This is a genomic window from Streptomyces sp. PA03-5A, assembly GCF_033792725.1.
Lineage (GTDB): Bacteria > Actinomycetota > Actinomycetes > Streptomycetales > Streptomycetaceae > Actinacidiphila.
Genome location: NZ_JARAVL010000017.1, coordinates 1 through 54810 on the forward strand (window position 1 = coordinate 1; position 54810 = coordinate 54810).

At 74.2% G+C, this 54810-nt stretch carries 62 protein-coding genes (1 of these 62 only partly in view); 31 read left to right on the plus strand and 31 right to left on the minus strand.

Features of this window, described 5'->3' with window-relative positions; all coding sequences use genetic code 11:
• From PV410_RS21635 to PV410_RS21650, 4 genes are all read left to right on the plus strand, one after another.
• Positions 1-337 (plus strand): urease accessory UreF family protein (locus PV410_RS21635; RefSeq protein ID WP_500326859.1); only part of this gene is annotated, 337 nt, incomplete at its 5' end.
• A 12-nt stretch (positions 338-349) separates the two neighbouring features.
• Positions 350-1045, plus strand: coding sequence for an urease accessory protein UreG (gene ureG, locus PV410_RS21640; RefSeq protein ID WP_500326860.1), 696 nt, complete (start codon positions 350-352; stop codon positions 1043-1045).
• Entirely contained in the window at positions 1042-1803 is a 762-nt protein-coding gene (locus PV410_RS21645) for an urease accessory protein UreD (protein WP_500326862.1), read from the plus strand. The genes ureG and PV410_RS21645 overlap by 4 nt, the downstream gene beginning before the upstream one ends.
• Positions 1800-2243, plus strand: coding sequence for a type II toxin-antitoxin system PemK/MazF family toxin (locus tag PV410_RS21650; RefSeq protein WP_499510350.1), 444 nt, complete (start codon positions 1800-1802; stop codon positions 2241-2243). Before PV410_RS21645 ends, PV410_RS21650 begins: the two co-directional genes overlap by 4 nt.
• 60 nt (positions 2244-2303) lie before the next feature.
• On the opposite strand, the gene PV410_RS21655 is transcribed toward PV410_RS21650, so the two are convergent.
• Positions 2304-2615, minus strand: coding sequence for an antibiotic biosynthesis monooxygenase family protein (locus tag PV410_RS21655; RefSeq protein ID WP_499510349.1), 312 nt, complete (start codon positions 2613-2615; stop codon positions 2304-2306).
• Positions 2616-3257: 642 nt separating this feature from the next.
• Positions 3258-3614: a LysR substrate-binding domain-containing protein gene (locus tag PV410_RS21660; RefSeq protein WP_500326865.1), complete on the minus strand. Its 357-nt coding sequence runs from the start codon at positions 3612-3614 to the stop codon at positions 3258-3260.
• Positions 3615-3745: 131 nt separating this feature from the next.
• Between PV410_RS21660 and PV410_RS21665 the strand changes: the two genes are divergently transcribed.
• Positions 3746-5347, plus strand: a complete 1602-nt coding sequence (locus PV410_RS21665) for an alpha/beta hydrolase (RefSeq protein WP_500326866.1) — start codon at positions 3746-3748, stop codon at positions 5345-5347.
• 81 nt (positions 5348-5428) lie between these two features.
• On the opposite strand, the gene PV410_RS21670 is transcribed toward PV410_RS21665, so the two are convergent.
• The 4 genes from PV410_RS21670 to PV410_RS21685 all read right to left on the minus strand — a co-directional run bounded on the left by PV410_RS21670 (position 5429) and on the right by PV410_RS21685 (position 8552).
• Positions 5429-5791, minus strand: a complete 363-nt coding sequence (locus PV410_RS21670) for a cupin domain-containing protein (protein ID WP_500326867.1) — start codon at positions 5789-5791, stop codon at positions 5429-5431.
• Between the two features lie 9 nt (positions 5792-5800).
• Positions 5801-6631 carry a TIGR02452 family protein gene (locus PV410_RS21675; protein ID WP_500326869.1) on the minus strand — a complete coding sequence of 277 codons (831 nt, stop codon included), beginning with the start codon at positions 6629-6631 and terminating at the stop codon, positions 5801-5803.
• Between the two features lie 38 nt (positions 6632-6669).
• A complete protein-coding gene (locus tag PV410_RS21680; protein WP_500326871.1) occupies positions 6670-7728 on the minus strand; it encodes an NAD-dependent epimerase/dehydratase family protein in 1059 nt (352 codons plus the stop codon).
• Between the two features lie 107 nt (positions 7729-7835).
• Positions 7836-8552: a lysophospholipid acyltransferase family protein gene (locus PV410_RS21685; protein ID WP_499510343.1), complete on the minus strand. Its 717-nt coding sequence runs from the start codon at positions 8550-8552 to the stop codon at positions 7836-7838.
• A gap of 244 nt (positions 8553-8796) precedes the next feature.
• On the opposite strand from PV410_RS21685, the gene PV410_RS21690 reads away from it, so the two are divergent.
• Positions 8797-9987: a S1 family peptidase gene (locus PV410_RS21690; protein ID WP_500326873.1), complete on the plus strand. Its 1191-nt coding sequence runs from the start codon at positions 8797-8799 to the stop codon at positions 9985-9987.
• A 13-nt stretch (positions 9988-10000) separates the two neighbouring features.
• On the opposite strand, the gene PV410_RS21695 is transcribed toward PV410_RS21690, so the two are convergent.
• Positions 10001-11446 carry an MFS transporter gene (locus PV410_RS21695; RefSeq protein ID WP_500326875.1) on the minus strand — a complete coding sequence of 482 codons (1446 nt, stop codon included), beginning with the start codon at positions 11444-11446 and terminating at the stop codon, positions 10001-10003.
• Between the two features lie 118 nt (positions 11447-11564).
• On the opposite strand from PV410_RS21695, the gene PV410_RS21700 reads away from it, so the two are divergent.
• The 5 genes from PV410_RS21700 to PV410_RS21720 all read left to right on the plus strand — a co-directional run bounded on the left by PV410_RS21700 (position 11565) and on the right by PV410_RS21720 (position 14772).
• Positions 11565-12272, plus strand: coding sequence for a TetR/AcrR family transcriptional regulator (locus tag PV410_RS21700; RefSeq protein WP_500326877.1), 708 nt, complete (start codon positions 11565-11567; stop codon positions 12270-12272).
• A 100-nt stretch (positions 12273-12372) separates the two neighbouring features.
• Positions 12373-12777, plus strand: coding sequence for a hypothetical protein (locus tag PV410_RS21705; RefSeq protein WP_500326879.1), 405 nt, complete (start codon positions 12373-12375; stop codon positions 12775-12777).
• Positions 12778-12904: 127 nt separating this feature from the next.
• Complete coding sequence (locus PV410_RS21710; protein WP_500326880.1) at positions 12905-13594, plus strand: hemerythrin domain-containing protein; 690 nt, start codon at positions 12905-12907, stop codon at positions 13592-13594.
• Entirely contained in the window at positions 13594-14226 is a 633-nt protein-coding gene (locus tag PV410_RS21715; protein WP_500326881.1) for a TetR/AcrR family transcriptional regulator, read from the plus strand. Before PV410_RS21710 ends, PV410_RS21715 begins: the two co-directional genes overlap by 1 nt.
• 33 nt (positions 14227-14259) lie before the next feature.
• Positions 14260-14772, plus strand: coding sequence for an SRPBCC family protein (locus PV410_RS21720; RefSeq protein WP_500326882.1), 513 nt, complete (start codon positions 14260-14262; stop codon positions 14770-14772).
• 24 nt (positions 14773-14796) lie between these two features.
• Here PV410_RS21720 and PV410_RS21725 read toward each other — a convergent pair whose 3' ends face one another.
• The 6 genes from PV410_RS21725 to PV410_RS21750 form a co-directional block, all read right to left on the minus strand.
• Positions 14797-14958 (minus strand): hypothetical protein, encoded by a 162-nt coding sequence (locus tag PV410_RS21725; protein ID WP_499510335.1) that lies wholly within the window; start codon positions 14956-14958, stop codon positions 14797-14799.
• A gap of 71 nt (positions 14959-15029) precedes the next feature.
• The gene (locus tag PV410_RS21730) at positions 15030-16100 is read right to left on the minus strand and encodes a hypothetical protein (RefSeq protein WP_500326883.1); all 1071 of its coding nucleotides are present in this window, start codon (positions 16098-16100) and stop codon (positions 15030-15032) included.
• 31 nt (positions 16101-16131) lie between these two features.
• Positions 16132-17085 carry a cytochrome c oxidase assembly protein gene (locus tag PV410_RS21735; protein WP_500326885.1) on the minus strand — a complete coding sequence of 318 codons (954 nt, stop codon included), beginning with the start codon at positions 17083-17085 and terminating at the stop codon, positions 16132-16134.
• Between the two features lie 139 nt (positions 17086-17224).
• Positions 17225-18250, minus strand: a complete 1026-nt coding sequence (locus PV410_RS21740; RefSeq protein ID WP_499510332.1) for a 6-phosphofructokinase — start codon at positions 18248-18250, stop codon at positions 17225-17227.
• A 187-nt stretch (positions 18251-18437) separates the two neighbouring features.
• On the minus strand, positions 18438-19166 hold the full coding sequence (locus PV410_RS21745; RefSeq protein ID WP_500326886.1) for a type 1 glutamine amidotransferase: 729 nt from the start codon (positions 19164-19166) through the stop codon (positions 18438-18440).
• 31 nt (positions 19167-19197) lie between these two features.
• Positions 19198-20436 carry a MurT ligase domain-containing protein gene (locus PV410_RS21750; RefSeq protein ID WP_500326888.1) on the minus strand — a complete coding sequence of 413 codons (1239 nt, stop codon included), beginning with the start codon at positions 20434-20436 and terminating at the stop codon, positions 19198-19200.
• A gap of 163 nt (positions 20437-20599) precedes the next feature.
• Between PV410_RS21750 and def the strand changes: the two genes are divergently transcribed.
• The gene (gene def / locus PV410_RS21755) at positions 20600-21157 is read left to right on the plus strand and encodes a peptide deformylase (RefSeq protein ID WP_500326890.1); all 558 of its coding nucleotides are present in this window, start codon (positions 20600-20602) and stop codon (positions 21155-21157) included.
• Here def and PV410_RS21760 read toward each other — a convergent pair.
• Positions 21154-21804 (minus strand): TetR/AcrR family transcriptional regulator, encoded by a 651-nt coding sequence (locus tag PV410_RS21760; protein WP_500326892.1) that lies wholly within the window; start codon positions 21802-21804, stop codon positions 21154-21156. The genes def and PV410_RS21760 overlap by 4 nt on opposite strands.
• A 127-nt stretch (positions 21805-21931) precedes the next feature.
• Here PV410_RS21760 and PV410_RS21765 point away from each other — a divergent pair, with 127 nt between their 5' ends.
• On the plus strand, positions 21932-23155 hold the full coding sequence (locus PV410_RS21765; RefSeq protein WP_500326894.1) for an acyl-CoA dehydrogenase family protein: 1224 nt from the start codon (positions 21932-21934) through the stop codon (positions 23153-23155).
• Between the two features lie 12 nt (positions 23156-23167).
• Here the strand turns inward: PV410_RS21765 and PV410_RS21770 are convergent, their stop codons facing one another.
• Entirely contained in the window at positions 23168-23518 is a 351-nt protein-coding gene (locus PV410_RS21770; RefSeq protein WP_500327184.1) for a GMC oxidoreductase, read from the minus strand.
• 45 nt (positions 23519-23563) lie between these two features.
• Entirely contained in the window at positions 23564-25642 is a 2079-nt protein-coding gene (locus PV410_RS21775) for an FUSC family protein (RefSeq protein WP_500326896.1), read from the minus strand.
• Positions 25643-26212: 570 nt separating this feature from the next.
• Between PV410_RS21775 and PV410_RS21780 the strand changes: the two genes are divergently transcribed.
• The 4 genes from PV410_RS21780 to gnd all read left to right on the plus strand — a co-directional run bounded on the left by PV410_RS21780 (position 26213) and on the right by gnd (position 31354).
• A complete protein-coding gene (locus PV410_RS21780; RefSeq protein WP_500326898.1) occupies positions 26213-26737 on the plus strand; it encodes a winged helix-turn-helix domain-containing protein in 525 nt (174 codons plus the stop codon).
• A gap of 176 nt (positions 26738-26913) precedes the next feature.
• Positions 26914-29031: an ATP-binding SpoIIE family protein phosphatase gene (locus tag PV410_RS21785; RefSeq protein ID WP_500326900.1), complete on the plus strand. Its 2118-nt coding sequence runs from the start codon at positions 26914-26916 to the stop codon at positions 29029-29031.
• A 166-nt stretch (positions 29032-29197) separates the two neighbouring features.
• Positions 29198-29821 (plus strand): SRPBCC family protein, encoded by a 624-nt coding sequence (locus tag PV410_RS21790; RefSeq protein WP_500326902.1) that lies wholly within the window; start codon positions 29198-29200, stop codon positions 29819-29821.
• Between the two features lie 93 nt (positions 29822-29914).
• On the plus strand, positions 29915-31354 hold the full coding sequence (gene gnd, locus PV410_RS21795; protein ID WP_500326904.1) for an NADP-dependent phosphogluconate dehydrogenase: 1440 nt from the start codon (positions 29915-29917) through the stop codon (positions 31352-31354).
• 45 nt (positions 31355-31399) lie between these two features.
• Here gnd and PV410_RS21800 read toward each other — a convergent pair whose 3' ends face one another.
• Complete coding sequence (locus PV410_RS21800; protein WP_500326906.1) at positions 31400-32941, minus strand: SpoIIE family protein phosphatase; 1542 nt, start codon at positions 32939-32941, stop codon at positions 31400-31402.
• A 303-nt stretch (positions 32942-33244) separates the two neighbouring features.
• On the opposite strand from PV410_RS21800, the gene PV410_RS21805 reads away from it, so the two are divergent.
• The 5 genes from PV410_RS21805 to PV410_RS21825 all read left to right on the plus strand — a co-directional run bounded on the left by PV410_RS21805 (position 33245) and on the right by PV410_RS21825 (position 37576).
• Entirely contained in the window at positions 33245-33919 is a 675-nt protein-coding gene (locus PV410_RS21805; protein WP_500326908.1) for a LuxR C-terminal-related transcriptional regulator, read from the plus strand.
• Positions 33916-34977, plus strand: coding sequence for a sensor histidine kinase (locus PV410_RS21810; RefSeq protein ID WP_500326910.1), 1062 nt, complete (start codon positions 33916-33918; stop codon positions 34975-34977). Before PV410_RS21805 ends, PV410_RS21810 begins: the two co-directional genes overlap by 4 nt.
• A gap of 49 nt (positions 34978-35026) precedes the next feature.
• Positions 35027-35659, plus strand: coding sequence for a nucleoside/nucleotide kinase family protein (locus tag PV410_RS21815; protein ID WP_500326912.1), 633 nt, complete (start codon positions 35027-35029; stop codon positions 35657-35659).
• A gap of 52 nt (positions 35660-35711) precedes the next feature.
• On the plus strand, positions 35712-36734 hold the full coding sequence (locus PV410_RS21820; RefSeq protein WP_500326914.1) for a GNAT family N-acetyltransferase: 1023 nt from the start codon (positions 35712-35714) through the stop codon (positions 36732-36734).
• Positions 36735-36985: 251 nt separating this feature from the next.
• The gene (locus PV410_RS21825; RefSeq protein WP_500326915.1) at positions 36986-37576 is read left to right on the plus strand and encodes a lytic polysaccharide monooxygenase auxiliary activity family 9 protein; all 591 of its coding nucleotides are present in this window, start codon (positions 36986-36988) and stop codon (positions 37574-37576) included.
• Here the strand turns inward: PV410_RS21825 and PV410_RS21830 are convergent.
• The 4 genes from PV410_RS21830 to ltaE all read right to left on the minus strand — a co-directional run bounded on the left by PV410_RS21830 (position 37549) and on the right by ltaE (position 41985).
• Positions 37549-38445 carry an SDR family oxidoreductase gene (locus PV410_RS21830; protein ID WP_500326917.1) on the minus strand — a complete coding sequence of 299 codons (897 nt, stop codon included), beginning with the start codon at positions 38443-38445 and terminating at the stop codon, positions 37549-37551. The two genes, PV410_RS21825 and PV410_RS21830, sit on opposite strands and share 28 nt — an antisense overlap.
• Positions 38446-38535: 90 nt before the next feature.
• On the minus strand, positions 38536-39798 hold the full coding sequence (locus PV410_RS21835; RefSeq protein ID WP_500327186.1) for an RICIN domain-containing protein: 1263 nt from the start codon (positions 39796-39798) through the stop codon (positions 38536-38538).
• Between the two features lie 297 nt (positions 39799-40095).
• Positions 40096-40743 (minus strand): L,D-transpeptidase family protein, encoded by a 648-nt coding sequence (locus PV410_RS21840; RefSeq protein WP_500326919.1) that lies wholly within the window; start codon positions 40741-40743, stop codon positions 40096-40098.
• Between the two features lie 168 nt (positions 40744-40911).
• Entirely contained in the window at positions 40912-41985 is a 1074-nt protein-coding gene (gene ltaE, locus PV410_RS21845; RefSeq protein ID WP_500326921.1) for a low-specificity L-threonine aldolase, read from the minus strand.
• Between the two features lie 207 nt (positions 41986-42192).
• Between ltaE and PV410_RS21850 the strand changes: the two genes are divergently transcribed.
• Complete coding sequence (locus tag PV410_RS21850; protein ID WP_500326923.1) at positions 42193-43137, plus strand: DMT family transporter; 945 nt, start codon at positions 42193-42195, stop codon at positions 43135-43137.
• Between the two features lie 43 nt (positions 43138-43180).
• Here the strand turns inward: PV410_RS21850 and PV410_RS21855 are convergent, their stop codons facing one another.
• Both PV410_RS21855 and PV410_RS21860 read right to left on the minus strand, forming a co-directional pair.
• Complete coding sequence (locus PV410_RS21855) at positions 43181-43360, minus strand: hypothetical protein (RefSeq protein WP_500326924.1); 180 nt, start codon at positions 43358-43360, stop codon at positions 43181-43183.
• 38 nt (positions 43361-43398) lie between these two features.
• On the minus strand, positions 43399-44088 hold the full coding sequence (locus tag PV410_RS21860; RefSeq protein ID WP_500326926.1) for a hypothetical protein: 690 nt from the start codon (positions 44086-44088) through the stop codon (positions 43399-43401).
• A 90-nt stretch (positions 44089-44178) separates the two neighbouring features.
• Here PV410_RS21860 and PV410_RS21865 point away from each other — a divergent pair, with 90 nt between their 5' ends.
• The gene (locus PV410_RS21865; RefSeq protein ID WP_500326928.1) at positions 44179-45174 is read left to right on the plus strand and encodes a DNA polymerase Y family protein; all 996 of its coding nucleotides are present in this window, start codon (positions 44179-44181) and stop codon (positions 45172-45174) included.
• Here the strand turns inward: PV410_RS21865 and PV410_RS21870 are convergent.
• Positions 45147-45359 (minus strand): hypothetical protein, encoded by a 213-nt coding sequence (locus tag PV410_RS21870; RefSeq protein ID WP_500326930.1) that lies wholly within the window; start codon positions 45357-45359, stop codon positions 45147-45149. The genes PV410_RS21865 and PV410_RS21870 overlap by 28 nt on opposite strands.
• A 203-nt stretch (positions 45360-45562) precedes the next feature.
• Here PV410_RS21870 and PV410_RS21875 point away from each other — a divergent pair, with 203 nt between their 5' ends.
• Both PV410_RS21875 and PV410_RS21880 read left to right on the plus strand, forming a co-directional pair.
• A complete protein-coding gene (locus PV410_RS21875) occupies positions 45563-45787 on the plus strand; it encodes a DUF397 domain-containing protein (RefSeq protein ID WP_500326932.1) in 225 nt (74 codons plus the stop codon).
• A gap of 203 nt (positions 45788-45990) precedes the next feature.
• Positions 45991-46215: a DUF397 domain-containing protein gene (locus PV410_RS21880; RefSeq protein WP_500326934.1), complete on the plus strand. Its 225-nt coding sequence runs from the start codon at positions 45991-45993 to the stop codon at positions 46213-46215.
• Positions 46216-46271: 56 nt separating this feature from the next.
• Here the strand turns inward: PV410_RS21880 and PV410_RS21885 are convergent, their stop codons facing one another.
• The gene (locus PV410_RS21885) at positions 46272-46466 is read right to left on the minus strand and encodes a hypothetical protein (protein ID WP_500326936.1); all 195 of its coding nucleotides are present in this window, start codon (positions 46464-46466) and stop codon (positions 46272-46274) included.
• 161 nt (positions 46467-46627) lie between these two features.
• Here PV410_RS21885 and PV410_RS21890 point away from each other — a divergent pair, with 161 nt between their 5' ends.
• Entirely contained in the window at positions 46628-47677 is a 1050-nt protein-coding gene (locus PV410_RS21890) for a CobW family GTP-binding protein (RefSeq protein WP_500326938.1), read from the plus strand.
• Here the strand turns inward: PV410_RS21890 and PV410_RS21895 are convergent.
• From PV410_RS21895 to PV410_RS21905, 3 genes are read right to left on the minus strand one after another with little or no spacing between them, the layout of a single operon-like run.
• Positions 47662-48120 carry a hypothetical protein gene (locus PV410_RS21895; protein ID WP_500326940.1) on the minus strand — a complete coding sequence of 153 codons (459 nt, stop codon included), beginning with the start codon at positions 48118-48120 and terminating at the stop codon, positions 47662-47664. The genes PV410_RS21890 and PV410_RS21895 overlap by 16 nt on opposite strands.
• Positions 48121-48144: 24 nt before the next feature.
• Positions 48145-48792, minus strand: coding sequence for a hypothetical protein (locus tag PV410_RS21900; protein ID WP_500326942.1), 648 nt, complete (start codon positions 48790-48792; stop codon positions 48145-48147).
• Positions 48789-49748, minus strand: coding sequence for a GlxA family transcriptional regulator (locus PV410_RS21905; RefSeq protein ID WP_500326943.1), 960 nt, complete (start codon positions 49746-49748; stop codon positions 48789-48791). The genes PV410_RS21900 and PV410_RS21905 overlap by 4 nt, the downstream gene beginning before the upstream one ends.
• 122 nt (positions 49749-49870) lie before the next feature.
• Between PV410_RS21905 and PV410_RS21910 the strand changes: the two genes are divergently transcribed.
• From PV410_RS21910 to PV410_RS21920, 3 genes are all read left to right on the plus strand, one after another.
• The gene (locus PV410_RS21910; protein ID WP_500326945.1) at positions 49871-50170 is read left to right on the plus strand and encodes a putative quinol monooxygenase; all 300 of its coding nucleotides are present in this window, start codon (positions 49871-49873) and stop codon (positions 50168-50170) included.
• A gap of 38 nt (positions 50171-50208) precedes the next feature.
• Entirely contained in the window at positions 50209-50529 is a 321-nt protein-coding gene (locus PV410_RS21915) for a DUF4326 domain-containing protein (RefSeq protein WP_499510298.1), read from the plus strand.
• A 166-nt stretch (positions 50530-50695) separates the two neighbouring features.
• Positions 50696-51334, plus strand: a complete 639-nt coding sequence (locus tag PV410_RS21920; protein WP_500326947.1) for an HD domain-containing protein — start codon at positions 50696-50698, stop codon at positions 51332-51334.
• Positions 51335-51384: 50 nt separating this feature from the next.
• Here PV410_RS21920 and PV410_RS21925 read toward each other — a convergent pair whose 3' ends face one another.
• A complete protein-coding gene (locus PV410_RS21925) occupies positions 51385-52401 on the minus strand; it encodes a GlxA family transcriptional regulator (RefSeq protein ID WP_500326949.1) in 1017 nt (338 codons plus the stop codon).
• A gap of 135 nt (positions 52402-52536) precedes the next feature.
• Positions 52537-52983: an ATP-binding protein gene (locus tag PV410_RS21930; RefSeq protein ID WP_500326950.1), complete on the minus strand. Its 447-nt coding sequence runs from the start codon at positions 52981-52983 to the stop codon at positions 52537-52539.
• 155 nt (positions 52984-53138) lie between these two features.
• Here PV410_RS21930 and PV410_RS21935 point away from each other — a divergent pair, with 155 nt between their 5' ends.
• Positions 53139-53639, plus strand: coding sequence for a metallophosphoesterase family protein (locus tag PV410_RS21935; RefSeq protein ID WP_499510294.1), 501 nt, complete (start codon positions 53139-53141; stop codon positions 53637-53639).
• 21 nt (positions 53640-53660) lie between these two features.
• Here PV410_RS21935 and PV410_RS21940 read toward each other — a convergent pair whose 3' ends face one another.
• A protein-coding gene (locus PV410_RS21940; protein WP_500326952.1) for a hypothetical protein crosses the window boundary here: on the minus strand, positions 53661-54810 show its 3' portion. It continues 473 nt past the right edge of the window; only the last 1150 of its 1623 coding nucleotides appear in the window; the start codon falls outside the window, past its right edge; its stop codon occupies positions 53661-53663.

The following is a 54810-nucleotide window of genomic DNA, read 5'->3' on the forward strand; positions in this document are numbered from 1 at the left end:
CGCCCGGCCGCGGGGGGCCCACCAGCCCGTCGTGCTCGGCGTGACCGCCCGGGCCGCCGGCCTCACCCCGCTGGACGCCGCCCACGCGGCGGCGTACGAGGCCGTGACCGGCCCGGCCACCGCCGCCGTACGCCTGCTGAGCCTCGACCCGTTCGCGGTGACCGCCGTGCTGGCCCGGCTCGCCCCGGACCTGGACGAGGTCGCCGGCCGGGCCGCCGACGCCGCCCACCGCTGCCTCACCGAGGGCACCGACGCCCTGCCCGCCGCCTCCGCGCCGCTGCTCGACGTGTACGCCGAGGCCCACGCCGGGTGGCCCGTCCGCCTCTTCGCATCCTAGGGGGACCCCCTCATGCACCTCGACCACGACCACACCGTCTTCCCGCAACGGCACACCTGGGCCACCCCCACCGCCCGCCCCGACGGCAGCCGCCGCGCCCTGCGCATCGGCCTCGGCGGCCCGGTCGGCTCGGGCAAGACCGCCACCGTCGCCGCGCTGTGCCGCGCGCTGCGCGAGGAGTTGTCCATCGCCGTCGTGACCAACGACATCTACACCCGCGAGGACGCCGACTTCCTCCTGCGCAAAGCCGTCCTGCCGCCCGAGCGGATCGCCGCGGTGGAGACCGGTGCGTGCCCGCACACCGCGATCCGCGACGACATCTCGGCCAACCTCGAGGCCGTCGAGGACCTGGAGGACAGCGTCGGGCCGCTCGACCTCGTCCTCGTGGAGTCCGGTGGCGACAACCTCACCGCCACCTTCTCCAAGGGCCTGGTCGACGCCCAGGTCTTCGTGATCGACGTGGCCGGCGGCGACGACATCCCGCGTAAGGGCGGCCCCGGGGTCACCACCGCGGACCTGCTGGTCGTCAACAAGACCGACCTCGCCCCGTACGTCGGCTCGGACCTCGGCCGCATGGCGCGCGACGCGAAGCGGCAGCGCGGCGACCTGCCGGTGGTCTTCACCTCCCTCGTCGCCGAGAACGGCGTCGCCCCCGTCGCCGAGTGGATCCGTACGCGGCTGACGGCCTGGGCGGCGGTCCCCGCGTGAGCGGCGTCCACGCCACCGCCCGGATCACCGCCGTCCCGGACGGCCGCGGCGGCACCGCACTGCCCGAACTCACCGGGGAGGGGCCGCTCGCGCTGCGCCGTACGCGGTCCGCCGACGCACGGGCGGCCCGGGTGACGGTCGTCGGCGCCATGAGCGCGCCGCTGGGCGGCGACCGGCTGGCCGTGCACGTCACCGCCCGGCCCGGCGCCGTGCTCCACGTGGACGCGGCGGCGGCCACCGTGTCGCTGCCCGGCCGGGGCGGGGAGCAGGCGCGGTACGACGTACGGCTCACCGTCGGCGAGGACGCCGTGCTGCACTGGCTGCCGGAGCCGCTGATCGCCGCGGAGGGCAGCGACCTGCTCATGACCACGACGGCCGAACTCGCCCCGGGCGCCCGCCTCGTGCTGCGCGAGGAGCAGATCCTCGGCCGGGCGGGGGAGCGGCCGGGCGGGCTCACCACCCGCCTCACGGTACGGGTCGGGGGCCGTCCGCTGCTGGACCAGCAGCTCTCCTTCGGGCCGGGCGCGGCGGGCTGGTCAGGGCCCGCCGTCCTGCACACGCACCGGGCGGCGGGCCAACTGCTGGTCGTGGACCCCGCGTTCACGGCCAAGCCGGTGGAGGCACGGGTGCCGGTGCGGGACGCAGAACAGGGCGAGGCCGTGCTGACCCCGCTCGCCGGTCCCGCCGCGCTGCTGACCGCGCTCGCGCCGGACGGGCTGTGCCTGCGCCGCATCCTGTCGGCTAGCGTGGCCCCGTGACGTCGATAGACACCGAGAACCCGGGCCGTTACGGCCCCAGTGCGACCACCGAGGCCCAGCCGGAGCAGGTCGGCCCCGTCCGCACCGAGTACGCACCCGCCCACGACGGCGACCCCGACCCGGGCGAGATCGTCTGGACGTGGGTGCCCTACGAGGAGAACGACGGCCGCGGCAAGGACCGTCCGGTCCTCGTCGTCGCGCGCGAGCGGACCGACACGCTGCTCGCCGTGCAGCTGTCCAGCAAGGAGCACAACGACGACCGGGAGTGGGTCGCCATCGGCTCCGGCCCGTGGGACAAGTCCGGCCGCCCGTCCTGGGTGAACGTCGACCGCGTGCTGCGCGTCCACCCCGACGGCATGCGCCGCGAGGCCTGCGCGCTGGACCGGGGCCGCTTCAACATCGTCGTGAACCGGCTCAAGGAGCTGTACCGCTGGCGCTGACGCGCACGCGGACCGGCCCCGGGGGCGGCTACCGTCCCCGGGGCCGGGGTCTTCACGGCGTCACGGCTTCACGTCGGCGACGACCGCGTACTGCGTCGACTCGTGCTCCACGATGCACTCGCGCAGCCCGACCCGCCGCGCCTTGAAGTCCTCGCTCGCCAGGTAGGCGAGGTACTGGTCGAGCGACCGCCACTCGCTGGTCACGATCCAGCTGTCCGGGTCCGCGTGGGACCGGCACAGCTGCGAGCTGATGAAGCCGTCTGCCGAGACGATGCCTTGGTGCACGAGGTCGTATGCCGCCGCATACTGATCCCCCTTGCCCTCGTGCAGGCGAATCCGCAGAACGACGCGTGTCTTCGGTGTGCTGTCCATGGGACCTCGATCCTTGGGGGCGCGAGGACCGTGCGCACGCCGCAGCCGCGCTCAGGACGGTGGCGTGGGGCCCGGGCGGGCCGTTCGATCGCACGGGGCGGCGCGGGAGTCGCGTGGCAGGGGCCGTCGAGCGCGGGTCCCGGGACGGTCGCCCGGGGGACCGCCTCGTCCACCCCGGGGGGATGGGGCGCCCAGATACCGCCGTCCCTCGACTGTGCGGCCGTCACCTGGGCGGGGCAAAAGGCACTGGGCCGAACGGGTGAGCCCCGTCGGCCGCTGCGGGCCGGGCGCCCTGGTCAGCAGGCCGGTCAGCACAGCCGCCCGGCCCGCGCCGCCGCGGTGCAGCACCTCCGTACGGTGGACCAGCCGCGGTGCGGTGAGCGGCACCACGGCGACGCCGGGGCCCCCCGCGGCCGCGGAGCACGGCAGCAGCGCCGGACCGAGCCCCGACCTGACGAGTCACCGTCCAGACCTCGGGCCCCTCGTGCCGCACGCCCGCCCGGAAGCCCTCCCGGCCGCGGCCGGATGCAGCAGCGCCGGTGGCAGCGCGTCGACCCACAGGGCGTCCGTGAGGTCCGGCCAGCCGCACTCCCCGCCGGCGGGGCCGGCGGGCCGGCGGATGATCCTCCGCCAGGACCACCGTCAGGTCCTCCTCGGAGCAGCGCACCGCGTGCAGCGGGCCGGCCTCGGCAGCCGCAGCGGATCGCCGGACGCCGCCGCGCCGTCGACCAGCCCGACGTCGAGCCCTCCTGCCGCCACCCCGGTGACGACCTCCGCGCGGTCCAGCTCCCGCAGCGTCACCCGGGCGCGCGGGCGCAGTTCCCGCAGCCGTGCCAGGGCCCTCGCCGTCCGGGCGCCGGCCGCCAGGGGCGAGGCCCCGGCCACGACCCCGACGGCGAACCCCGGGTCGCCGAACTCCCGGGCCACCCGTTCCACCTGGCGGCCCTCGTCCAGCCGGAGCCGGTCGGCGACGGTCCGGTGACCCGCGCACGCCGCCAACCGGAGCTCCCGCCTTATGCGTTGGTAAAGAAACACTCATAAGATCTTCTCCCCGGGGCCTCCGGGACGAAAGGATCCCCCTGCAGTTGCGTTCAGGCCGCCACGAGCGGCACCAACAGCAGGGGGAGTTCATGGTGAGACGCACGGCCGTGCTCGGGCTGACCGCGGCCCTGATAGCCGGCACCGTCGCCACGGCGGCACCGCAGACCGCGGTCGCCCGCAGCGCGCCGAAGGCCCACGGACACAGCGGCGCCGCCGAGGCCCGCGGCGTCCGGATCGCCGCCGCGCACGCGGCGAAGAAGGGCATCGACTGGGCCGCGTGCCCGGCCGACTGGGGCATCGCGAACCCCGTCCAGTGCGGCTGGGTGACCGTTCCGGTCGACTACGCCAAGCCCTTCGGCAAGACGATCAAGATCGCCGTGGACCGCATCGGCAACACCGGCACCGCCGCCGAGCGCCAGGGCGCCCTCATCTACAACCCGGGCGGGCCTGGTGGCTCCGGAATGCGGTTCCCGCTCCGCGTGACGACCAAGAACCCGATCTGGGCGGCGACCGCCAAGGCCTACGACTTCGTCGGCTTCGACCCGCGCGGTGTCGGCCACTCGGCGCCCATCTCCTGCGCCGACCCGCAGGAGTTCGTGAAGGCCCCCAAGGCCGACCCGGTTCCCGACAGCGAGGCCGACAAGCGGGCGCAGCGCAAGCTGGCCGCCGAGTACGCGGAAGGCTGCAAGGAGCGCACCGGTGCCGCGATGCTGTCGCAGATGACGACGGCCAACACCGCCCGCGACCTCGACGTCGTCCGCGCCGCCCTCGGCGAGCGCAAGCTCAACTACCTCGGTGTCTCCTACGGCACCTACCTCGGCGCCGTCTACGCCACGCTCTTCCCGTCGCACGTGCGCCGCATGGTCGTCGACAGCGTCGTCAACCCGTCCCGCGACCAGATCTGGTACCGGAACAACCTCGACCAGGACGTCGCCTTCGAGGGCCGCTGGAACGACTGGAAGGCCTGGGTCGCCAGTTACGACTCCGTCTACCACATCGGCAACACCCCGGCGAAGGTCCAGGCGAAGTGGGAGCAGTTGCGGGCCGCCGCCAAGGCGCACCCCATCGGCGGGGTCGTGGGCCCGGCCGAACTGCTCGGCCTCTTCCAGAGCGCGCCGTACTACGACTCGTCGTGGGCGGCCGTGGCCGGGATCTGGAGCGCCTACCTCGCGGGTGACACCCAGGCGCTGGTCGACGCCGCGGCGCCCGACCTGTCGGACACCGCGGGCAACATCTCCTCGGAGAACGGCAACGCGGTCTACACGGCGGTGGAGTGCACCGACGCCAAGTGGCCCCGTGACTGGCGCACCTGGGACCGCGACAACACCCGTCTGCACGCCAAGTACCCGTTCCTGACCTGGTCCAACGCGTGGATGAACCTGCCGTGCGCCACCTGGGGCGTCCCGCAGCAGAACCCCGTGGAAGTGCGGACCGGCCACGGCCTGCCGCGCGTCATGATCGTCCAGAGCACCCGTGACGCGGCGACCCCGTACACCGGCGCCGTGGAGCTGCACAAGCGGCTCAAGGGCTCGCTCATGATCACCGAGAAGGGCGCCGGTTCGCACGGCGTCACCGGCCTGGTCAACCCCTGCATCAACGACCGGGTCACCGGCTACTTCGTGACGGGCAGGCTCGACCGGTCCGACGTGACGTGCGCCCCGCACGCCACGCCGGTGCCGCCCACGAGCTGACCCTCCGCGGTACACAGGCGGACGGCCCCGCGGCGCCCACAGGGGCGCGGCGGGGCCGTCCGGCGTTCCGGGCCCGTCCGGCTATCCGAGCCGTACCCCGGTCGTGCCCGTGCCCTCGTTGCCGTCGCCGGTGTTGACCGTGCCGCGCGGCTCGAACATCAGGATGCGGGTGCCCTCCTCGGCGCGCGGGCGGTGCGGGACACCGCGGGGCACGGTGAACACCTCGTGCGGGCCGAGGGTCACCGTACGGTCCGGCAGCTCCAGGTGCAGACGGCCGGCGAGGACGAGGAAGAACTCGTCGGTGTCCGCGTGCGCGTGCTCGGTGAAGTCGCCCTCGACGTTGGCCACCTTCACGTCGTAGTCGTTGACCTCGGCGAGGACGTGCGGCATCCACTTCTGGTCCACGGCGTCCATCACGGTGTCGATGTTGCGTTTGTCGCTCATGGGACTCCTCTACCCGGGGAAGGCGGCGGCGAAGGCCGCTCGGGTGGGCGAGTCCGCGCGCCGGTCCAGTACGGCGAAGACGACCCGGCCGAAGCGGTCCGCGAACCGGCCGCCCGGCCAGAGGTGCTCGCGGAAGGCGGCCGCGACCGCGGCCGGGTCGTTGCGGAACACCCCGCAGCCCCAGGCGCCCAGCACCAGGCAGGGGTAGCCGTGCGCCGCGGCGACCTCGAGCACCCTGCCCGCCCGCGCCGTCAGGGCGGCCGGCACCCGGTCCGTGGCGCCGGGGTCCTGGCGGGCGATCACCCCCGCGTTCGGCGCGGCGGAGGTGAGGAAGCCGGCCTCGAAGGGCTCGTCCAGCAGGACGCCGTGCTCGTCGCGGAAGACCGGGACGGCGGGGGAGTGGATCACCCGGTCGCTGTAGAAGGGGCTGCGGTCGGCCCGGTGCCAGTCGTAGAACTGCCTCGCCGTGAGCAGCGTCGTGTACAGCGCCGACGCGCGGCACACCGCCTCCTCCTGGGCCTGCGCCCCGTTGAGGTAGCCGCCGCCGGGGTTGCGCGCCGAGGCGAAGTTCAGCACGGCGACCGGGACCCCCGGTGCCTGCCGCACCAGGCGGCGCGCGGCCTGCAGGCTGTCCTCGCCGGTCACCTCGAAGGCCGTGGGCCCGGTGCGTTCCGTGCGGGGGCCGGGATCGACGGGCCCGGGGCCGTACATCCGCGTCCCCCGCACGGCCCGCGCGACGGCCTCCCCGATCGCCACCTCCACGCCGCGTGCCGTGCGGTACCGGCCGGTCGCGACGAGGCCTTCCGTCTCCTTGGCGAGGGCCCGCAGCCGCGCACTCATGTCCGGTCCTTTCCCACGCCCCGAGGCTAGTGGGGCTCTCAGGGCGCGGCGAGCGGTTTTCCGGAGGCCAGCCAGCGGTCCTCGGCCGCGTAGTCGAACAGGTCGCCGAACCGGTCGTACGTCGACGCCAGGACGGGGAAGGCCTCCCGCCAGTCCCGCCCGCCGAGCCGCTCGACCAGCCAGGCCACGTTCTCCGGCAGCGACTGCACGTAGCCGGTCACGGCGCGGTAGCCCAGCTCGCGCTCCGCGGCCGACATGTCGAGCACGAAGGGGTGGGCCGTGGTCCACGGGGTGTCGCCGACGTTCTTCGCCGGGGGAGGGCCGTCCACGGTGTACGTCTCCGTCTCGTGGCCCAGCACCGCGCCGACGGCGTCCGCGATCTCCGCCACCGTCGGGGCGTACGGGTCACCGGCGTTGAGCACCCGGGAGCCCGGGCGGCGGGCGGCCAGCCGCACCAGTTCGGCGAGGTTCGCGGCGTGCACCGGGTGGAAGCGACTCTCCCCGCCGTACGCGAGCACCCGGAACGGCCGCCGGTCCACGGCCCGCTTGACGAAGTACAGCTCCCTGGGCCGCAGGCTGTGCGGGCCGTGGACGGCCCCGGCGCGCAGCAGCGTGACGGGCAACCGTCCCTCAGCCGCGAGGAGGTCGCGCTCCAGCGCCACCTTGCGCGGCGAGTAGCCGCCCTCGCCCGGGGCCAGCACCGGCTGTGCCTCCGTGACGGGCACCGGGAAGACGGGCGCGCCGCCGGGCTCCCCGTCGGTGTCCAGGCTGCGGCCGCGGCCGTCCTCGTAGACGGAGCAACTGGACACGACGACCGCGGAGCCGATCCGGTCCGCCAGGTCCGTCAGCTGCCGCGCGTGCTCCGGACCGTAGGCGACGCAGTCCAGCAGCACGTCGCAGCCCTCGCCGAGCGCCGACGCCAGGGCCGCCGTGTCCTCGCGGTCCACGGCCACCGGCCGTACCCCGTCGGGCCAGTCCACGTCACCGCCGCCCCCGCGGGAGGCGGCCCGCACCTCCCAGCCGTCCTCGGCGAGGGCGCGTACCGACGCCCGGCCGATCTGTCCCGTCGCCCCGATCACGAACGCAGTCCTCGTCATGACGGCGACGCTAGGCGGCCGGTGACGGCGGGGCCAGGCCCGTTCGCCGTGCGCGGATCCGCCCAGGGCGCAACCGCCCAGGGCGCAACCGCCCAGGGTGCGACCGGTCAGGCGCTGCGGCGCAGCCGGGAGCCGATGCCGGACTGGCCCTGCTGCTCCGCCTTGACCTCGGAGGCGTACCGGTCGACGTACTCCTGGCCGGACAGGCCGAGGATGGCGTACATGATCTCGTCCGTGGCCGAGCGCACCACGAAGCGCTCGTTGTCCATCCCCTCGAAGCGGGAGAACTCCAGCGGCGCGCCGAAGCGGATCGTCACCGGCTTGATGCGCGGCAGCCGCCGGCCGGCGGGCTGGATCTCGTACGTGCCGATCATCGCGCACGGGACCACCGGGACCCCGGCGCGGATGGCCATGGTGGCCACGCCGACCTTGCCCTTGTAGAGGCGTCCGTCGTGGGAGCGGGTGCCCTCGGGGTAGATGCCGAGGAGCTCGCCCTTGGCGAGCACCTTCAGCCCCTCGCGGACCGCCGACTCGCCCGCCTTCCCGCCGGAGCGGTCGACCGGGATCTGCCCGATGCTGTGGAAGAACGCCGCGGTCAGCCGTCCCTTGATGCCGGTTCCGGTGAAGTACTCGGCCTTCGCCAGGAAGGTGATCCGGCGCGGCAGGATCGCGGGCATCAGGAAGTGGTCGGAGAACGACAGGTGGTTGCCCGCGACGATCGCCGCGCCCTCCTCCGGGATGTTCTCCATGCCCTCGATCCTCGGGCGGAACAGCACCCGCAGCAGCGGGCCGAGGACCACGTACTTGAGCACGTAGTAGAACACGGACTGACTCCCAACTGGCGCCGATCGGCTCCGGGGCGGCGTTCTGCCAGGTCACAACGCGGTTCGAGGATGGTCAGTCTAGGCGCGGCGGGTGCCGTGCGTCACCGGGCCCGCACGCGTGCGCCGAGCGATTGGTATGGACATGACTAATCGTCACCTCTAGGCTCGCGACGACGTCAGTTTTGAGAGCGCTCTCACGACCTCCCCTGCACCACTTCCTCCCACACCAGTTAGGGGAACTGCCATGAGACGCAGGATCAGCGCGCGTGCCGCCCTGTCCGTGCTGCTCGTCCTGGCGGGACTGGGCGCGACCTCCACCGCGCTCACTCCCGCCGCCGCCTCTCCCGCCACGGGGAGCGCACCCGCTTCCGCCGCCGGCACGCCGTCCGCCGGGCTCGTCCGGGCCCTCGCCGGAGACCTGGGCCTGAGCGAGGCGCAGGCGCACGAACGCCTGCGCGACGAGGCCGCCGCCACCCGTCTGGAGCCCGCCGCCCGGCGTGCCGCGGGCGCGGACTACGGCGGGTCCTGGTTCGACGCGCGCACGGGCGCCCTCGTCGTCGCCGTGACCGGCGAACGCAAGGCCGCGGCCGTCCGCGGGACCGGGGCGGCCGTACGGGTCGTCGAGCACTCCGCGGGCGAACTCGACGCGGCGAAGGCGGTCCTGGACCGCCGGGCCAGGGCGGGGGCCGCTCCGGCGGCCGTGACCGGCTGGCGCGTTGACCCGCGGGCCAACCGCGTCGTCGTCGACGTCCGCGCGGGCGCGCGGGACACCGCGGCGGTGCGCGCCTTCGTCGCCTCCGCCCGCCGGGCCGCACCCGGCGCCGTCGTCACCTCGGTACGCCGGGCCGCGCAGGCACCGGCGACGCTCTCCGCGGGGACGGTCGGCGGGGACCCGTACTACAGCCACAACATCCGCTGCTCCATCGGTTTCTCGGTGTACGGCGGCTTCGTCACCGCCGGGCACTGCGCCCAGCCCGGCGCCGCCGTGTACGGCTGGGACGGCTCCTACGTCGGCGCCTTCCAGGGCGGCACGTTCCCCGGCAACGACTACGGCTGGGTCAACGTCGGCAGCGGCTGGTGGACGGTTCCTGTGGTGCTGGGCTGGGGCACCGTCCCCGACGCCCTGGTGCGCGGCTCCGCCGAGGCGCCGGTGGGGGCGTCGGTCTGCCGGTCCGGGTCGACCACGCACTGGCACTGCGGCACCATCCTGGCGAAGAACGAGACCGTGAACTACAGCCAGGGCAGCGTGTACGGCCTGACGAAGACGAACGTGTGCGCGGAACCGGGCGACTCCGGCGGCTCGTTCATCAGCGGCGACCAGGCCCAGGGCGTCACCTCCGGAGGCTGGGGCAACTGCTCCTCCGGAGGCGAGACCTGGTTCCAGCCCGTCAACCCGATCCTGGCCCGTTACGGCCTGACCCTGCACACCGCCTGAGGCAGGTGCTCTTTCAGTGTCCCGTCGCGCCCTCGCGGGCGCGGCGGGGCATCAGGAAGGCGGCCGCCAGGGCCGCGACGAACGCGGCCGCGGCCATGAGCGCCGTCCACTGGGTCGCGGGCACCGTGCCCCCGTCGGCCGCGTACGAGAAGAACGCCGTGCCGAGCACCGCGACACCGACCGAACCGCCCAGCTGCTGCACGGCGTTGAGGACACCCGAGGCCGAGCCGGTCTCGCGCTCCTCGACGTCGGCGAGGGCGATGTCGAAGAACGGCGCCATGACCAGGCCCATCGCGAAGCCGTTCAGCAGGAGGGCGGGCAGCAGCTGCCAGGTGGTGGCCCCCTGGCCCGCCAGGTGCACGGTGAGCGCCAGCGCGGCGACGGCCACCGCCGACAGCGCGAAGCCGGCCTGGATGGTGCGCCGGCCGTACTTCGGGCCGAGGACGGCACCGGAGAGGACCGCGCCGACGACCGTGCCGGCGGACCAGGGGATCATCGACGCCCCGGCGTGCAGGGCGCTGTAGCCGAGCCCGACCTGCAGGTGCAGGGTGAGCACGAGCATCAGCCCGCTGATCGCCGCGAAGAAGGCCACGCCCACCACGAGCGCGGCGGAGAAGCCGCGGTGGCGGAAGAGCCCCGGCTCGACGAGCGGGGAACCGCCCCGCGCCACCAGGCGCCGCTGGTACCAGGCGAAGAGGCCGAGCACCGGGACCGCGCCCGCCATCGACAGGTACGTCCACAGCGGCCAGCCCAGGTCGCGGCCCTGGACCAGGGGGTACACCAGCATGAGCACCCCGAGGCTGACCAGCGCCGACCCCGGCAGGTCCAGCCGCGGCGCGTGCGGCGAGCGGCCCTCGGGCAGGATGCGCAGCGCGACGGCGAAGGCGACGGCGCCGAGCGGGACGTTGATCAGGAACACCGAGCGCCAGCCGGAGCCGAACAGGTCGGCGTCGGTGAGGAAACCGCCGAGCACCGGCCCGGCGACCGCGGCGAGCCCCATGACCGGCCCGAAAGCGCCGAAGGCCGCCCCCTGCTCCTTCGGCGGGAACATCTGGCGCAGGATGCCGAGCCCCTGCGGCACCATCATGGCGGCGAACAGCCCCTGCGCGGCCCGCCCGCCGATCAGCATCCCCGCGGAGCCCGCGGCCGCGCACAGCGCGGAGCACACCGTGAACCCGGCGAGCCCGACGAGGAACATCCGGCGGCGGCCCACGATGTCGCCGAGCCGCGCCCCCGTGATCATCAGCACGGAGAAGGCCAGCGTGTAGGCGGCGGTGATCCACTGGATCTGCGTGGAGCTGCCGCCGAAGTCGGCGCGGATCGAGGGCGAGGCGACGCCGACGATCGTGGCGTCGAGCAGATCCATGATCTCGACGGCGAGGATCACGGCCAGCCCGAGCTTGCGCAGGGGGTGGCCGACGGCCGGGGGCGCCGGCGGGGAGGGGGCTTGGGTGGTCATGGGGGCCTCCGCGGGATAGGGCGAACGGCGTTCGTTTTGAACGAACAGTGTTCTAGAAGACGAACAGTGTTCGTGTCAAGTACGCTGTTCGTGTTCCGCTCCCGGAGGTGCGCAGCACGTGACATCGGTCCCCGTCCCGCCCTGGCGCGCCGAGCGCAAGAAGGCCCCCCGCCGCAGCCTCAGCCGCGAGGCGATCGTCAGCGCGGCCCTGCACGTCGTCGACGCCGAAGGCCTCGACGCGCTGAGCATGCGCCGGGTCGCCCAGGAACTGGACACCGGCGCCGCCTCGCTCTACGCGCACGTCGCCAACAAGGAGGAGTTGCTGGAGCTGCTCCTCGACCGCATCCAGGCCGACGTGACCCGCCCCGAGCCCGACCCGCAGCGGTGGCAGGAGCAGATCAAGGAGATGGCCCGGCAGGGCCGCCGCGTCCTCGTCGCCCACCGCGACCTTTCGCGAGCCGCCATCGGCCAGGGCATCCCCTTCGGCCCCAACGCCCTCCTCAACGCCGAGGCCATGCTCGCGATCTTCAAGGCCGGCGGCCTGTCCGACCGGGTCTGCGCCTACGGCGTGGACGCCCTCGCGCTCTTCGTCACCGCCACCGCGGTCGAGGAGAGCCTGCGCAACAGCCAGGGCTTCGGCGGGACGGGCGTCCCCCTCGACGAGCACATCGCCCGCATCCGCGAGTACTTCGGCTCGCTGCCCCCCGCGCGCTTCCCGCACATCACGGGCATGGTCGACGCCCTCATGCGCGACGAGGGCGACGAACGCTTCGAGTTCGGCCTCGACCTGCTCGTCTCCGGCCTCGCCCGCCACGCCCCGGCCTGACGCCGGGCCTCTGCGGCTGCCGCGTAGGGGGGCACGTACTCGGCCGGAGCTGAGTACGTGCGCTCTGGCCGGTGCCCGGGCGGGGCGGGACGCTCGGTTCATGCGCCCATCAACAGCGAATCCCGCTTCCCGGTTGTTGCCGATCCTCCTGCCGGCCGTCGTCGCGTCGGCCGACTGGGCTGCCTGGCTGGGCTGGGACAGCCACCGTGATGTGCAGCCCGACGGCACCGTGACCGGTCCCTACGAAGCCTGGCAGGTCACAGGGCTGGTTGTGACGCTCGTGGCGGTCGTGTGCTGGGCCGCGTCCCGCGGCTTCGTCATGGCCGCCGTGCTCGGCACCACGCTCGGCCTGACCGCCGCCGCCTTCGTCGACTGGTCGGACGACTCAAGCGGCCTCTTCGTGGTCGGCGTCGGGATGGTCCTGACCGGGAGCCTCGTCGTGACGGCCGTCATCGCCAAGGTGGTCGCCTCCGTGACAGGGGACGGACGAAGGACGAGGGCCTGACGGCCTGCACCCACGCCAGGGCGTGGGGGGTGGTGGTGCCCACGGGACCAGAATTCACCGGAACGACGTTGTAATGAAAACATCCGGGGCCCTAGTCTCCGAGCAGGACGGCGACGGGGAGGTCGGCATGGGGACGGGTTCCGCACCCGCGGACACACGGATGATGGGGATCGTGCACGGCGCGCTCCGCCGTGACCTGGAGCGCACGCGGACGGTGTTGTCCACCGAGCCGCATCCGCAGCCGGGGCAGGGGAGCGCGGTCGGCCGGCACGTCGTGTGGCTGATGGAGTTCCTCCACGCGCACCACATCGGCGAGGACGAAGGACTGTGGCCGCTGGTGCGCGAGCGCGACCCGGCCACCGGGCCGCTGCTGGACTCGCTGGACGCCGACCACCGCCGGATCACCCCGGCGGCCGTGACCGTGACGGACGCCGCCCGGCGGTACGCGGAGACGGCCTCCGACCAGGCGCGCGTCAGACTGCTGGCGGCGCTCGACGCGTTGACGGCCGTGCTCGTACCGCACCTGGAACGCGAGGTCGAGCAGGCCATGCCCGTCGTGTCGGCCACCCTCACGCAGGACGAGTGGCGTGACTGGGACCAGCGGTACAACGTGAAGTCCAAGTCGTTCAGGCAGCTCGGCATGGAGGGGCACTGGCTGCTCGACGGCATCGACCCCGAGGGGCACCGGATCGTGGTCGCTCTGGTGCCCCCCGTTCCGCGCTTCATCCTGCTGCACGGCTTCGCCCGCGCCTACCGGCGGCGCCTGGCGCAATGGTGGCGGCCGCAGGACCCCGAGCGGGGCGGGGCGGTCCGCTGATGGCGGAGCAGGAGGAGCCCCGGGCGCGGCGCGCGTACCGGTCACCGCGACGCGAGCAGCAGGCGGGGGAGACCCGGGCCGTCGTGCTGGCCGCGGCCGTCCGGCTGTTCGGCGAGCGGGGGTGGGCGGCGACCGGGATGCGTGACGTCGCCCGCGAGGCCGGGGTGTCGGTCGAGACGGTGTACGCGGGCTTCCGGTCCAAGGGCGAGCTGCTGATGGCCGCGCTCGACGTCGCCGTCGTCGGCGACGCGGAGCCCGAAGCGCTCGCCGAACGCCCGGAGTTCGCCGGACTCGCGTCGGGGACCCGGCAGGAGCGCATCGCCGCCGCTGCGCGGCTGGTCACCGCCATCCACCGGCGCACCGCCGGTGTGCACCTCGCGCTGCGCGAGGCGGCCGCCTCCAACGGCGACCTGGCGGGGAAGCTGCGGGACAACCAGCGGCGCCGGCGCGTCAGCGTCGAGCAGGGCCTGACCGGCGTCACGGGGCGTGCGGTGACCCGGGAGGAGCTCGACGGGGTGTGGGCCGTCCTCGGCGTCGAGGTCTACCACCTGCTGACCGGGATCTCCGGCTGGACACCGCAGCAGTACGAACAGTGGGTGGCCGGTGTCATCGACCGGCTGCTCGACGCGTGAGACCCGAGCACACGACCTGGAGGGGGAGGAACAGTGAGGGGTAACGACAGGGAGCGGGGCGTCGCCCGGACGTGCCGCACCGAGGTGGTCGTCGACGCGCCGGCCGAGGCCGTGTGGCGCGTCGTCGCGGACGTGACCCGGACCAGCGAGTGGAGCCACGAGTGCCACCGGGTCACCTGGCTGCGCGGGGCGAGCACGGCGGCACCCGGCGCCCGCTTCCGCGGCCGCAACCGATCGGGCCGGCTGAGGTGGAGCCGGGTCTGCGAGATCGTGGCGTTCGAGGCCCCGCACCGGATCACGTGGCGCACCGTCGCCACCCCGCTCTTCCCCGACAGCACCGACTGGACCATCGCGGTGGAGCCGGCGGGCACGGGGACACGGGTGGTGCAGACCTACCGGATGCGGAACACGCCCGCCTGGTTCCGGTGGCTCGTGGGCCGGCTGGTCCCGGCGCACCTCGACCGCAGCGGTGACCTCACCGGCGACCTGCGCCGCATCGGGACGATCGCCGCCCGCGACGCGCGGACCGCCGCGGCACGGCGCTGAGGACGGGCCGGCGGCCGGGAAGCCTCAGCGGGGCGTGCGGATCGCGAACACCCCGATCGTGGCCAGGGTGAGGACGACCCAGGCGAACCACACCCATCCGTTGGGGCCGAGCGCCACCGTGTACGCGGTCACGGCGACCAGACACGCCACCGTGCACGTGATCATCGCCTTGGCAGGTGTGGGCATCCCTGGCCTCCTCCCCGGGGGCCGCGCGGCGGCGGCCCGGACTCCATGGTCCCGCCGCCGCCCGCCGTGCGCTACCAGTCGCCGTCGGTGACCTGACCCTCGTCCCCCAGCTGCTGCACCTGACCCGGGTGCGGCGCCACCCACGGCGACTCGTCCTCGCCGAGCCAGTCGCCGACCGGCTTCACCTGGGTGAGCGTGCCGGGCGCCGCCAGGTCGTCGGCGTCGGCGTCGTAGTAGTCGAACCAGGGCAGTCCGGCGGCGGTGTACGCGGCGCGGTCGACCGGGGAGGGGGGAGCCGGTTCGCCGGTGATGCGGCGCCATTCCGGCACCGTCGTCAGGTGGACGTAGACCCGGCCCGAGGGCTTGCCGCGCCAGTCGGAGGGCTTGCGGTCGTCACGGTAGACCTCCTGCCGCATGCGGCCGCCGGCGCCCAGCCCCATGGAGACCGGGGACCGTCCCGCGCCCCCCGCCCGGCGCGCGGCGCCCCCCGGACGCGGGACGCTCCCCGGGGCCGGCGGAGGGGCGGCCGCCGGGGCGGCCATCGGCATCGCCCCCGGGGCGCCGCCGTAGCCGCCGAAGGCCGCGCGACGCGTGCTCTCCCGGCGCCGCTGCTCCGCCACCCACGCCGCCAACTGCTCCTCGCCGAGTTCGGTCACCTGCAACTGCACCCCGCCCCAGACCTCCTCGCCGGTGACCTGGCCCTCGACGGTCGCGCCCAGACCCAGGGGCACGGCCACGAACTGCCTGATCGTCCCGGAGCCCGAGTTGATGCCGTCCAGCCACGGCTGGCGCGGCAGCACCACGTAGTTCTGCGGGTCCTGCGACAGCCGGTCGCTCCACGGCCGCCCCGACACCGCGCACACCTTGCCGACGCCCACCTGGAGCGCGGCCGGCGCGGAGGCCGAGAAGCTGAGCCACATGGCCTCGCGCTGGTAGACGGGCAGCATGACCCCGCCCCGTGCGAGCCATTCCCGGGGGGCGGTGTCGGGGTGGTCCGAGACCCGGCGCAGCGGGAAGGTGCCGATCCCGGGTGGGAGCGGATGCGTCCCCGTCTCCGGCAGCCGCAGGGTGCGCATGAAGCGCACCGTGACACCGCCCGGCAACTGCAGCGCGTCGCCCGATATCCGTACCTGGTCGCCCATCGCGGGCCTCCCTTCGCGGCGGGCGGCCCCGTCAGCCGCGACCCCGTGCCTCCAAGGATGCCAAGTACGCGTTGTAGGCTGCCAGTTCCGCGTCGCCGTCGCGGTCCGCGGCGCGGTCCTTGCGACGCGCCTGGCGCTGGTCGGAGGTGTACCACTGGATCAGCAGCGCCACGAGGACGATCACCGACGGGATCTCGCTGAACGCCCACGCGATGCCGCCGGCCGCGGTCTGGTCGTCCAGCGCGTCGATCCCCAGCGAGGCGGACGGGTGCTTGAAGGCGCCGATCATCGGCTCGCTCGCCATCATCAAGGCGATGCCGAAGAAGGCGTGGAACGGCATCCCGGCGAACAGTTCGAGGATGCGCATCACATGGCTCGGCCGGTTCGGCCCCGGGTCCACGCCCATGATCGGCCAGAAGAACACCAGGCCCACGGCGAGGAAGTGGACCATCATCGCGATGTGCCCGGTCCGGCTGCCCATCAGGGTGTCGAACAGCGGCGTGAAGTAGAGCCCGTACAGGCTGGCGATGAACAGCGGGATGGTGAACGCCGGATGCGTGATCACCCGCAGGTAGCGGCTGTGCAGCAGCGCCACCAGCAGCTCCCGCGGGCCCTTGCGGCCCCGTCCCGCCGTCGGCAGCGCCCGCAGCGTCAGGGTCACCGGGGCGCCCAGCAGCAGGAGGATGGGGGAGACCATGCTGACGACCATGTGCTGCACCATGTGGACGCTGAACATGACCATGCCGTAGTCGTTCAGCGCGGTGCACATCACCAGGGCGATGGACAGCACGCCGGCGACGAAGGCGACGATCCGTCCGGCCGGCCAGCGGTCGCCGCGCCGCAGCAGTCGTACGACGCCCCAGCCGTAGAGCGCGAGCGCGAGCAGACAGCCGGCCAGGAAGACCGGATCCCCGCTGAACTCGAGCCCCCGGCCGAGGGTGAACGGCGGGAGCTCCGCCGTCATCCCGTGTCCGCCGTGGTCCATCCGTCACTCTCCTGTCGTGCCTGCCGCACGCACCGCGCCGTCGGCAATGTGCCGGTTGGGGCGGGTGCGCCCGCACCAGACTAGAACCGCCCCCGGTCGCGCTCGCGACCGGGGGCGGTTCCAGGAGTGTGTCAGCGCGTCACAGCACGCACTCGGCCTCGACGTAGCGCTCGGCGGGGACGGTCTTGAGGTGCTCGACGGCGGTGGCGAGGGGCACCAGCGTGATGTCGGTGCCGCGCAGCGCCGTCATCATGCCGAAGTCGCCGTTGTGCGCGGCCTCGACCGCGTGCCAGCCGAAGCGGGTGGCCAGCACCCGGTCGTAGGCGGTGGGGGTTCCGCCGCGCTGCACGTGGCCGAGGATGACCGGGCGGGCCTCCTTGCCCAGCCGTTCCTCCAGCTCGATCGAGAGCCGGGTGGCGATGCCGGTGAAGCGCTCGTGGCCGTAGACGTCCTTGACGCCCGACTCGAACTCCATCGTGCCCTCGCGCGGCTTCGCGCCCTCGGAGACCACGACGATCGCGAACTTCTTGCCCGCGGAGAAGCGCTCGCCGACCCGCTGGGTCAGCTCCGCGACGTCGAAGGGGCGCTCCGGCACGACGATCGCGTGCGCGCCGGCCGCCATGCCGGAGTGCAGGGCGATCCAGCCGGTGTGGCGGCCCATGACCTCGACGATGAGCACGCGCTGGTGCGATTCGGCGGTGGTCTTCAGGCGGTCCAGCGCCTCGGTGGCCACCGTCACGGCGGTGTCGAAGCCGAAGGTGACGTCGGTGGAGGCGATGTCGTTGTCGATCGTCTTGGGCACGCCCACGATCGGCAGGCCGTTGTCGGACAGCAGCCGGGCGGCCTTGAGGGTGCCCTCTCCGCCGATCGGGATGATCGCGTCGAGACCCAGGTCGGCGACGTGGCCCTTGGCCCGCTCGACGCCGTCCCGCAGGTGCTCGGGGCGGACCCGGGAGGAGCCGAGGATGGTGCCGCCACGGGCCAGGATGCCGCCGACCGCGTCGAGGTCGAGCTTGCGGTAGTCGCACTCGAGGAGGCCCTTCCACCCGTCGTGGAAACCTATGACCTCGTCCCCGTGGTCGACGACCGCGCGGTGCACGACCGACCGGATGACGGCGTTGAGGCCGGGGCAGTCGCCGCCGCTCGTCAGCACACCAATACGCATTTGCTCGTTACTCCTGAAAGATCGATCCGGGCGCCGGACGCCGTCGTCCGGATGGACCCGCGGCGACGCGCACCGCTGCTCACTACGTTATCGAGCCGGGCGCGGGCGGCGGAAACGCCGCCCGCACTGCGGACACAACCCGGCCCTGGCCCCGTTTCCCCCGGTCGGACCCGCGACGTTGCGGACCTCAGGCGGGCTGGGACGCCGCCGCGATGCGCTCGGCGCGCAGCGCCTCGTACCACTGGTCGTCGACCGGCGGCAGCGCCCTGACGTCCATCGCCAGCTTGATCAGCATGTCCGCGATCTGCGGGTTCCGGGCCATGACGGGGCCGTGCATGTAGGTGCCGAAGACGGTCTCGTTGTACGCGCCCTCGGTGCCGTCGCCGGTGCCGTTGCCGTTGCCGAAGCGGGTCCGTGCCAGGGGGCGGGCGTTCTTGCCGACGTGCGTGACGCCCTGGTGGTTCTCGAAGCCGGTCAGCGGGGGCAGACCGAGGACGGGGTCGATGTCGGCCAGCACGTCGCCGACGCAGCGCTCGCCCTCGCCGCGGACGCTCACGACGTCCAGCAGGCCCAGGCCCGGTTCGGGACGGCCGAGGTCGTTGACGAACTCGTGGCCGATGATCTGGTAGCCGGCGCACACCGAGAAGACGATGGCGCCGTTGTCGACCGCGCGGTTCAGCCCGCCGTCGCGGCGCAGCCGCTCGGCGGCCAGCCGCTGCGGGCGGTCCTCGCCGCCGCCGATGAGGTAGATGTCACCGGAGGTCGGGATCGGCTGGTCGGACCGTACGTCGATCCGGGTGACCGGCACCCGCCGCTGGCGGGCCCGGCGCTCGGTGACCAGGACGTTGCCCTGGTCGCCGTAGGTGCTCAGCAGGTCGGGGTAGACCCACACCAGACGCAGGCTGGAGTCGCTCACAGCGTGTTCTCCTGTCGAAACGGGTCTTCGGTCAGTTGCCGACGCGGCGGCGCAGGTCCTGGAAGGCGGTGTAGTTGGCGATGGCCTCGATCCGGCCGGCCGGCGAGGTGCGCACCGCCTCGTCGAAGTCCCGGCACACCTCGAACTGCAGCCCCGCCACCTCGAGCCGGACCGCGAGGTCCAGCTTGCGGTCGCCGATGACCCGGATCGGGTGACCGGCCAGGCGGGTGTAGTCCACGTCCCACAGCCAGGAGGTGTCCGTGCCGTCGGCCCCGCGGGCGTTCACCGAGAGGATCACGGGGGTGGGCGGGCCGTCGATCAGCGAGAAGGTCTCCAGCCAGCCGGCCGGGTTCTTCGCCAGCAGCAGCCGTACGTCGCGGTCCTGGAAGGACACCACGTCGTAGCGGCCGGCGACGGCCTGCACCTTGTACATCCGCTCCAGGGCGACCTTGGGGTCGACCCCGAACGCGGCCGCCGCGGCGGCCGACACGGCGGCGTTGGACTTGTTGGCGCGGCCGGGCAGCTGGAGCTGGATCGGCCACGCGGACCCGTACGGGTCGATCACGTGGTCGCCGGACAGCGCCCAGGTCGGCGTCGGGCGGCGGAAACCGCACTCGCCGCAGAACCAGTCCTCGGCCGGCCGCTGCAGGACACCGCCGCAGGAGGGGCAGGACCAGGCGTCGTCCTTCCACTCCTGGCCCGCCGCGACCCACACGACGGTCGGGCACGAGGAGGCGGCCCAGGTGATCAGCGGGTCGTCGGCGTTGGCGATGATGATGGCGTCCGAGCCGGCCAGGCCCTCGCGCCACTTCTCGGCGAGCATGCGGGTCTCGGCGGCGCGGTCCAGCTGGTCCCGGGAGAGGTTGAGCAGGGCGATGGCCTTGGGCTTGACGTCACGGGCGACGCCGGCCAGGTACTTCTCGTCGACCTCGATCACGCCGTAGCGGGCCTCGGAGCCGCCGGCGAGCGCCGAGGTGATGCCGGCGGGCATGTTGGCGCCCAGGGCGTTGGAGACGACCTCGCCGTTGGCGCGCAGCGCCTCGGCGAGCAGCCTCGTCGTGGTGGTCTTGCCGTTGGTGGCCGAAACGAGCACGACGTCGAGATGGGTCGCCAGCCGGGCCAGCAGATCAGGGTCGAGTTTCAGGGCGACCCGGCCGCCGATCACCGATCCGCTGCCGCGCCCCGCCGCCCGCGACACTGCCGCCGCGGCCTTGCCCGCCGTCACGGCCAGCTTCGCCCGCGGCGACAGTGGCTCCGCATTGCCTGCCATCGTCTCCACATCCTCCTCGCGTCCGGCCCCGCTCACCTCCCCGGCCGTCGGGCCGGAGTGCGTGCCCCGGGCCGTTGCACCGGCCGGAAGGCATCGGTCGCCGATCAGCCTATCCACTTCCCCCACCGGCGCTGAAACGAGCCGCCCCCGTACGCTGGCCCGCATGCCACACGCCCCCATCCCCGGCAGCTCCGGGACCGTCCGCCCGATGCGGCTGCTGGGTGACCCCGGGCTCCGGGAGCCCTGCCGCGACGTGACCGTCTTCGACGCCGAACTCGCCCGTCTCGTCGAGGACTTGTTCGCCACGATGTACGCGCACGACGGGGTGGGGCTGGCCGCGAACCAGATCGGCGTGCCGCTGCGGGTGTTCGTCTTCGACTGCCCGGACGACGAGGACGTCCGGCACCTCGGCTACGTGGTCAACCCCCGCGTCGTGCACAACGAAGGGGTCGTGGTGACCGGCGAGGAGGGCTGCCTGTCGCTGCCGGGCGTCCACGCGGGCACCGCGCGGCACGACGAGACCGTCGTCGAGGGCGTCGGCACCGACGGCGCCCCGCTGCGCGTGGAGGGCACCGGCTTCTTCGCCCGCTGCCTCCAGCACGAGTGCGACCACCTCGGCGGCGGCCTGTTCGTCGACCGGCTCACCGGCCTGCGCCGCCGCCGCGCCCTGCGCGCCGTCCGCCGGGCCCCCTGGGGGCCGCCCGGTGACGACACGACCTAGAGGCGCGGCGCGCCCGGGCGGTCGCCCACGGCGGCGAGGCGGCCCCAGAGCAGGTCCGCGAGGTGGCGGACGAGGACGTCACGGGCGACGGGGCGCTCGCCCAGCCACCAGTCCCCGGCCGCGTGCATCATGCCGACGATGCCGTGGCCCCAGACCCGGGCCGCCACCTGGCCCTCCGGGCCGAGGTCGAGGCGCTCGGCGATGACGTCGGCCAGTTCCTCGCCCATGCGGCGCAGCACGGGGGCGGAGTGGCGGCCGATGTCGAAACCGCGGTCGGAGTCCGCGGTGCTCTCGGCGGGGTGCATCAGGAAGCGGTAGACCTGCGGCCGGGCCTCGATGGCCGACAGATAGGCGTCGAGGGTGGCCTCCACGCGGTCGCGGCGCTCGTTGGGGGCGTCGAGGGCGGCGCGCAGGTTGGCGAGCAGGGCGTCGGTGTGCCGCTTGGCCAGGGCTCGGTAAAGCCCGCTCTTGTCGCCGAAGTGACGGTACAGAATGGGCTTGGTGATGCCCGCCTCGGCGGCGATGGCGTTCATGGACGCCTCGGGGCCGTCACGCAGCACGACGCGGTCCGCGGCCTCGAGCAGCTCCCTGCGCCGCTCCTCCGCCGCGGACGGCGTCCGCCGCTCCTGCCGCTGGCTGGTGTCCACCCGAGCCTCCCCGCCCGTTCGAATTTCCTCGCGCCTGCGCAACGTAACACCCCTCGTCCGGTTGACATCCCTTACCAGCCGGTAACACACTGGCGTTACCGCAAGTAACAAGCACGTGGAGGGGACGATGGGCGACTTCTCGCTCGAGCTCAACGACGACCAGAAATCGGTGCGCGACTGGATCCACGGCTTCGCGGCCGACGTCATGCGCCCGGCTGCGGCGGAGTGGGACGAGCGCGAGGAGACCCCCTGGCCGGTGATCCAGGAGGCCGCGAAGATCGGACTCTACTCGCTCGACTTCTACGCCCAGCAGTACTTCGACCCGACCGGCCTCGGCATCCCGATCGCCATGGAGGAGCTCTTCTGGGGCGACGCGGGCATCGGCCTGTCCATCGTCGGCACCGGCCTGGCCGCCGTGGGCGTCCTGGCCAACGGCACCGAGGAACAGATCGGCACCTGGATCCCCCAGATGTACGGCGACGTCAACGACGTGAAGGTCGCCGCCTTCTGCTCCTCCGAGCCCGACGCGGGCTCCGACGTCGGCTCGATGCGCACCACCGCCGTGTACGACGAGGCCAAGGACGAGTGGGTGCTGGCCGGCACCAAGACCTGGGCGACCAACGGCGGCATAGCCAACGTCCACGTCGTCGTCGCCGTCGTCGACCCGGAGCTCGGCTCCAAGGGCCACGCCTCCTTCATCGTGCCGCCGGGCACCCCCGGACTCTCCCAGGGGCAGAAGTTCAAGAAGCACGGCATCCGCGCCTCGCACACCGCCGAGGTCGTGCTGGACGACGTCCGCATCCCGGGGAGTTGCCTGCTCGGAGGCAAGGAGAAGCTCGACGAGCGCCTCGCCAGGGCCCGCGAGCGGGCCAAGGGCGGCGAGCGGGTGAAGAACGCCGCCATGGCGACGTTCGAGGCCTCCCGCCCGGCCGTCGGCGCGATGGCGGTGGGCACCGCCCGCGCCGCGTACGAGGTAGCCCTCGACTACGCCACGACCCGCACCCAGTTCGGCCGCCCCATCATCGACAACCAGGGCGTCGCCTTCCAGTTGGCCGACATGCGCACCCAGATCGACGCGGCCCGCCTGCTGGTCTGGCGCGCCTCCTGGATGGCGATCTCGGGCAAGCCCTTCACCTCGGCCGAGGGCTCGATGTCCAAGCTGTACGCGAGCGAGACGGCGAAGAAGGTCACCGCCCAGGCCATCCAGATCCTCGGCGGCAACGGTTTCACCCGCGAGTACCCGGTGGAGCGCATGCACCGCGACGCCGCCATCTACACGATCTTCGAGGGCACGAGCGAGATCCAGCGCCTCGTCATCGCCCGCACCCTGTCGGGCATGCCGATCCGCTGACGCCCGGCGCGCTCACGCCGCCGTCCCGGTCGGCCCGGCCGCCTGCTCGGCGGTCGCGAGGACGGCGGCGTCGGCCTTCACCACGGGCGGGGAGGGCCTCACGGACGCGTCGACGACGCGGAGCCGGTCGACACCGTGCCGCCGCAGGAACCGCCGCGACTCGTCGGCCCCGTGGACGGGCCGCCGGCGAGTCGGCGGAGCCGCGGCGCCGACCGCACGGGCGATGCGCAGCCCGGTCGGCATCCGGTCCACGTATCGCTCGCCCGCCGGCAGCGCCGGGTCGATCACCGGCGACACCGAGGGGTCGGGCGACTCCAGCCGCACCGAGCCGCGGCTGTACGGGGTGAGCAGGCCGAACCCGATGGCGCGGCCGCTGGGCGGGCCCCACCCGAAACCCGCCGGGAGGCGTCAGCGGCGGCGGGAGGGGCGGGGGCGGGGGCGGGGACGGAGGGCGGTTTCGAGGTCGTCGAGGGTTTCCATGAGCAGTTCGGCGCTGCGGCGGACGATGCGGTCGGCGTCCGAGGGGGGCCATGCGTCGAGCGTGGCGCGGACGGGGGCGAAGTCCGGGGGGCGCCGTTCGCGGACCGCGGTGGCGGCGTCCGCGGTGGCCGTGCGCAGGTGCAGGGCGAAGGGGGCGGCGTCCGGGACCGGGTCGGCGTCGGGGGCCGGGAGGTGGGCCTCCATGAGCATGGGGACGCGGCCCATGGCCGACAGGGCCGCGTCGGCGCCGTCGGCGGCGCGGTGGGACAGGCCGCGGCCGCGGACGGGTTCGGCGTCGGCGCGGGCGACCGCCTGGTCCCAGGCGAGCGCGGCCGCGCGGGCGTCCAGCAGGGCCGCGCGCACGGCCTCGCGCCGTCCCCCGGCGGGGGCGGCGTGGGCCTCCATCGCGGCGGCAGCGTACCGCCCGGTGGCCTTGATGCGGTCGGCCAGCCGGTTCCGCAGCCGGGGGGTCTCCCAGGCCGGGAAGAGCGCGTACGCGGCCGTCGCCAGCATCCCGCCGAGGAGCGTGAGGAGCACGCGGTCGGGCACCGTCTGCGTCCAGCTGGAGCCGGCCATGCCGAGCAGGAAGACCACGTACGCCGACGCGGCCACCTGGGAGACCAGGTAGCCGGTGCGCAGGAGGCCGTACATCAGGGCGACCGACACCACCGCCAGCACGGCGCAGGGGTAGGGCCCCGGGGCGAAGGACTGCATCACGGCGGTCGCCACGGTGACGCCCGCCAGGGTGCCGATGAAGCGGGCCACGCTGCGGCCGTACGTCTGGGAGAAGTCGGGCCGCATCACCAGCACCGAGGTCAGGGGCGCCCAGTAGCCGTGCCCGAGCGGCAGGGCCACGCCCAGGGCGTAGCCCGCGGGGGTGACGGCGGCCAGCCGGACGGCGTGCCGGAAGACGGGCGAGTCGAAACGGGCCTCCCGCCGTACGGTGCGCGTGGCGAGCGGCAGGAGTTCGGCCACGCTGGGACGACGCAGGTGGGCGGTGTCGCTGCTCACCGAGCCGCCGCGGCCGGTGGCGGAGGAGACCGCCTCGCTGAGCAGCGCGACGAGCCGCAGCGCGGTGCGCCGGGCGGGCCCGGTCAGCCGCTCCTCCGGTACGGGCTCGACGAGCACCACGGAGTCCGCCTCCGGCGGTACGCGCACCGGCTGGGCCTCCCGTACCGCGCGCGCCACCGCGTCCAGCACGGAGGCCGCCGCGGCCAGCAGCTCGCGGGCCCGGTCGCGCTCCGGACCCTCGGCGGCGGCGCCGACCGCGGGATCGGCGAGCGAGGCCAGCACGGGACGGATGCGCTCGGCCAGCACCCGCTTGCCGCGCAGCGCGGCCGGGCGCCGCCGCGCCTGCCGGTCGGTGATGACGGCGGCGTTGCGCGCGGTCATCAGCGGCTGGGGGTCGAACGGCGCCACCGGGTCGTGCCGCAGCCGGCGTGCGTAGTCCGCCTCCGCCGCGAAGGCGTCGGCCAGCGCGTCGCGCTGCCGGCCCCAGCGGCGCACCGGGAACAGCACGATCAGCCCCGCCTGCACGACCCCGCCCGCCGCGATGACCAGCGCGTGGCCGAAGGCGCCCAGCACGGAGGTCGGCAGGGTGATCACGACCAGCATGACGGCGACGGTGAGGGACGAGACGATGCCCGCGGTGGGCCCCAGCGCCCAGGCCATGCCCGCCAGGAACGCCCAGACCGCCAGCAGCACCACGAACACCCACCAGTGCGCCCCCGCCAGGTAGCCCAGGAAGGTGCTGACGGCGAGGCCGGTACCGGCGACCAGCGCCAGCACCGGCCGGGGCCGCCAGCTGCGCTGGAAGGTGGCCATGCCGGAGGCGAAGGCGCCGAAGGCCGAGGAAGCGGCCACCGAGGGGCCGGCCAGCCACAGCGAGAGGCCGATGACGATGGCGACGCCCGCGGCGGCGCGCAGCGCGACGAGCGGTTCCAGCCCGGCGCGCTCGATCCGCAGCCCTTCGCGGGCACTGCGGCGCAGGGCGCGCAACCAGGTCATGAGGCTGAGGATAGGACGGGTAGGACGAGGAGGGCCGGGTAAGCGCAGCGCAAGATCCGTTCCGGCGAGTCCCAGGAGGCAGACCGCCATGACCGCCCCAGCACGACGGGCCACCGTGCCGCCCGTGCCGCCCGCCCCGAGCCCGGTGCCGCCCTTCCCGCCCGACCCCGTACCGCCCGCCCCGCATCCGGTCCCCGGACCGACCCCCGACCCCGTGCCCGCGCCGCCCCCGCAGCCGGAGCCCGAGCCCGAACCCCAACCGGCGCCGCAACCTCTGTAATGCCTGGTCAGAGCCGTGAAGTGAGCCATCGCTGTCCCGGTGGGCGTCCCGTCTGGTTCAATGGGTGCCATGGCCAGCCTCACTGACACCGCGACAGGTCGCAGCGACCTCGAGCCGTTCTGGCCGTCCAGGCAGGAGTACCAGTTCGACCGGGAGTGTTGTCGCGCGGTCCCCGCGCGGACCCCGGCCCACAGCTGACGCCGTCCCCCGGTCGCCGCCCGCTGCCGGCCTCCCGGCGGTCCCGCGCAATACGTCGTCCCACGACCCTTCGCGCGAGAGCCGAGACCTCCATGTCGTCCAGCACCCAGTCCCTGCCCCTGCCCGCCGTTAACCGTCAGCACCTGCGCGCCGTCCGCTCCGGCGACGTCCCGCCGGTGCCGGACTTCCTCCCGCCCGGCGCCACCTGGCTGCCCGCCCCCGGCCACCTGATGCCCACGGGCGTCGGCGGGCCGCCGATGGTCGGCTACCTCGTCCTCGTCCCCATCGAGGGGCAGCCGGTGCCCCCGTCCCCGGCATCCGCCGACCTGCCGGTCACCGTCGACGGCGAGCGCCGCGTCGCCCAGGTGCGCGGCCGCGCACTCGACCTGACCTACCTGGAGTTCGAGCTGCTCGCCCACCTGGTGGCGCATCCGCACCGCGTGCACACCCGCGACCAGCTCGTCACCACGGTCTGGGGGTACGGCCACGTCGGGGACGGACGCACCGTCGACGTCCACATCGCCCGGCTGCGCCGCAAGCTCGGCCCCGAACACCGCGGCAGCATCGTGACCGTGCGCCGGGTCGGCTACAAGTACGCGCCGCCGGCGGCCCGCTGAGCCGTCCGGCGGACGGCGGAGGGGGGCCGGGCGGCCGCCGGGAGCGTTCCCGGAACCGGCGGAAACCCGGCTCTCCCACAGGTCCCCTCTGTAGCATGTCCCCCTACCGGACTATGGGTACGCTGTCACCGTTCCGGTGCGGCTCGACGCAGCGGGGAGCAGGTCCGGAGGGCGTGATGGCTGAGTCTCGGCAGTGGGCGCCCCCTGCGCCCGCGACGGTCGCCTGGCCGGCTCCCGCCGCCGCCCACATGTCGCTCAACGACGTCGGCGGCTTCGACTGGGACCTCGACCGCGACCGCATGCACCTCGACGAACACGCCCTGCGGACCGTCGACCTGCGCCCGCAGGACTTCGACGGCGACCCGAAGGCGCTGTTCTCCCGGCTGGCGCCCGACGAGGCCGGCGACGTCACCCGGACGATCACCCAGGCCCTCGGCGAGGGCCACTCCTCCTTCCGCGCCTTCAGCCGGCTCACCCGGCGCGACGGCCGCCGTGGCTGGATACGTTTCCAGGGCCGCATCGTCCGCGACGGCACCGGCCGGGCGAACCGGGTGATCGGCATCGTCAGCGACGCCACCGACGAACTCGCCCAGGCGGCGGAGTGCCTGCGCGCGGACGAGGACCACCCGACCGAGAGCACCCTGGTCATGGAGGTCACCGCGTCGCTGGCCCGGGCCGTGACCGTGCGCGACGTGACCGCGGCCCTCACCGGGAACCCCAGGATGGACCGGCTCGGCATAGCCAGCCTCTTCCTCGGCCAGGTCGAGGCCGGCCGGGTCCACGTGGTGAGCGACGCCAAGGCCAGCAGTTGGGTGCCGTCGCTGCAGTACACGCGGATCGAGGACGACTTCCCGATGAGCGAGGTGGTACGGACCCTCGTCCCGCGCTTCATCACCTCCGGCGAGGAGTTCGCCCGGCGCTACCCCAAGTTGTGGCCGCACATCGAGCCGCTCGGCGCCTCCGCCGCCGCGTACCTCCCGCTGATCGCCCAGGGCCAGCCCATCGGCGCCCTGGGCCTGCTGTACCGGCACAAGCAGGGTTTCTCCCCGCAGGAGCGCCATCTGCTGATCGCGCTCAGCGGCAGCATCGCGCAGAGCCTGCAGCGGGCCATCCTCTTCGACCAGGAGCACGACATCGCGCAGGGTCTGCAGACCGCGATGCTGCCCCGCACCATCCCGCGCATCCCCGGCACCGAGATAGCGGTGCGCTACCGCTCCGCCCGGCTGGCCCGGGACATCGGCGGCGACTGGTACGACGTCGTGGCGATGCCCGGCGGCCGGGTCGCCGTCATCATCGGCGACGTCCAGGGCCACGACACCCACGCCACGGCCGTCATGGGCCAGTTGCGGATCGCCTTGCGGGCCTACGCCGGCGAGGGCCATCCGCCCGCCAGCGTCATGGCGCGGGCCTCGGCCTTCCTGTACGAGCTCGACACCGACCGCTTCGCCACCTGCCTGTACGCGCAGGTCGACCCGGCCACCGGGTCCGCCCTGCTGGTGCGGGCAGGCCACATCGACCCGCTGGTCCGGCAGGCCGATGGCACCGTGCGCGTGCTGCCCACCGCGGGCGGGCTGCCGCTGGGCCTGTCCGCCCAGTTCGGCAGGCCCGACTACCCGGTCACCCCCGCTGAACTCGGTCCCGGCGACACCCTCCTGATGTTCAGTGACGGACTCGTCGAGCGGCCCGGCGCCGACCTCGACGACGGCGTGCGGCGGCTGGCCGGGGCGCTGGGCGAAGGCCCGCGCGAGGTCGGGGACCTCGCCGACCACCTCACCGCCGTCATGGGCGAGCAGGCCACCGACGACGACATGGCCCTGCTGCTGCTCCGGCGCGACAGCGACGCCTCCCCGCACCCGCCGCACCGGCTGCACCGGCACATCGCCCCCGGCGACCCCAAGGCCCTGTCCGAGGCCCGGGCCACGGTCCGTGACGCCATGGCGGGCTGGGGCCTGAGCGACCGGGTGGACGAGGCGGAACTCGCCGCCGGCGAGCTGATCACCAACGCGCTGGTGCACACCGACGGCGGCGCCGTGCTCACCCTGCGCATGCTCCCCGACGCGTCCCTGGCCCACGCCACCCCGGACGCCACCCGGCGGCTGCGCATCGAGGTGCACGACCTCGCGGCGAACTGGCCTCGCCGTCGCCGGCCCGGCGACGGCGAGGTGTCCGGGCGCGGTCTGCTGCTGGTCGACCGGCTCGCCGACGCGTGGGGTGTGGAGCCGCACGGTTCCGGCAAGGCAGTGTGGTGCGAATTCCGCGACCGCAGGAGCGGTTCGGAGCCCCTCGGGCACTGACGGTGAGGGTCCGCCGGCACACCGTTCGCGCCGGTCACGCACCCTGGATTCACCCGGACGGCTCACCCGCCACGACACACCGCCCGATTGGACGCAGGCTGTCGGTGAGGAGCCAAGAAGCCACTCTGCTCACATGCTGGCCGCGCCGGCACCGGGGAGGTCTGCGATGCCGACGGTGTCTACGAGCGTGATCGTCACCCGTACCGTGGAAGAGGTCTTCACCTTCCTTGCCGACGCCCGCAACCTCGCGTCGTGGAACTCCGGCATCGCCGCCGTGGCGGCGGACGCCGTACCGCCCGGCGAGCGGGCCGTCTACCGCTACCACTATCCGGGCCGCCACCGGGAGCACCGGCTGGAGTGCTCGGTCTACCAGCCCTGCCGGCGGATCGCCTACCGCGGCCGGCGGATGTGGAGCCCGCTGGGCACCCAGACGCCCGAGTTCGCGTTCCGGATGCTGCCGCACTCGCGGGGCGCGTTCGTCCAGCTCCAGGTCACCTGCCAGCTCGGCGGCGGCATGCTGCTGCTGAGCCCGTTCCTGGGCTGGGCGTGGCGCCGCGACCTCCCTGAGGACGCGCGCCGGCTGCGCGAGGCCCTCGGCGACCACACGGTGGCGCCGCCCCTGCTACCGCCGCCTCCGCCACCACCTGCGCCGGTGGGACAGCTCAGGGCGGCCCAGGCCCGGGCACCGGCGGGCGAGGTCGTCGGAGCCGTTCCCGCGCCGCCGGCCAGGGGGCTGCGCCGTGCCATGGGCCGTGTAGCAGGTCAGGGCCGGATCGGCACGGGCAGCTGACGGATCCGCTGGAATCCCGGCCGCCCGGCCGGTTCGCTGACAGGCTGGACGCCGTACGTGCCCCCCGCACCACAGCACAGAGAGGAACCGCAGATGGCGGAGCAGGCCCGCATCGGCGTCACCGGACTCGCGGTCATGGGCCGCAACCTGGCCCGGAACCTCGCGCGGCACGGCCACCCGGTGGCCTTGTACAACCGCACCCCGGCCAGGACGCGCTCCCTCGTGGAGGAGTTCGGCGGCGAGGGCGAGTTCCATCCGGCGGAGTCCCTCAAGGAGTTCGTCGACTCACTCGAACGGCCCCGGCGCATCATCATCATGGTCAAGGCCGGTGCCCCCACCGACGCCGTGATCGACGAGCTGGTGCCGCTGCTGGAGCCCGGCGACATGGTCGTCGACGGCGGCAACGCCGACTACCGCGACACCCGGCGCCGGGAGAAGGCGCTGCGCGAACAGGGTCTGCACTTCGTCGGCACCGGGATCTCCGGCGGCGAGGAGGGCGCCCTCAACGGTCCCTCGATCATGCCGGGCGGCTCCGTGGAGTCGTACGAGTCGCTCGGCCCGATCCTCGAGGACATCGCCGCCAAGGTCGACGGGGTGCCGTGCTGCACCCACGTGGGCCCGGACGGTGCCGGGCACTTCGTCAAGATGGTCCACAACGGCATCGAGTACTCCGACATGCAGCTCATCGCCGAGGCCTACGACCTGCTGCGGCACGCCGCGGGCAAGCGGCCGGGCGAGATCGCGGAGATCTTCCGCACCTGGAACTCCGGCCGCCTGGAGTCGTACCTCGTCGAGATCACCGCGGAGGTGCTGGCCCACACGGACGCCGACACCGGCAAACCGTTCGTCGACGTGGTGCTGGACCAGGCCGGCCAGAAGGGCACCGGCAGCTGGACGGTGCAGAACGCCCTGGAGTTCGGCGTCCCCGTCTCCGGCATCGCCGAGGCGGTCTTCGCACGGTCGCTGTCCGGCAGCGCGGAGCTGCGGGCCGCCTCGCGCGGGCTGCCCGGACCGGCGGAGACCTGGCTGGACAGCGCGGCGGGCGACCGCTTCGCGGACGACGTCGAGCAGGCGCTGTACGCCTCCAAGATCGTCGCCTACGCCCAGGGGTTCAACCTGATCCAGGCGGGCAGCAACGAGTTCGGCTGGGACATCGACGCGGGCTCCATGGCGACGATCTGGCGCGGCGGCTGCATCATCCGGGCGCGCTTCCTCAACCGCATCAAGGAGGCGTTCGACTCCGAGCCGGGCCGCCCCACCCTGCTGACGGACGCGCACTTCGCCGAGGCCCTCGGCAACGCGCAGGCGGCATGGCGGCGGGTCGTCTCCACGGCGGCACAACTCGGCGTGCCCGCACCGGGCTTCTCCGCGGCGCTGGCGTACTACGACGCCCTGCGGGCGGAGCGGCTGCCCGCCGCGCTCATCCAGGGGCAGCGCGACTTCTTCGGCGCCCACACCTACAAGCGGGTGGACAAGCCCGGCTCCTTCCACACGCTCTGGGGCGGCGACCGCTCGGAGCACCCGGCCGACTGACGCCGGCCGACGCCCGATGTCGCGTGGGCCCGGCCTCGGCCGGGCCTACGCGGCGACCGGCGGGGTGATCACCTGCTCCGCCCAGACCGTCTTGCCCGTCTCCGTGTAGCGGGTGCCCTGGGCGTCGGTGAGCTGCGCGACGATGGACAGCCCCCGGCCGTCCTGGTCGCTGGGCGCCGCGTGGCGCGGGTGCGGGGCGGCGCTGCAGGAGTCCGACACCTCGCAGACCAGGACCCGGTCGCGGATGATCCGCAGCCGGATCGGCCCCGTGGAGTACCGGATGGCGTTGGTGACGAGTTCGCTGACGACCAGCGTGGTGGTGAAGGACAGTTCCGGGAGCTTCCAGTCCGTCAGCAGGCGGTCCGTCCAGGCCCGTGCCTCCGCCACCGCCGCGGGATCGTTGGACACCTCGCGGGTGGCGACGTCGCCGGCGTTCAGGGCGCGGGTGCGGGCGGCGAGGAGCACCGGCTCCGAGCCGGGTGCCGCGGTGCGCAGGACGCCGTCCAGCACCGTCGCCGGCTCGGCCGCCTCCCCGCCGCCGGCGGGCAGCACGCGCAGCCCGGTGACCTGGCCGGCGCCCTCCGAGCCGATGGGGAGCCCGTCCGTGCCGCAGCTCAGCAGCAGCACGCTGCCGGGCGGCACGTCGCACTCGGTGACCTCCGGCCCGCCGGGTACGGGAGCGTCCTCCTCCACTTCCTCCGCCGCCTCCGGGGGCGTGGCGGGCAGAGCCTGGGCCGGGTAACCGCCGCACGCCACGGTGCAGCGGCAGGCCACCGGGTCGTAGACGACGATCAGGCACCGGTCGGCCTCGTCGGCGAGGGGGGTCGCGGTGGGCCGGTGGAGCCGGGAGATGACCTCGCCCGGGCTCATGTCGAGCAGTATCAGCGCCCGGACCGCGGCCTTGAGCTGGCTCATCGCCGTCGCCGCGGGGACGCCCTGCCCGCGTACCGAACCGGTCACCAGGGCCACCCGGGCGCTGGGGAGCGGGATGACGTCCACCCAGGCCCCCGGGGCCGCGGCCGGCGGCAGGTGCCCCCGGGGGTCCTCGATCGCGGTGACCCGCGGGCCCTGCGGCGCCAGCAGGGCCTGCTGCAGGATCCGTCCGGCGGCGTTCTGGACCAGGCGCCGGCGGGCATCGTCCAGCAGCCTGGCGGCCCTGCGGGCCAGACGGCCCGCCGCCATCAGGTCGGCCCGGGAGAAGGCCGGGGAGCCCGTCGTCCGGTAGAAGGCCGCGACCCCCAGGACGACACCGCCGACGTCCAGCGGCATCACGAGCAGGGAGTGCGTGCCCGTGATCCGCAGCAGGGGGGCGCGCACCGGGTCGCGGGCGAGCCACCCCGTCTGCGGGCGGAGGTTCATCACCAGGTGCGGCCGCAGGTCGGTCAGCGACGCGTGGTACGGAGTCCTGGGCGGCAGGCTGCTGACGTCGCCGACCTCGAAGGCGCGCGGTACCGCGGTGCCCCGGGCCGCCCGGAAGGCCCCCCGGCGGAAGGTGAGTCCGGTGGCGGGCAGCCCGGAGATGGCGGCCTGCTCCGAGACGGTGGCGTCCGAGACCTCGACGGCGGCGAAGTCGGCCACGGTCGGCACGGCTGAATCCACGAGCTGCTGGGCTGCGTCGTAGGACCACGGCCGGTCCACAGGGCCGGCCTGGGGCGGGAGGGTGGCACAGAGCATGACGGTCGCCTCGGGTGAGGTCGGGGTCGGCGGACTGTTTGGTAGGCATTTCAAACACTTGTCTTCCGCTTTCGAGGCTGCCCCTCCGGCCGGGCGAACGCATCCCCGTCGATCCGCAGAGGTCATCCGGGATTCCCCGCAGATGTGACTGCGGGTTTCCCGCAACACCGGCGGCGCGGGCTGCCCGCCGCGCGCGCCCGATCTAACGTGTGTGCTATGGACGTCCTCAGCCGCCCCGACGGCAGGCAGCCGCACCCGGTCATCTCGGTCGTACTCGCCGACGACCACCTGGTGGTGCGCGCGGGCATGCGGCTGCTGATGGCCGCCGACCCGGCCTTCGAGATCGTCGCCGAGACGTCCACCGTTCCGGAGACCCTGGAAGCCGTCCGGCGCCACCACCCGAGGGTGCTCGTCCTGGACCTGACCATGTCGGGCAGGTCCAGCCTGCCGACGATCCCGGCACTGCTGACCGAGTCGCCCAGGACGCGCATCCTGGTGCTGACCATGCAGGAGGACCCGGCGTTCGCCCGCGAGGCGCTGCGCACGGGGGCGGCCGGCTACCTGCTGAAGGAGGCCGCCGCCGAGGAACTGCTCGCCGCCGCCCACCAGGTCGCCGGTGGCGCCACCTATGTGCAGCCCTCGCTGGGGGCGCGGCTGGCGGTCGAGGACCTGGACCTGGCGGAACGGCACCACGAGGAGCCGCTCACCGACCGGGAGGCCCAGGTGCTGACCCTGCTGGCGCTGGGGCACACCAACCAGGAGATCGCCCGGCGCCTGTTCGTCTCCGAACGGACGGTGGAGACCCACCGGTCACGGCTGCGGGACAAGCTCGGCAAGGACAGCCGGGCCGAGTTGATCGCCGCGGCCAGAGAGCGCGGGCTGGTGGCATGACGCCGTCCGGCCCTGGAAGGACCGGGACGCGCCTGGCCCTGGAGGGGCTGGGCACCTGTCTCCTCGCGGCGGCGACCGTCATGGAGGTCACCGACCGCTCGCAGGGCTGGGAGCTCGTCCTCGCCCTCGCGGCGGCCGTCTGTTATGTGCTGCTCACCCCCCTGGTGGCGCCGCGGCAGCGGCTGTGGCTGGTGGTGGCCATCGCCTTCGCGCTGATGCTGACGGTGGCCGGGACGGTCCGCGTCGCCCAGCAGCCCTCGCTGAACGTCCTGCACGTGCTGCCGCTGCTGCTGGTCGCCTACGCGCTCTTCGCCGTCCGTTCCTCGGCGCGCCGGGATGCGAGGCTGCGCCGCGAGCGCGTCAGGGCCCGGCACGACGGCGAGGAGCGCGAGCGCCGCCGCTGGGCGCGTGAGCTGCACGACGACACCCTGCAGGAACTGGGGGCGGTCCAGGTGGTGCTGTCCACCGCCGCCGCGGACGGGCGGCCGGAGGCCATGCGGGAGGCCATCGACCAGGCACGCGGCCTCGTCGGCAACCAGATCGCCTCGCTGCGGCACCTGATCGTCGACCTGCGTCCGGTGGTGCTGGACGAGCTGGGGCTGCGCCCGGCCCTGCAGGCGCTGTGCCGGCGCTCCTTCGAGACGTACGGCATCCGCACCGAGTTGCGGCTCGGCGCGCACGCGGACACCGTCGGCGGCCAGCTCACCGCCGAGACGCAGGCGCAGATGTACCGGATCGTCCAGGAGGCGATCACCAACGCCGTGAAGCACGCCGAGCCGACCCGCGTCGTGGTCAGCCTGGAGAGCGACCAGCGCTCCGTGCACGTGGCGATCACCGACAACGGGCACGGCATGGCCGCGGCGACCGCCGCGGGCCGCGGCACCTTCCGCGCCGCGGAGCCGCCGTCGCCGCAGACCCGGGGCATGGGGCTGTCCGCGATGCGCGAGCGCGCCGAGCTGATCGACGCCCGGCTCGCCGTCCGCAGCGCCCCGGGCGAGGGCACGACCGTCGACCTGCGGGTGCCGTGCGAGCCGCGCGAGGTGCCCGGCGAGGGGTGAGCACGGCCCGCCTGCGCGGGCGGGGACCTCGACCGGCAGTATGGGGGGCGTGCGACTGACGCCTGTGACCTGGGAACGGCTGACCGAGGCTGTCGTGGACCGCGTGCTGGAGCTGAAGCCCGACGACGGCGGCGAGCGTCCCAGGGTCGCGATCGACGGGGCCCCGGCCACGCGCCCGGACGCGCTGGGGGAGGCGCTGGCGCAGGCGCTGCGGCTCAGTGGCCGGCCGGTCGTGCGGGTGCGGGCGCAGACCTTCTGGCGGCCCGCCTCGCAGCGCTACGAAACGGGGCGCCACGACTCCGACGCCTACTACGAGCGCTGGCTGGACACCGGGGCCCTGTGGCGGGAGGTCTTCGATCCGCTCGCGCCCGGAGGCACCGGGCGGGTGCTGCCCTCGTTGCGGGACCCGGTGACCGACCGTGCGACGCGGGCCGGGTACGAGGAACTCCCGCCCGGGGGCGTGCTGTTGCTGGAGGGTGCGCTCCTGCAGGGTTACGGCTTCCCCTTCGACCTCTGCGTCCACCTGCGGATGTCGGGGGCGGCCCTGGCCCGCCGCACACCGCAGGACGAGCGCTGGACGCTCCCGGCGTACGCCCGCTACGAGCAGGAGACGGCGCCCGGGGAGACCGCGGACGTCCTGGTGCACACCGACGACCCGCGGCACCCGGCCTGGACCGGGTGACCCGGCGGCCCTTGCCGCCGTACCGCCGTGACCGTTACCGTCGCGGACCACCATGACTGTCGCCATCGCTCCGCTGACCACCGAGCACGTCCCCGAGGCAGCGGCCCTCCTCGACCGCTGGCACGCCAGGGCCCGCAAGGCGCTGCCCCACCAGTCCGGCCGGACCACCGCGCCGCCGCCGGGTGAGGAACTGCTGGGCAAGATCCTGGCCGAGCCGCGCGTGGAGGCCGTCCTCGCCCGGGGCGGTGACGGGGCGCTCACCGGCTACCTCGCCGCGACCCCGCTCGACCTCGCGGAGGACGACCGCGCGGGCTTGCGCGCCCACCCGCGCTCCGCGCTGGTCTCGTACGGGGGGCACGCGCTGCGCGGCGGCCGGGACGGGGTGCGGGAGGACGTGCTGCGCGGGCTGTACGCGGCGGTGGCCGCGCGCCTGGTCGCGGAGCGCCGGCCGGTGCACTACGTGGACCTCCCCGCCGACGAGGCGGTCGCCTCGGCCTGGTTCCGCTCCGGCTTCGGTCTGGAGCGGGTGCGGGGCCTGATGGCGGTGCGGCCGCGCGGGCGGCAGCCGCGCGGTGTGGACGCGCTGTCGGTGCGCCGCGCGGGGCCCGGCGACCTGGACCGGATCGGGCGGATGGCGGTGGAGGCGGCACGCGCGGACCGCGGGACTGCGGTGTTCCGGCCGCAGCCCGAGGGGGCGTTGGCGAGGCTGCGGACGCACTACGCGCCCGCACTGGCCGATGCGCGCTGCGGGGCGTGGGTCGCCGCCCGCAGGGGCGAGGAGATCGGCATGGTGGTGCTGACACCGGCGGCGCCGGGCCCCGTCGTGCCCGACGGGTGCGTGGAACTGGCCGAGGCGTACGTGACCCAGGCCGCGCGGGGCGAGGGCATCAGCCGGGTGCTGCTCGCGACGGCGCTGGCGTGGGCGTACGACAGCGGCTACCGGCACATCACGGCCAGTTGGCCGGCGCTTTCGCCGGTGTCGGCGGCGCACTGGCCGGAGGTGGGCTTCCGGCCCGTGGCGTACCGGCTGCAGCGGGTGCTGGACCCACGCATGTGCGGGACACCACAACGTTGACAAGTTTGAGTGGCACGAAGCACTCCTCTTTCACTGTTAAACTAGTTTCAGATCGCCCGGCGGACCCAGGAGCGTCCGCGGCGAACCCCCAGCTGCCCCGGCCAGATCCCCCCGTCCTGGCCGGGGCTTCCCTTTGTTTTTGGTCTAGACATGACCAACTCATGGGAGTACCTTCGCTCTTGGTCTAGACCTAGTGCCTGCGGGCTGCGCACTGCTCTCAGAACTCCCCCACGTTCTCCGAGGAGCGAAGCATGCACAGGAAATTCGGCGCCGCCGTCGTCGGCCTGGGCCTCGTCGGGCTGTCCGTGCTCGGCACCGGCAGCGCCTGGAGCCACGGCTACACCGACGCCCCGATCAGCCGTCAGAAGGTCTGCGCCAACGGCACCGTGACCAACTGCGGCGACATCCAGTGGGAGCCGCAGAGCGTCGAGGGCCCCAAGGGCTTCCCGTCCTCCGGCCCGTCCGACGGCACCCTCTGTGCCGGCGGCAACAGCCGGTTCGCCCAGCTCGACGACCCGCGCGGCGGCACCGGCTGGCCCACCACGAAGGTGACGTCCGGTCAAAACTACAGCTTCCGGTGGCAGTTCACCGCCTCGCACGCCACCAGCGACTTCAAGTACTACATCACCAAGCAGGGCTTCGACCCCAGCCGGCCGCTCACCCGCTCCGCGCTGACCCTGACACCGTTCCTGACCGTCAACTACAACGGCGCCCGGCCGCCCGCCACGGTCACCCACCAGGGCACCATGCCCAGCAGGACCGGACGGCACATCATCTTGGCCGTCTGGTCCGTGGCGGACACCGGCAACGCCTTCTACGCCTGCTCCGACGTGCAGTTCTGACCCTCCGGAGCGGGCCGGCGGCCGAGCAGCCGCTCCTGTACGGCGTCGGCGGCACCGCCGCCGGCGCCCGACCGCTCCGTGCCGCCCGTGCCGCCGGTGCGGGCGGTGCGGGCGGCACGGACCCGTGTCCCGCCGTCCACCACCAGCTCGGCGCCGGTGACCCAGGCCGCCTCGTCGGAGGCGAGCCAGCGCACGGCCCGGGCGACGTCGCCGGGTTCGCCGATCCGTCCCATCGGCAGCGCGGCGGCGATCGCGCGCTCGGCGTCCTGCCACACGAAGCGCGCCATCTCGGTGCGCACCAGGCCGGGGGAGACCGCGTTGACCCGCACCGCCGGGCCGAGTTCGCCCGCGAGCTGCGCCGTCAGGTGCAGCAGCGCCGCCTTGCTGGTGCCGTAGGCGCCGACGTTCGGCCCGACGTGCCCGGCGCCCTCGGTGCAGACGTTGACCACCGCGCCGCCGTGCTCGCGCATCCAGGCCCGCCACGCCAGCTGGGTCAGCCGCAGGGGCGCCTCGACGTTGACCGCGAACGCGGCCCGCCACTGGTCCGGGTCGGCCTCCACGAGCGGCCCGTACGGGCGGTTGGTGGCGGCGTTGTTGACCAGGACGTCCAGGCCGCCGAGCGCGCGCACCGCGAGCGCCGCGCACTGCGCGAGGTGGCCGGGGTCGGCGACCGTCCCGGCCAGGGTGGCCACGGTGTGCCCGGCGGCGCGCAGCCGCCCGGCCGCCGCCTCCAGCCGGACCGGGTCGCGGGCGGTCAGCAGGATGCGCGCGCCCGCGGCGGCCAGTTCCGCGGCGACGGCCAGCCCGATCCCGCCGGACGCGCCGGTGACCAGCGCCGCGCGTCCGGCGAGGGGGAGGGGTTCCGTCATGAGGTGACCCTGTCATGACGGTCCGTCAGTTTCCAGTGCGCCGATCTGAGTTCAGGGGCGCGGCGGTCAGCGGGTCAGCTGAGCGGGTGGTCAGGGGGTCAGCGTCCACTTCTGGTTGGCGCCGCCGGTGCAGGTCCACAACTGGAGCCGGGTGCCGTTGGCGGAGTTGTTGCCGGTGACGTCGAGGCACTTGTTCGCCTGCGGGTTGACGATGTCGCGCGCACCGGAGAGGACCCACTTCTGGTTGGTGCCGCCGCCGCAGTCCCACAGCTGCAGCTGGGATCCGTCGGCGGTGCCGAAGTCCTTGACGTCCAGGCACTTGCCCAGGGCGCGCAGGGTGCCGTCGGAGGCCGCGGTCCACTGCTGGGCGGCGGTGCCGTTGCAGTCGTAGAGCTGGACGGGGGTGCCGTTGGCGGGGTTGGCCCCGGCGACGTCGACGCACTTGCCGGCCAGGCCCGTGATGCGGCCCGTCGTGCCGCCCCCGCCCCCGCCCCCGCCGTCGGAGGTGGTGACGCGGACGTAGTCGACGGCCAGCTGCTGCGGGAAGGCGGTGCTGCCGTCGGGGTCGCCCGGCCAGTAGCCGCCCACCGCGAGGTTGAGGATGACGAAGAACGGCTTGTTGAACACCCACGGGCGGCCGCCGAGGTCGGCCGGGGTGCGCCGCTGGTAGACGGTGCCGTCGACGGACCAGCTGATGGCGTCCGGGCTCCAGTCGACGGCGAAGGTGTGGAACGCGTCGGCGAAGGCCTGGCCGCCCGGCAGGGTGTAGCCCGCCCCGATGCCGCCGGAGCCGAAGTAGTCAGGGCCGTGGATCGTGCCGTGGACGGTGCCGGGCTCGAAGCCGACGTTCTCCATGATGTCGATCTCGCCGCTGGCCGGCCAGCCGACGTTGCCGATGTCGTTGCCCAGCATCCAGAACGCGGGCCACATGCCCTGGCCGCGCGGGATCTTCATCCGGGTCTCGACGTGGCCGTAGGTGGTGGTGAAGCGGCCCGAGGTGTTGAGCCGGGCGGAGGTGTACTGGCAACTGCCGTACCAGCACTGGTAACCGGCGGGGTTCTCCCTGCGGGCGGTGATGACGAGGTGGCCCTGGCCGTCGAGGGCCGCGTTGCGGTTCCCGGCGGTGTAGTACTGCCGTTCGTGGTTGTTGACGTTGTCGCCGGTCTCGATCTGCCACTTGCCGCCGTCGACGGCGCTGCCGGCCGCGCCGTCGAACTCGTCGGCGAAGGTGGTGACCGCGGCGGTGGCGGCGGGGGCCGCGGGGAGGGGATGGCCGGTGGGGCCGGTGGTGGTGAGGGCGGCGAGGGCAAGGAGCCCGGCGGTGGCGGCGGTGAGCAGGCCGCGGGCGCGCACGCGTCGGCGCGGGCGGGGGCGTGGGGGGAGTGCCTTCACAGGGGGCTGCCTTTCGGGGCGGTCGTGGGGGTGACGGACGGAGGGCCGGGTGTGGTAGCGCTAGTCATGCACCTGACATTTCTTGCACCCTCGTGCGTGGGGGCACGGGATCCCCGTCCGGGTGAGTTCAAGACTTAGTTCACGCCGTGATTGAACTGCCGCCCCCAGGCGCCGTCAAGAGGTCTGGACCAAGAAGGGCGGGCGGGGCCGTGCGGAGCCCCGCCCGGTCCCGCCCGCCCCTGCCGGCGCCGCGGCGCGTCACGTGCCGGGCTTGCGCCCGTACACGTACACGTCGTCGCCGTTCTTCAGCAGGCTCCAGTACTTCTTGGCGTCCCCGCTGCGCATGTTCACGCAGCCGTGCGACCCCGGCGGCGACCACACGCTGCCCGCGATCGAATGGAACGCCTGCCCGCCGTCGAAGAACTGGCTGTAGGGCATGGCCACGTTGTAGAGCGTCGACCAGTGGTCCTTGTGGCGCCAGTAGATCTTCTTGGCACCGGTGCGCGTCTCGTAGCCGTTGCGGCCCGTCCGCACCGGGACCGGCCCGAACTTCAGCTTCTTGCCGTCCTGTATCCAGCTCAGCTGCCGCGTGAGGTCCACGCACGCGATCCGCCCCTTGTTCGTGGGGCACTTGCCGGCCTTGTTGGGATTGCCGCCCGCGGCCTTCTGGGCGTTCATGATCTTCATGACGCCCCAGGTCACCGGGCCCGCGTAGCCGATGTTCGGGGATATCCCGTTCTTCGTCTGGAAGGCGCGTATCGCCTTGCAGTCGGCCGCCGACTGCTTCCCGTCCACCGGCCGCCCCAGGAACTTCTCCACTTGCTTCTGGTACGGCCCCTTGCTCGTCGTGCACGACGACGCGGCCTGCGCCGTGCCGCCCCCCGCCACGACCGGTGTCACGGCCATCACCGCCACCGCGAGGGCGGCCCCCGCCCGGCGTCCCGCTGACGCTCCCGCTCTCATCGCTTCCCCTTCCCCGTCGAGGCCGTCGCGCGACGACCTCACCCCCTAGGACACGCGGGAGGCACCGGAGGTTGCGGAACGACCGGTGCGGGAAAGGGAGATGGCGGGCCGTCAGCCGTGCGCGGCGCCGTCCAGGGCCTCGCGGACGATGCGTACGGCCTCCTCCGTGTCGGCGCGCGACACGTCCAGGTGGAAGACGAAGCGCAGCCGTCCGGGGTAGCCGGCGCAGTGCAGTCCGCGCCGCGCGAGGCGCTCCTGCACCTCCTCGGCGGACAGCCCCGGCGCCGGCTCGGCGAAGACCATGTTGGTCTGGGAGTCGCCCACGACCAGACCGGGCACGTCCTTGATCCCCTCCGCGAACAGCGCGGCGTTCGCGTGGTCCTCGGCGAGCCGCGCCACCTGGTGCTCCAGCGCGTACAGGGCGCCCGCCGCGATGATGCCCGCCTGCCGCATCCCGCCGCCGAGCGCCTTGCGCCAGCGCAGCGCCCGCGCCACGAACTCCCGGCTGCCCAGGAGCGCGGAGCCGACCGGTGCGCCCAGGCCCTTGCTGAAGCAGACCGAGACGCTGTCGAAGTAGCCGGCGATCAGCCGCGCCTGCTCGTACGGGTCGCCGCCCGCGGCGACCGCCGCGTTGAACAGCCGGGCCCCGTCCAGGTGCGTGGCCAGCCCGTGCTCACGCGCCAGCCCGGTCGCGGTCCGCAGGTAGTCCGTGGGGACGACCCGGCCGCCGATGGTGTTCTCCAGGCACAGCAGCCGGGTGCGCGGGAAGTGCGGGTCGTCGGGCTTCACCGCGGCCGCGATGTCGGCCGGGTCCAGCGTCCCGTCCTCCCGGTGGGGCAGCGGCTGCGGCTGGATCCCGCCGAGCACGGCACCGCCGCCGCCCTCCCAGCGGTACACGTGCGCCGACTGCCCGGCGATGTACTCGTCACCGCGGCCGCAGTGCGTCAGCAGCGCGCACAGGTTGCTCTGCGTCCCGGACGAGACGAACAGCGCGGCCTCGAAGCCGAGCCGCTCCGCGATCCGGTCCTGGAGGGCGCGCACGGTGGGGTCGTCGGCGAAGACGTCGTCGCCCACCTCGGCCTCCGCCATGGCGCGGCGCATGTCCGCGCCGGGCCCCGTGACGGTGTCGCTGCGCAGGTCGATGACCCGTCCGGGCTGCTCATCGGTGACATCAGTGATCGGCATGCGTTCACCCTGCCATGCCCGCCCTTCGGTAGGATCGTCGGGTGAATTCCCACTGGCACGTCGTCCTTCCGCCGCTGTGCGCCTGACCGGGCGCACTCACTGACGACTCGGACCCCCACCCCCGGCAGGCCGCCCGGCCGCCAGGGGCAGGTGTGGTGCGCCCGTTCCGGATCCGTTTCCTCCGATTCGTGACGAAAGGCCATCTCCGTGCCGGACAGCACCCCCTCCCTCGCCCCCGCACGCCCGCTCGCGCCCGGCGCCGTCGGCCCCCGGCCGCGGTTCGTCCAGGGCGCGCTGCCGATCCTCGCCGCCGCCCTGCTGTGGGGCACCACCGGCACCGCCGCGTCCTTCGCGCCCGCCGGTGCCCCGCCCGCCGCGGTCGGAAGTGCCGGACTCACCCTCGGCGGGCTCCTGCTGCTGGCCGGGGCCAAGGGAGCGCGGACCCTGCTACGCACCGCGGGGCGCGGTGGAGGAGCCCTGCTCGCCGTCGGCGCCCTCGCCGTCGCCGGTTACCCGCTCTCCTTCTACCCGGCGGTCTCGCGTACCGGGGTCGCCGTGGCCACCGTCATCGCCCTGGGCAGCGCGCCCGTCTTCACCGGGCTGCTGGCCTGGGCGGTGGGCCTGCACCGCCCGAGCCGCCGGTGGGCCGCCGCGACGGCCGTGGCCGTCCTCGGCTGCGGGCTGCTGGTGCTCGGCGGCGCGGACGCCGGTCCCGCCGCGCGCACGGACGCCGCGGGGGTGGCACTGGCGGCGCTGGCCGGGCTCTCGTACGCGGTGTACTCCCTGGTCGGCGGGCACTTCATCGGACGCGGGCAGGCGCCGGGCGCCGTGATGGGAGTGCTCTTCGGGTCCGCCGGTCTGCTGACCCTCCCGGTGGTGCTCGCCGCGGGCGTGGTGTGGCTCGGCACGCCGAGGGGCGCCGCGGTGGTCCTGCACCTGGCGGTGCTGACGACCTTCCTGGCCTACCGGCTGTTCGGGCGCGGACTGCGGCACACACCGGCCTCGGCCGCGACCACGCTCACCCTCGCCGAGCCCGCCGTGGCCGCCCTGCTCGGGGTGGCCGTCCTCGGGGAGCGGCCCACGCCGCTGTCCTGGGCGGGGCTGGCCGTCCTCGTCCTCGCCCTGGCGGTGCTGTCCCGCAGGGATCGCTGACGGACGGACGGACGGGCGGACGGCGCGGGTCCGCGCCGGCGGTTCACTTGGGCGGGATGTCGTCCATGCGCTCGCCCTCCGCCTGGGAGGGGGTCGTCCGGGGAACGTCCGGGTGGATCTCCATCGTGCTTCGCTCGGCGTCGTCGTAGATCCGTTCGCCCTCCGCCTGGGAGGGGGTCTCGGCGTAGAGGTACGGATCGGCGTCCGAGGACGTGGACTTCATGGCGGACCTCCTACGGTCGCTGCCTCCATCCTGCTCCCTCAGGCCCGGCGGGGCGAGACCAGGAGGAACGCCCGCCGCCGCCGGTCGTGGTGGAGGGTGCACTGCCAGCCGTACCCCTCCAGGACGCCCTGGCACCGGGCCAGCTCGGCCTCGGCCGTGCCGGGGGCGTCCCCGGCGGGGGAGTGCCAGGACACCTCGGCGACCCCGCTCTGGGCGGCGGGCGCGACGGCGTAGCCGGCGGCCGGGGGACGCCCGGCGGTGCCGCGCGCGGACGGTGGCCTCCCGGCCGCCTCCAGGGCCAGGGCCACCGCGTGGACGTGGCGCTCGCGTTCCCAGGGCGCGGGCCGCGTGGTGTCGCCGTCCTGCAGGACGCGGCGGATCTCCAGCAGCCCCGACCAGGCCGATGCGACCTCGGCGGCGCGACCGGGGGCGGGGGCTCCCGTGCCGTGCCCGTCGTCGGCCGCGAAGCCGCGCTCGGCGGGCTCCTGGCGAGGTTCCGGCTCCGTCCCGGGCGTCGCCCCGGTGTGCGGGTGGGGGAGCTCCACGCGCGCCAGTTCCGCGCGCACCCGGCGGCCCTCCTGGGTGAGGTACCAGCCGCCGGTGCGGCCGTACCGCACGGCGAGGCCCTGCCTGGCCAGCGCCGCGCAGGTCGGTTCGCGCGCGCCCAACTGCCCGGTGTTGGCGTCGGACTCCAGCAGGGCTCGGCGCTGCACGGCGGTCAGGGTCATGCGACGACCCTATGAGCCGGACGCGGGGCCCTGGAATGCCCTACACTCGAATTCGAGCAGTTGTTCGAACGAGGTGGAGGCGGGCAGACCATGGTCGAGGCCGAGCCGCACCAGGACCCCGGGCCCTGCGTGCTCTACATCCGCTGCGGCGGGACCGACCCGGCGACGCTCGCGGCGCTGGCCGGGCTCGTCGGCCAGTTCACCCCCGTTGTCCGCGCCGAGCCGCCGGACGCGGTCGTGGCCGACGTGCGCTCCGCGGTGAGCTTCTACGGGCTGCTGCCCGAGCAGCTCGCCCTCATGATCAGCACCCGGGCCTCCGCCCTGTACGACGTGGGCCTCACGATCGGCGTCGCCGGGAGCCGCACGGTCGCCGCCATGGCCGCGTACGACGTCCTGGTCGGCCGGATCCGGGCCGTCGACTCCGACTCGCGGGCCGTCGCCGACTTCCTGCGCGCCAAGCCGGTCGCGGCGCTGCCCGGGATCACGGCGGAGGCCGTCCGTGCGCTGGTCGCGGCCGGGCTGGACACCGTCGGCAGGGTCGCCGCCGCGCCGCTGCCCGACGTCCAGGCGATCCTCGGCGCCGCTCCCGGACGCGGCGTGTGGGAACGCGCGCACGGTCTCGACCCCGCCCCGATCACCCCCGAGCACCCGCCCGGCTCGCTCGCCGCCGACCGCCTGTTCACCGCCGACGCCACCGACCGGGGCGCGCTGAGCCGCGCCGTCCTCGAACTCGGGCTCGGTCTCGGCGACCGGCTGCGCAGCACCGGACGCACCGCCACCGGCCTCACCCTGACCGTGCGGCTCGCCGGCGGCTCGTCCGTCAGCCGCAGCCGCACCCTGCCGGAGCCCACCTCCGACCCCGGTGAACTCGCCGAGGCCGCCTACGCCATGCACGAGGCCCTCGGCCCGCACGGCGACCCCGTGCGCGCAGTGGCCCTGCGGGCCGAGGGGCTGTCCGCCGCCGACCCGCGGCGGTCCCGTCCCGTGCCGGTGGGGGCGGTCCGGGGCCGGGCCGTGCTGCCGTCGACCTTCGCCGATCCGCCCGCGCCGGGCCCCGCTCAGGAGGAGCGCCGGCTGTCCTCGTGAAGCGCCTCCAGCACGGCGGCCATCACCTCTGCGCCGTCCAGCGGACGCGGCAGCGGGCCGCGCCGGGCCCGCGCCATGTCCGCGAAGCACGCGTCGCACACGGCGAGCGGGAGGTGGCGGATACCGCAGTCGCGGACGGTGTCGTCCTCCCGCCCGCAGACATCGCACCCCGAGGATGTCGCCATGTGTTCGATGGTGCCCCGTCCCGGCGTTTCGCGACAGGGCGCGACCGAATGGCGACGTGTCGTCAGCAACCCCTCGGCCGTGGGTACTTGAGCTGGTACGGGGCTGCGTCGTGATCACGGGCAGGGCGCCGGTTGCGAGGTGGGAGGGACGGGATGAGGGTGGGAAGGGGGAACATCCGATCGAGATCCGAACGGAGCTTCTCATGCAAGCGAGGAAGACCGAACTTTACGCGCGTGACCTGACGGAAGCGCGCTGGGTCAAGAGCAGCAAGAGCCCCTACCGGACGGACTGCGTGGAGGTCGCGGAGCTCGCCGACGGAGCCGTCGCGATCCGCGACTCGAACAACAGCGACCTGCCACCGCTGCGGTTCACCGCGCAGGAGTGGACGGCGTTCCGGGAGGGCGTGCGCGACGGCGAGTTCGGCTAGGGCTCATCGCGTCCCACCCCGCTTGACGGGCCGGCCCGCCGAGGCCGGTCGACCGCCCTGGTGAGCGGGCCCGTCAAGCCGGGATCGCCGACGGCTCCGTTGCCCCCCGGGGGCGGCGGCCGCACCCGCATGGTTGCGCGGAGGCAGGGGTCGGAGTGAGGGTGGGGAGGGAACATCCGCACGAACCTCGAACGGAGGTTCTCATGCGAACGAGAAAGGCCGACCTCTACGCGCGGGACCTGAGGGAAGCGCGCTGGGTCAAGAGCAGCAAGAGCGGCTACCTGCCGGAGTGCGTCGAGGTGGCGGACCTCGGCGGTGGAGCCGTCGCCATCCGTGATTCCGAGAACAGGGACCTGCCGCCCCTGCGCTTCACCGCGCAGGAGTGGACGGCGTTCCGGGAGGGTGTGCGCGAGGGCGAGTTCGGTTAGCACCCGGCACGTTCCTCGGTGCCCGGCGGGCCGGCGGACCGGCCCGCCGAACCGTGTCAGCCGTCGCCCAGCACCCGGAGCGTCTGAGCCCGCAGCGCGCACGCGACCGTGCCCTCGCGGGTGCGCCGCAGCTGTGGTTCCGTCGCCGGGTGCCGCCCGGAGATCAGGTCGACGATGCGGTACGCCGTCTCCTCGTCCTCCGCGGCGATGCACACCAGGACCGTGCCGCGGTCCGCCTCCTGCTCCGCCATGGGCGCCTCCTCCGTCGTAGAGCCATCCCCGTGGACGCCTCGGAAGACCGCGCGGCCCCCGCCCCGGTTCTGCACCGGGGGCCGGTTCACCCGCACGAAGCACCTCGGGGTGCGCGGGGCTTACGATGAGGGGCCGGCAGCCCGTACCCGGAGAGGAAGCCTTGGCCAAGCAACGGATTCCGGTCGTCGTCATCGCGGGATTCCTGGGCTCGGGAAAGACCACGCTCCTCAACCACCTCCTGCGCAACAGCGGCGGTACCCGCATCGGCGCGATCGTCAACGACTTCGGCAGCATCAACATCGACGCGCTCTCCGTCGCCGGCCAGGTCGACTCCATGGTCGCCCTCGACAACGGCTGCCTGTGCTGTGCCGTGGACGCCACGGAGATGGACGACATGCTCGCCAGGCTCTCCCGTCCGCAGGCCCGCATCGACGTCATCGTCATCGAGGCGAGCGGTCTCGCCGAGCCCCAGGGCATGATCCGGCTGCTGCTGGCCAGTACCGACACCGCCATCACCTACGGCGGGCTGGTCGAGGTCGTCGACGCCGCCGAGTACGAGGCGGTACGCGCCCGGCACCCCGAACTCGACCGCCATGTGCGGGCCGCCGACCTCGTCGTCCTGAACAAGACCGACCGCGTCGGCGCCGCCGGCCGTGAACGGGTCCGCGAGGCACTGGCCGCCGTGGCCCCCGGAACACCGCTGGTCGAGGCCGCCCACGGCCGTGTGGACCCCGCCCTGCTCTTCGAGCCCCGGCCGCGCGCGGCCGACGGCACGGCCGCCCGCCAGCTGTCGTTCGACGAGCTGTACGCGGACGACGGGCACGAGCACCACGCGGACGGCGACCACACCGGCCATCTCCACGCGGCGTACGACAGCGTGGAGTTCACCTCCGAGGCGCCGCTGCACCCGCGCCGGCTGATGGAGTTCCTCGACGGCAGGCCCGCGGGCCTGTACCGGATGAAGGGCTTCCTGCGCTTCGCCGCACCGGCCCACGAGCAGAAGTACACCCTGCACTCCGTCGGCGGCTTCCTGCGCTTCCTGCCGTCCGTCTGGTCCCGGGACGAGTCCCGCGCCACCCGGCTGGTGATGATCGGTGCGGGCCTCGACGCGGCCGCCCTGCGCAAGGGCCTCGACGCCTGCGTCGCCGACCCTGGCGAGGAACTCCCCGCCGACGCCATGTTCGGCGTCCTGCGCTACGTCCGTCCCTGACGCCCCCTGCCCGAGGCCGCCCGCCGGGCGGCGGCGCAGCCGCACAGCACGGCGGCGGTGAGCGGCACCATCGTCGCCAGGACCGCCGCCGCCCGCGCCCCGGGACGGCGGTCCGTGGCCATGTGAGTCCCCCACGCAGTCCGCACCACGCCCACCACCTGCCCCGGGCTGCCCGCGTGGCGCACCTTCACCGGCTCCGGTGACGGATCCCGGCCCGTGACGGCCTCCAGCGGCACGCCCGTGCACTGCATGGGGGCGCGGCCGCGTTCGGGGCGCTGCTCGCACCCGGTCAGCACCATGCGTACCTCGCGGCCGATCACCCCGGTCTCGTACGCGCCGTGGGCCGCGGTGAAGGCGGTCACCGCCAGCAGGAACACGGTCAGCAGCGACCACGCCACGGCCGCAGCCGCGGCGGCGCCCCGGGTGCGCCGCTTGGTGATCACACCCTCAGCGTAGGACGGCCCGGCTCAGTCGAAGGCGACCGCCAGCCGGACGCCGTCCGGGCCGAAGCGGCCCGCGAGTGCCTCCATCACGGCGAAGACATGGGGCCAGTGCGTGCCCTCGCCCAGGACCAGGCCCGCGGTCAGCGGCTCGTAACGGCATTCCCCCGCCGGACCGCTCCAGGTGAACCCGTGCGTGGCGCCGTCCAGTTCGGGCGGCCGCGGCCCCACGGCCGCGACCACGTCCGGCGGCCACACGGCCGGTACGAAGCACCGGCAGGGCGGTCCCGGCTGCGACGGCCGCCGCCACGTCACCCGGCCCACGAAGTGCTCGGGGACGGCTGCCCGGTCGGCGGCGGCGAGCTCGGTCCAGGTGACCCAGCCGGCCCCGTCCATGGCCCCGGACTCCACCCACGGCGCGAGCCCCTCGCGGAAGCGGCCGGACAGGTCCTCCGGCAGGCCCCGGCCCGCCGCGAGGGGGCGGAACCCGAGGGTGTTGCGCACCCCGAAGAGGTAGCCGAAGGAGGCGTAGTCGACCTCATGCCAGCGGATGGCGGAACTCGATGCCGCCGTGGATGTCCGTTCCCACGGCTCCGCACCGTACAGGCGTCCGGGGGAAGGCGCGCGCCAATTGCCTGCCGGGACGACGGGGCCCGCCGGGATCACAGGGCTCATCGGCCGCGCAGGCCGCCGGCCGTCGTGCCGGTGCGGTCGCGGAGCAGGACGCGCAGGGTGTTGGCGTGCTCGTAGCCCACGCGGCGGGCGACGACCTCGACGGGGAGGTCGGTGGTGCGCAGCAGGTGCGTGGCCTGCTCGACGCGCAGGTCCTGCACGAAACGGACCGGGGACACGCCCAGGACCCGCCGCACGGCCCGCTGCAGGGTCCGCTCGCCGACCCCCAGGGCGCGGGCCGCCTCGGCGATGCTGATGGACTCCTCCAGACGCAGCCGCACCCAGCGCTCGAAGCCGGCCACCGTCGGATCGGCCTGGGCCAGGGCGCTGGGGATGGTGTACGCCGACTGCGACGGGCGCTCGTCCACGACCAGGTAGCGGGCGACCAGATCGGCCAGTGCCGGGCTGGACATGCGCACCACCGCCAGCGCCAGGTCGACGTGGCCGAAGGCCGCGCCCGCCGTCGTGACCCCGTCGCAACTGGTCACCATGCGGGTCTCGTCGACCGTGACGGCCGGGTAGCGCTGCCGGAAGACCGGGGCCAGCCACCAGCTGGTCGTGGCGCGCCGCCCGTCCAGCACCCCGGACTCGGCGAGCAGGAAGGTGCCCGTGCAGGCCGAGGCGACGGGCCTGCCGCGCTCGCGCGTGGCCGCCACCAGACGGCGCACGGCGGCCGTGCCTGGCCCCGAGACGCGCTCCACGAGGGCGTCCGGCCGGCGCTCCGCGAGTGCCGGGACGAGCAGCAGATCCGCCCCCGCGGCCTCGCCGGCCGGTGCCGCCGCCACCGTGTGCCCGGCGCCGGTGCGGACCCGGCGGCGCGGGCCGACCGTCGTCACCTTCCAGGCGGGCGGCGGCTGCGGGAGCTCGCCGCGCATCGCGTTGGCCGCCTCGAGGACGTCGAGGACCGCCGAGAGACCGGAGTCGAACACACCGTCGTACGCCACCACTGCCACGTCCATGACGGAAACGGTATCGAACATGTCGTTTCCGACGCTGGGGGCAGGGGTGCCGCGCGGCATAGGTTTCCGGTGTCCGGCCGGACGACGTCCACCACCGCACGACCACCGAGACGGAGCACACGATGACGAAGATCGGCCTGCTGGCCCGCATCGAGGCCAGGCCGGAGCACGCGGAGGAGGTCGCGGCCATGCTGCGCGACGCACTGGCGGCGGCCCGGGAGGAGGAGCACACCGTCACCTGGTTCGCGTTCCGCGAGGACGCCACCACCTTCGGCGTCTTCGACACCTTCGAGGACGAGGCGGGCCGCGCCGGCCACCTGTCGGGCCGCATCGCCGCCGCCCTGGCGGAGGCGGCGAAGACGAAGCTCGGCTCGCCGCCGGACATCCGCGCGGTGGACGTCCTGGCGGCCAAGCTGCCCTGACGCCCATCGGCGCCCCGGACCGTGGGAAGGAACTGGTCATGAGCGAGACCGAGCCCCGCACCACCGTCGTGAATCTCAAGGGCCACCGCGACGACCCCGCGTACGCGGACGTCGTCTACGTGGGCCGCCCGACGCACCGCGGCGGCTGGCACCTGGCCGGCTCCCCGCTGGCCAGCCCCTACCGCCCAGGGCGGGACGGCACCCGCCAGGAGGTCCTCGACAAGTACCGCGAACACCTGCTGGGCCGCCCCGACCTGCTCGCGATGCTGCCCGCGCTGCGCGGCCGCAGGCTGGGCTGCTGGTGCCTGCCCGAGCCGTGCCACGCGCAGGTCATCGCGGAACTCGCCGACGCGTCCTGACCGCCGCCCCTCCCGGTACGGCCGGCCGGACGCGTGTCCCGATCCGAGGGTCGCGCGTCCGTCCGGCATCCGGCGGGGACCGCCGCCGCGTCCGACGATGGATCCAACGGCACCGGGCGGCCCGCCCGGACGCCGCCGGAACCGGAAACCTGTCAGGAGATTCGACGTGGCTGAAATCATCGCGGACATCGAGGTGCCCGGCACCCTGCTCGTGACGGAGGCGACCGAACTGGTGCGCAAGGCCGCCGACCCGGTGGTCTTCCACCACTCCCGCCGGGTGTACTTCTGGGCGTCGATGCGCGGCCGCAACCGCGGGTGGGACTTCGACCCCGAGCTGCTGTACGTTGGCGCCCTCTTCCACGACCTCGGACTGACCGACACCTACGCCCGTACCGACCAGCGCTTCGAGATCGACGGCGCCGACGAGGCCCGCCGCTTCCTGCTGGAGCACGACGTCCCCGAGGACCGCGCGCGGGTGGTGTGGGAGGCGATCGCCCTGCACACCACGCCGGAGATCCCGTGGCACATGGCGCCCGAGATCGCCCTGGTCACCTCGGGGGTCGAGGTCGACGTCCTCGGCATCGGGTACGACGAGATCACGCCGCAGGAGCGCGAGGCGGTCGTCGCCGTCCACCCGCGGCCCGACTTCAAGAACAACATCCTCAAGGAGTTCACCCACGGCATCGCGCCGCGCCCCGGCACGACGTTCGGCAACGTCAAGGCCGACGTCCTGGAGCGCTTCGTACCGGGCTTCGTCCGCGGGAACTTCGTGGACACCATCCTGCAGTCGCCCTGGGCGGAGTGACCCGGCCGGAGGCAGCCACAGCGGCCGGGCGGCCGGGGCGGGCCGCCCGCTCACCCCTCCCGGCTGCCGTGCGGCCGGGTGGTGCGGAAGCGGTCACGGTACGCCCCCGGGCTGACGCCCAGACGGCGCCGGAACGCCCGGCGCATCGTCTCCTCCGACCCGAAACCGCTGCGCCGGGCCACCACGTCGAGGGCGTCGTCGCCCGCCTCCAGCAGCGCCTGGGCGGCCTCGACGCGGACGCGTTCCACGTACTCCGAGGCCGTGCCGCCCGTCTCGGTGCGGAACAGCCGGGTCAGATGACGTGAACTCACCCCCGCCCGCGCCGCCAGCGCGGGCAGGCCGTGGTCCCCCGAGGGATCGGCGGCCACCTGGTCGAGCACCCCGCGCAGCACCGAGTGCGCGGGGTGCCGCGGGCTCTGCCGCACGCTGAACTGCGACTGGCCGCCCGGCCGCGCCATGAAGACCACCAGGAACTTGGCGGCCTTGCGGGCGATGTCCGGCCCGAGGTCGGACTCGACCAGGGACAGGGTCAGGTCGATCCCGGCGCTGATGCCCGCCGAGGTGATGAACCGGCCGTCCCGTACGAAGATCGCGTCGTCGTCCACCTCCACCTTCGGGTAGCGGGCGGCGAGGTCGCCCGCCAGCCGCCAGTGCGTCGCCGCCCGGCGTCCGTCCAGCAGCCCGGTCGCGGCCAGGGGGAAAGCGCCGGCGCAGACCGAGGCGACGGTGCGGGAGCGGTCCGCGAGCCGGGTGATGCCCGCCACGAGCGCGGTGTCGGAGACCGCCGCCCACCAGTCGGGACGCCCGGGGATGACGAGGGTGTCGACCGGGAAGTCCACCTCGTCCAGCGACAGGTCCGGCATGAGCCGCAGCCCCGCGGTGGTGGTCACGGGCCCGCCGTCCGGCGAGACGGTGCTCATCGCGTAGTGGGCGCCGTACTCGTTCGCCGCCGCGTACACGTCCAGCGGGCCGGTCACGTCCATCAGCTGCAGTCCGTCGAACAGCAGCACCAGGACGCGGTGCGGCGGGACGGCGGGGGAGGTCCCGGAGGGCTTGTGCGGGTTCACGCGGTCACTCTCGTTCCTCGGGGTGCGGGCCGGCGTCCAACGGGACCGGCGCGGACACCCATGTGGCCTGCATCCCGGGGACGTTGGGCCGGCCCGGTCCTGTCCGGTCCTTCATTGTCGCCCCTGCGCGTGCGCCTACGACGCCGGGCTGGTGACCCCCGCGACGGGCCGCTGGAGCGGGGCGAGGTGCCGCGTGGTCACCACGCGGCGGCCGCGCTCGTCGTCGTGGATGCACGTGGACCCGGCCAGCCGGCGCACGATCTCCAGACCGCGGCCGTGCTCGTCCGGCGGGGTGCTGTCCGGGGAGGTCCCGTCGTGGTGCCGGGCCGCGCCGCTGTCGGTGACGGTGATGACCAGGCCGTCGTCGTGCATGCACAGCCGGACCGACATCTGCGCCCTGCCGTGGCGCGCGGCGTTCGCCGCGAGCTCGTCGACGATCAGCTCGGCGGCGATGCGGTCCTCCGCGGTCAGTCCCCACAGGCCCAGCAACTCGGACGTGAAGTGCCGCGCGGCGCCCACGTAGGCGGGCTCCGCCGGCTGCACGAGTTCCGCCGAGCGGGTGGGGGTCGTGTCACCGCACATGACGTGTGGGCCCTTCATGGCTGAGGCCGCGGTCCCGGCGGCCGCGGGGTCGCCCCACTGGCCACGCCGCCTTGCGGCACACCGCGACGTCGGCCTCCCTTTCGGCCGCCGTGCCGGGCGCCGCTCCCGTCCCCCCACGCGGATAGCGTGGACGTGTGCGTCTTCTTGTGATGTCCGATACACACCTGCCCAAACGTGCCAAGGAGCTTCCGGCCGAACTACTCGACCGGATTTCCGAGGCCGACGCCGTCCTCCACGCCGGCGACTGGGTCGACGCGGCGACCCTCGACCTGCTGCAGGCGCGGTCCCGCCGGGTGATCGGCGTGTACGGCAACAACGACGGCGCCGACCTGCGCGCGCGGCTGCCCGAGGTCGCCCGGGCGGAGCTGGGCGGGCTGCGCTTCGGCGTGGTGCACGACAGCGGCCCTGCCCAGGGGCGCGAACGCCGCTGCGAGGAGCGCTTCCCCGACCTGGACGTCCTGGTCTTCGGGCACAGCCACATCCCCTGGGACAGCACGGCGCCGGGCGGGCTGCGGCTGCTCAACCCCGGATCGCCGACCGACCGCAGGCGTCAGCCGTACGGCACCTACCTCACCGCCGAGGCGGCCGGAGGCGCGCTGACCCAGGTGCGGCTGCACGAACTGCCGCGACGCTGACCCGCGCGGCGACGGTCCGGCTCAGTGCTCGAGCGCCGGGTCGCCGGCCGGCCGGACCGCGCCCGAGGGCTCGGAGACCCGGACCGCCCCGGGAGCCTGCGCGGCCTCCGCCTCCCGCTCCCGCGCCTGCGTCCCGGTGGCGGCGTCCGCGGGCGGCAGCAGCGCCATGACGGCCTGGCGGTGCCCGTCGCTGGCGTCCTCGTCGAAGGGGTCCGGGGTCGCCGGCACCTGCACCCGGAGCACCGGCCCCGAGCCCAGCCGCACGTAGCCGCGGCCCGGCGGCACCTCCGCGGCGGACGTGGAGCACTGCGGCGCGCCGAGCACCGCCTGGGTCTGCTCCGCGGTGACCGCGCCCAGCAGCACCCGGGCCCTGGTGTGGGCGATGACGACCGGGGAGAGCGCCTCGGCGCCGTCGAGGTGGTCGGCGACGACGACGGTCACCCCGGCCGCGCGGCCGTGCCGCAGCGGGATGTCCAGCAGCTCCTGCGGGTCGGGGCGGCTCTCGGCGTGCGCGAGCTGGCTGAGCACGGTCGGCCGGTCGACGAGGATCCACAAGGGGCGCCGTACGTCGTCGGGGGCGGTACGCCCGGCCTGCCGGGCCCGGTTGACGGCGATCAGACGGCGCTCGGTCTCGTGCGCCGCCCACTCCAGGGTGGCCAGCGTGCCCGCCAGGCCGCTCTCGACGGCCATCACCCCGGGTCGTCCGGTCAGGCACGCGTGCTCGCCGGTCCCGCTGCCGTCCACGACCACGAGGTCGCCCTCCGGCAGCACCTGGAGCGCGATGGAGCGCAGCAGCGTGGTGGTGCCCGTGCCGGGCTGGCCGAGGGCGAGCAGGTGCGGCTCGGTGGAGCGTGGGCCGGTGCGCCACACGACCGGGGGCGCGTCCCTGACCTCCTCGCCGTCCTCGACCGGGACGGTGCGCTGCACCGCCTCCGGGTCGGTGAAGCCGAGCACCGTCTCGCCCGGGGAGGTGACGAAACGCTGTGCGGCGATGCCCGTGGGCAGCGGGGGGAGCGCGGTGAGGGTGAGGTGGTTTTCCTCCTCGTTCCACTCGAAGCGGTACTCGCGGCCGCGCCCCACCTTGGCGTGCAGCACGTGCTCCACGCGGGCCCTGGCCGTGGCCTCGCCGTCAGTGAAGTAGGCGGGGTACTTGAGGTGCAGGCGGACCAGC

Bases quoted from the DNA above. Each gene is read 5' to 3' on its own strand.
- PV410_RS21690 (WP_500326873.1), top strand. From the start codon at position 8,797: ATGAGACGCAGGATCAGCGCGCGTGCCGCCCTGTCCGTGCTGCTCGTC.
- PV410_RS21860 (WP_500326926.1), bottom strand. From the start codon at position 44,088: ATGACCCTGACCGCCGTGCAGCGCCGAGCCCTGCTGGAGTCCGACGCC.
- PV410_RS21740 (WP_499510332.1), bottom strand. From the start codon at position 18,250: ATGCGTATTGGTGTGCTGACGAGCGGCGGCGACTGCCCCGGCCTCAAC.
- PV410_RS21870 (WP_500326930.1), bottom strand. From the start codon at position 45,359: ATGGCGACATCCTCGGGGTGCGATGTCTGCGGGCGGGAGGACGACACC.
- PV410_RS21900 (WP_500326942.1), bottom strand. From the start codon at position 48,792: ATGAGCCCTGTGATCCCGGCGGGCCCCGTCGTCCCGGCAGGCAATTGG.
- PV410_RS21775 (WP_500326896.1), bottom strand. From the start codon at position 25,642: ATGACCTGGTTGCGCGCCCTGCGCCGCAGTGCCCGCGAAGGGCTGCGG.
- PV410_RS21905 (WP_500326943.1), bottom strand. From the start codon at position 49,748: ATGGACGTGGCAGTGGTGGCGTACGACGGTGTGTTCGACTCCGGTCTC.
- def (WP_500326890.1), top strand. From the start codon at position 20,600: ATGCCACACGCCCCCATCCCCGGCAGCTCCGGGACCGTCCGCCCGATG.
- PV410_RS21820 (WP_500326914.1), top strand. From the start codon at position 35,712: ATGACTGTCGCCATCGCTCCGCTGACCACCGAGCACGTCCCCGAGGCA.
- PV410_RS21675 (WP_500326869.1), bottom strand. From the start codon at position 6,631: ATGAGTGCGCGGCTGCGGGCCCTCGCCAAGGAGACGGAAGGCCTCGTC.
- PV410_RS21930 (WP_500326950.1), bottom strand. From the start codon at position 52,983: ATGTGCGGTGACACGACCCCCACCCGCTCGGCGGAACTCGTGCAGCCG.
- PV410_RS21715 (WP_500326881.1), top strand. From the start codon at position 13,594: ATGGCGGAGCAGGAGGAGCCCCGGGCGCGGCGCGCGTACCGGTCACCG.
- PV410_RS21735 (WP_500326885.1), bottom strand. From the start codon at position 17,085: ATGGACCACGGCGGACACGGGATGACGGCGGAGCTCCCGCCGTTCACC.
- PV410_RS21885 (WP_500326936.1), bottom strand. From the start codon at position 46,466: ATGGCGGAGCAGGAGGCGGACCGCGGCACGGTCCTGGTGTGCATCGCC.
- ureG (WP_500326860.1), top strand. From the start codon at position 350: ATGCACCTCGACCACGACCACACCGTCTTCCCGCAACGGCACACCTGG.
- PV410_RS21840 (WP_500326919.1), bottom strand. From the start codon at position 40,743: ATGGCCGTGACACCGGTCGTGGCGGGGGGCGGCACGGCGCAGGCCGCG.
- PV410_RS21855 (WP_500326924.1), bottom strand. From the start codon at position 43,360: ATGAAGTCCACGTCCTCGGACGCCGATCCGTACCTCTACGCCGAGACC.
- PV410_RS21670 (WP_500326867.1), bottom strand. From the start codon at position 5,791: ATGAGCGACAAACGCAACATCGACACCGTGATGGACGCCGTGGACCAG.
- PV410_RS21730 (WP_500326883.1), bottom strand. From the start codon at position 16,100: ATGGGCGACCAGGTACGGATATCGGGCGACGCGCTGCAGTTGCCGGGC.
- ltaE (WP_500326921.1), bottom strand. From the start codon at position 41,985: ATGCCGATCACTGATGTCACCGATGAGCAGCCCGGACGGGTCATCGAC.
- PV410_RS21865 (WP_500326928.1), top strand. From the start codon at position 44,179: ATGGTCGAGGCCGAGCCGCACCAGGACCCCGGGCCCTGCGTGCTCTAC.
- PV410_RS21810 (WP_500326910.1), top strand. From the start codon at position 33,916: ATGACGCCGTCCGGCCCTGGAAGGACCGGGACGCGCCTGGCCCTGGAG.
- PV410_RS21710 (WP_500326880.1), top strand. From the start codon at position 12,905: ATGGGGACGGGTTCCGCACCCGCGGACACACGGATGATGGGGATCGTG.
- PV410_RS21790 (WP_500326902.1), top strand. From the start codon at position 29,198: ATGCCGACGGTGTCTACGAGCGTGATCGTCACCCGTACCGTGGAAGAG.
- PV410_RS21705 (WP_500326879.1), top strand. From the start codon at position 12,373: ATGCGCCCATCAACAGCGAATCCCGCTTCCCGGTTGTTGCCGATCCTC.
- PV410_RS21915 (WP_499510298.1), top strand. From the start codon at position 50,209: ATGAGCGAGACCGAGCCCCGCACCACCGTCGTGAATCTCAAGGGCCAC.
- PV410_RS21765 (WP_500326894.1), top strand. From the start codon at position 21,932: ATGGGCGACTTCTCGCTCGAGCTCAACGACGACCAGAAATCGGTGCGC.
- PV410_RS21805 (WP_500326908.1), top strand. From the start codon at position 33,245: ATGGACGTCCTCAGCCGCCCCGACGGCAGGCAGCCGCACCCGGTCATC.
- PV410_RS21780 (WP_500326898.1), top strand. From the start codon at position 26,213: ATGTCGTCCAGCACCCAGTCCCTGCCCCTGCCCGCCGTTAACCGTCAG.
- PV410_RS21680 (WP_500326871.1), bottom strand. From the start codon at position 7,728: ATGACGAGGACTGCGTTCGTGATCGGGGCGACGGGACAGATCGGCCGG.
- PV410_RS21875 (WP_500326932.1), top strand. From the start codon at position 45,563: ATGCAAGCGAGGAAGACCGAACTTTACGCGCGTGACCTGACGGAAGCG.
- PV410_RS21665 (WP_500326866.1), top strand. From the start codon at position 3,746: ATGGTGAGACGCACGGCCGTGCTCGGGCTGACCGCGGCCCTGATAGCC.
- PV410_RS21655 (WP_499510349.1), bottom strand. From the start codon at position 2,615: ATGGACAGCACACCGAAGACACGCGTCGTTCTGCGGATTCGCCTGCAC.
- PV410_RS21785 (WP_500326900.1), top strand. From the start codon at position 26,914: ATGGCTGAGTCTCGGCAGTGGGCGCCCCCTGCGCCCGCGACGGTCGCC.
- PV410_RS21880 (WP_500326934.1), top strand. From the start codon at position 45,991: ATGCGAACGAGAAAGGCCGACCTCTACGCGCGGGACCTGAGGGAAGCG.
- PV410_RS21725 (WP_499510335.1), bottom strand. From the start codon at position 14,958: ATGCCCACACCTGCCAAGGCGATGATCACGTGCACGGTGGCGTGTCTG.
- PV410_RS21910 (WP_500326945.1), top strand. From the start codon at position 49,871: ATGACGAAGATCGGCCTGCTGGCCCGCATCGAGGCCAGGCCGGAGCAC.
- PV410_RS21825 (WP_500326915.1), top strand. From the start codon at position 36,986: ATGCACAGGAAATTCGGCGCCGCCGTCGTCGGCCTGGGCCTCGTCGGG.
- PV410_RS21695 (WP_500326875.1), bottom strand. From the start codon at position 11,446: ATGACCACCCAAGCCCCCTCCCCGCCGGCGCCCCCGGCCGTCGGCCAC.
- gnd (WP_500326904.1), top strand. From the start codon at position 29,915: ATGGCGGAGCAGGCCCGCATCGGCGTCACCGGACTCGCGGTCATGGGC.
- PV410_RS21750 (WP_500326888.1), bottom strand. From the start codon at position 20,436: ATGGCAGGCAATGCGGAGCCACTGTCGCCGCGGGCGAAGCTGGCCGTG.
- PV410_RS21830 (WP_500326917.1), bottom strand. From the start codon at position 38,445: ATGACGGAACCCCTCCCCCTCGCCGGACGCGCGGCGCTGGTCACCGGC.